This is a genomic window from Pseudoalteromonas sp. T1lg88 (assembly GCF_002964765.1).
Lineage (GTDB): Bacteria > Pseudomonadota > Gammaproteobacteria > Enterobacterales > Alteromonadaceae > Pseudoalteromonas.
Genome location: NZ_PQCF01000003.1, coordinates 1 through 56830, shown reverse-complemented (window position 1 = coordinate 56830; position 56830 = coordinate 1). Strand labels below are relative to the sequence as shown.

50 protein-coding genes, 1 tRNA gene and 2 pseudogenes are annotated in these 56830 nt (G+C 50.1%); 12 read left to right on the top strand and 41 right to left on the bottom strand.

The features are described from left to right. The 15 genes from C2M34_RS01280 to deoC all read right to left on the bottom strand — a co-directional run. Positions 1-90: GTP-binding protein (locus C2M34_RS01280; RefSeq protein ID WP_233997923.1), on the bottom strand; the 90-nt coding region annotated here is incomplete at its 3' end. A 57-nt stretch (positions 91-147) separates the two neighbouring features. Beyond that, a complete protein-coding gene (fusA, locus tag C2M34_RS01275; protein ID WP_105199928.1) occupies positions 148-2265 on the bottom strand; it encodes an elongation factor G in 2118 nt (705 codons plus the stop codon). A 27-nt stretch (positions 2266-2292) separates the two neighbouring features. Beyond that, entirely contained in the window at positions 2293-2763 is a 471-nt protein-coding gene (gene rpsG / locus C2M34_RS01270) for a 30S ribosomal protein S7 (protein WP_105199929.1), read from the bottom strand. Between the two features lie 97 nt (positions 2764-2860). Further along, entirely contained in the window at positions 2861-3235 is a 375-nt protein-coding gene (gene rpsL / locus C2M34_RS01265; RefSeq protein ID WP_010387308.1) for a 30S ribosomal protein S12, read from the bottom strand. 186 nt (positions 3236-3421) lie between these two features. Continuing rightward, positions 3422-7600, bottom strand: a complete 4179-nt coding sequence (gene rpoC, locus C2M34_RS01260; protein ID WP_105199930.1) for a DNA-directed RNA polymerase subunit beta' — start codon at positions 7598-7600, stop codon at positions 3422-3424. A gap of 92 nt (positions 7601-7692) precedes the next feature. Then, on the bottom strand, positions 7693-11718 hold the full coding sequence (gene rpoB, locus C2M34_RS01255) for a DNA-directed RNA polymerase subunit beta (protein ID WP_105199931.1): 4026 nt from the start codon (positions 11716-11718) through the stop codon (positions 7693-7695). Between the two features lie 270 nt (positions 11719-11988). Beyond that, entirely contained in the window at positions 11989-12351 is a 363-nt protein-coding gene (rplL, locus tag C2M34_RS01250; protein ID WP_105189354.1) for a 50S ribosomal protein L7/L12, read from the bottom strand. Positions 12352-12432: 81 nt separating this feature from the next. After that, entirely contained in the window at positions 12433-12927 is a 495-nt protein-coding gene (rplJ, locus tag C2M34_RS01245) for a 50S ribosomal protein L10 (protein WP_105199932.1), read from the bottom strand. Positions 12928-13214: 287 nt separating this feature from the next. After that, positions 13215-13919 carry a 50S ribosomal protein L1 gene (rplA, locus tag C2M34_RS01240; RefSeq protein WP_105199933.1) on the bottom strand — a complete coding sequence of 235 codons (705 nt, stop codon included), beginning with the start codon at positions 13917-13919 and terminating at the stop codon, positions 13215-13217. A gap of 4 nt (positions 13920-13923) precedes the next feature. Further along, on the bottom strand, positions 13924-14352 hold the full coding sequence (gene rplK, locus C2M34_RS01235) for a 50S ribosomal protein L11 (RefSeq protein ID WP_105199934.1): 429 nt from the start codon (positions 14350-14352) through the stop codon (positions 13924-13926). A gap of 195 nt (positions 14353-14547) precedes the next feature. After that, positions 14548-15105, bottom strand: coding sequence for a transcription termination/antitermination protein NusG (gene nusG / locus C2M34_RS01230; protein WP_105199935.1), 558 nt, complete (start codon positions 15103-15105; stop codon positions 14548-14550). A 4-nt stretch (positions 15106-15109) separates the two neighbouring features. Continuing rightward, a complete protein-coding gene (secE, locus tag C2M34_RS01225) occupies positions 15110-15487 on the bottom strand; it encodes a preprotein translocase subunit SecE (protein WP_105199936.1) in 378 nt (125 codons plus the stop codon). Positions 15488-15612: 125 nt separating this feature from the next. Beyond that, positions 15613-15689, bottom strand: a tRNA-Trp gene (locus tag C2M34_RS01220). 91 nt (positions 15690-15780) lie between these two features. After that, positions 15781-16287 carry a hypothetical protein gene (locus C2M34_RS01215; protein ID WP_105199937.1) on the bottom strand — a complete coding sequence of 169 codons (507 nt, stop codon included), beginning with the start codon at positions 16285-16287 and terminating at the stop codon, positions 15781-15783. After that, a complete protein-coding gene (deoC, locus tag C2M34_RS01210) occupies positions 16284-17015 on the bottom strand; it encodes a deoxyribose-phosphate aldolase (RefSeq protein ID WP_105257858.1) in 732 nt (243 codons plus the stop codon). Before deoC ends, C2M34_RS01215 begins: the two co-directional genes overlap by 4 nt. A gap of 259 nt (positions 17016-17274) precedes the next feature. On the opposite strand from deoC, the gene cysG reads away from it, so the two are divergent. The 6 genes and pseudogenes from cysG to cysQ all read left to right on the top strand — a co-directional run bounded on the left by cysG (position 17275) and on the right by cysQ (position 24168). Beyond that, on the top strand, positions 17275-18696 hold the full coding sequence (cysG, locus tag C2M34_RS01205) for a siroheme synthase CysG (protein WP_105257857.1): 1422 nt from the start codon (positions 17275-17277) through the stop codon (positions 18694-18696). Between the two features lie 44 nt (positions 18697-18740). Next, positions 18741-19640 (top strand): sulfate adenylyltransferase subunit CysD, encoded by a 900-nt coding sequence (cysD, locus tag C2M34_RS01200; RefSeq protein ID WP_105199940.1) that lies wholly within the window; start codon positions 18741-18743, stop codon positions 19638-19640. After that, entirely contained in the window at positions 19640-21061 is a 1422-nt protein-coding gene (gene cysN / locus C2M34_RS01195; protein ID WP_105257856.1) for a sulfate adenylyltransferase subunit CysN, read from the top strand. Before cysD ends, cysN begins: the two co-directional genes overlap by 1 nt. A 3-nt stretch (positions 21062-21064) precedes the next feature. Then, on the top strand, positions 21065-22783 hold the full coding sequence (locus C2M34_RS01190) for an SLC13 family permease (RefSeq protein WP_105257855.1): 1719 nt from the start codon (positions 21065-21067) through the stop codon (positions 22781-22783). Positions 22784-22798: 15 nt separating this feature from the next. After that, a complete protein-coding gene (gene cysC / locus C2M34_RS01185) occupies positions 22799-23395 on the top strand; it encodes an adenylyl-sulfate kinase (protein ID WP_105215001.1) in 597 nt (198 codons plus the stop codon). Positions 23396-23398: 3 nt separating this feature from the next. Beyond that, positions 23399-24168 (top strand): annotated as a pseudogene (gene cysQ / locus C2M34_RS01180) (3'(2'),5'-bisphosphate nucleotidase CysQ). 71 nt (positions 24169-24239) lie between these two features. On the opposite strand, the gene C2M34_RS01175 reads toward cysQ, so the two are convergent. Next, positions 24240-24539 carry a hypothetical protein gene (locus tag C2M34_RS01175; RefSeq protein WP_105199945.1) on the bottom strand — a complete coding sequence of 100 codons (300 nt, stop codon included), beginning with the start codon at positions 24537-24539 and terminating at the stop codon, positions 24240-24242. 180 nt (positions 24540-24719) lie between these two features. On the opposite strand from C2M34_RS01175, the gene C2M34_RS01170 reads away from it, so the two are divergent. Together C2M34_RS01170 and acnA are read left to right on the top strand one after the other, a co-directional pair. Then, entirely contained in the window at positions 24720-25112 is a 393-nt protein-coding gene (locus C2M34_RS01170; protein ID WP_105257860.1) for an RNA-binding S4 domain-containing protein, read from the top strand. Positions 25113-25275: 163 nt separating this feature from the next. Then, a complete protein-coding gene (gene acnA, locus C2M34_RS01165; protein ID WP_105257854.1) occupies positions 25276-28017 on the top strand; it encodes an aconitate hydratase AcnA in 2742 nt (913 codons plus the stop codon). A 37-nt stretch (positions 28018-28054) separates the two neighbouring features. Here the strand turns inward: acnA and C2M34_RS01160 are convergent, their stop codons facing one another. The 12 genes from C2M34_RS01160 to rpsJ all read right to left on the bottom strand — a co-directional run bounded on the left by C2M34_RS01160 (position 28055) and on the right by rpsJ (position 33733). Continuing rightward, positions 28055-28648 carry a hypothetical protein gene (locus C2M34_RS01160; protein ID WP_105257853.1) on the bottom strand — a complete coding sequence of 198 codons (594 nt, stop codon included), beginning with the start codon at positions 28646-28648 and terminating at the stop codon, positions 28055-28057. Between the two features lie 118 nt (positions 28649-28766). Then, entirely contained in the window at positions 28767-29024 is a 258-nt protein-coding gene (gene rpsQ / locus C2M34_RS01155) for a 30S ribosomal protein S17 (RefSeq protein WP_105199948.1), read from the bottom strand. Continuing rightward, complete coding sequence (gene rpmC, locus C2M34_RS01150; protein ID WP_105189377.1) at positions 29024-29215, bottom strand: 50S ribosomal protein L29; 192 nt, start codon at positions 29213-29215, stop codon at positions 29024-29026. The genes rpsQ and rpmC overlap by 1 nt, the downstream gene beginning before the upstream one ends. Further along, on the bottom strand, positions 29215-29628 hold the full coding sequence (gene rplP, locus C2M34_RS01145) for a 50S ribosomal protein L16 (RefSeq protein WP_105199949.1): 414 nt from the start codon (positions 29626-29628) through the stop codon (positions 29215-29217). The genes rpmC and rplP overlap by 1 nt, the downstream gene beginning before the upstream one ends. A gap of 12 nt (positions 29629-29640) precedes the next feature. After that, on the bottom strand, positions 29641-30342 hold the full coding sequence (gene rpsC / locus C2M34_RS01140; RefSeq protein ID WP_105199950.1) for a 30S ribosomal protein S3: 702 nt from the start codon (positions 30340-30342) through the stop codon (positions 29641-29643). A gap of 12 nt (positions 30343-30354) precedes the next feature. After that, complete coding sequence (rplV, locus tag C2M34_RS01135) at positions 30355-30687, bottom strand: 50S ribosomal protein L22 (protein ID WP_105189398.1); 333 nt, start codon at positions 30685-30687, stop codon at positions 30355-30357. A gap of 12 nt (positions 30688-30699) precedes the next feature. Next, positions 30700-30978 carry a 30S ribosomal protein S19 gene (rpsS, locus tag C2M34_RS01130; protein ID WP_010367084.1) on the bottom strand — a complete coding sequence of 93 codons (279 nt, stop codon included), beginning with the start codon at positions 30976-30978 and terminating at the stop codon, positions 30700-30702. Between the two features lie 16 nt (positions 30979-30994). Beyond that, positions 30995-31819 (bottom strand): 50S ribosomal protein L2, encoded by an 825-nt coding sequence (rplB, locus tag C2M34_RS01125; RefSeq protein WP_105257852.1) that lies wholly within the window; start codon positions 31817-31819, stop codon positions 30995-30997. Positions 31820-31836: 17 nt separating this feature from the next. After that, positions 31837-32139 carry a 50S ribosomal protein L23 gene (gene rplW, locus C2M34_RS01120; protein ID WP_105199951.1) on the bottom strand — a complete coding sequence of 101 codons (303 nt, stop codon included), beginning with the start codon at positions 32137-32139 and terminating at the stop codon, positions 31837-31839. Then, positions 32136-32741, bottom strand: a complete 606-nt coding sequence (gene rplD / locus C2M34_RS01115; protein ID WP_105189381.1) for a 50S ribosomal protein L4 — start codon at positions 32739-32741, stop codon at positions 32136-32138. The genes rplW and rplD overlap by 4 nt, the downstream gene beginning before the upstream one ends. A 17-nt stretch (positions 32742-32758) precedes the next feature. After that, positions 32759-33394 (bottom strand): 50S ribosomal protein L3, encoded by a 636-nt coding sequence (gene rplC, locus C2M34_RS01110; protein WP_105215016.1) that lies wholly within the window; start codon positions 33392-33394, stop codon positions 32759-32761. A gap of 27 nt (positions 33395-33421) precedes the next feature. Beyond that, positions 33422-33733: a 30S ribosomal protein S10 gene (gene rpsJ / locus C2M34_RS01105; protein WP_010376390.1), complete on the bottom strand. Its 312-nt coding sequence runs from the start codon at positions 33731-33733 to the stop codon at positions 33422-33424. A 791-nt stretch (positions 33734-34524) separates the two neighbouring features. Between rpsJ and plsB the strand changes: the two genes are divergently transcribed. Further along, positions 34525-36972: a glycerol-3-phosphate 1-O-acyltransferase PlsB gene (plsB, locus tag C2M34_RS01100; RefSeq protein ID WP_105257851.1), complete on the top strand. Its 2448-nt coding sequence runs from the start codon at positions 34525-34527 to the stop codon at positions 36970-36972. 790 nt (positions 36973-37762) lie between these two features. Here the strand turns inward: plsB and C2M34_RS01095 are convergent. The 3 genes from C2M34_RS01095 to tesB form a co-directional block, all read right to left on the bottom strand. Next, positions 37763-38815: an alpha/beta hydrolase family protein gene (locus C2M34_RS01095; RefSeq protein ID WP_105257850.1), complete on the bottom strand. Its 1053-nt coding sequence runs from the start codon at positions 38813-38815 to the stop codon at positions 37763-37765. Between the two features lie 291 nt (positions 38816-39106). Beyond that, positions 39107-40312, bottom strand: coding sequence for a hypothetical protein (locus C2M34_RS01090; protein WP_105257849.1), 1206 nt, complete (start codon positions 40310-40312; stop codon positions 39107-39109). Between the two features lie 644 nt (positions 40313-40956). Then, the gene (tesB, locus tag C2M34_RS01085) at positions 40957-41814 is read right to left on the bottom strand and encodes an acyl-CoA thioesterase II (protein ID WP_105199954.1); all 858 of its coding nucleotides are present in this window, start codon (positions 41812-41814) and stop codon (positions 40957-40959) included. Positions 41815-41898: 84 nt separating this feature from the next. On the opposite strand from tesB, the gene C2M34_RS01080 reads away from it, so the two are divergent. Beyond that, on the top strand, positions 41899-42360 hold the full coding sequence (locus C2M34_RS01080; RefSeq protein WP_105257848.1) for an EVE domain-containing protein: 462 nt from the start codon (positions 41899-41901) through the stop codon (positions 42358-42360). Between the two features lie 16 nt (positions 42361-42376). Here C2M34_RS01080 and C2M34_RS01075 read toward each other — a convergent pair whose 3' ends face one another. The 7 genes from C2M34_RS01075 to C2M34_RS01045 form a co-directional block, all read right to left on the bottom strand. After that, a complete protein-coding gene (locus tag C2M34_RS01075) occupies positions 42377-43165 on the bottom strand; it encodes a TIGR00266 family protein (protein WP_105257847.1) in 789 nt (262 codons plus the stop codon). Positions 43166-43306: 141 nt separating this feature from the next. Next, on the bottom strand, positions 43307-43519 hold the full coding sequence (locus C2M34_RS15825; protein ID WP_105257846.1) for a GDCCVxC domain-containing (seleno)protein: 213 nt from the start codon (positions 43517-43519) through the stop codon (positions 43307-43309). A gap of 165 nt (positions 43520-43684) precedes the next feature. Continuing rightward, entirely contained in the window at positions 43685-44341 is a 657-nt protein-coding gene (locus tag C2M34_RS01065; RefSeq protein ID WP_105257845.1) for a 3-oxoacid CoA-transferase subunit B, read from the bottom strand. A 2-nt stretch (positions 44342-44343) separates the two neighbouring features. Then, positions 44344-45045: a CoA transferase subunit A gene (locus tag C2M34_RS01060; RefSeq protein WP_105215030.1), complete on the bottom strand. Its 702-nt coding sequence runs from the start codon at positions 45043-45045 to the stop codon at positions 44344-44346. Positions 45046-45053: 8 nt separating this feature from the next. Beyond that, positions 45054-45812: a 3-hydroxybutyrate dehydrogenase gene (locus C2M34_RS01055; protein WP_105257844.1), complete on the bottom strand. Its 759-nt coding sequence runs from the start codon at positions 45810-45812 to the stop codon at positions 45054-45056. Between the two features lie 2 nt (positions 45813-45814). Continuing rightward, positions 45815-46993 carry an E22 family MetX-like putative esterase gene (locus C2M34_RS01050; protein WP_199878759.1) on the bottom strand — a complete coding sequence of 393 codons (1179 nt, stop codon included), beginning with the start codon at positions 46991-46993 and terminating at the stop codon, positions 45815-45817. A 12-nt stretch (positions 46994-47005) separates the two neighbouring features. After that, complete coding sequence (locus tag C2M34_RS01045) at positions 47006-48310, bottom strand: GntP family permease (RefSeq protein ID WP_105257843.1); 1305 nt, start codon at positions 48308-48310, stop codon at positions 47006-47008. Positions 48311-48612: 302 nt separating this feature from the next. Between C2M34_RS01045 and C2M34_RS01040 the strand changes: the two genes are divergently transcribed. Further along, the gene (locus C2M34_RS01040; RefSeq protein WP_105257842.1) at positions 48613-50919 is read left to right on the top strand and encodes a TonB-dependent receptor; all 2307 of its coding nucleotides are present in this window, start codon (positions 48613-48615) and stop codon (positions 50917-50919) included. A gap of 131 nt (positions 50920-51050) precedes the next feature. Beyond that, the gene (locus C2M34_RS01035) at positions 51051-51707 is read left to right on the top strand and encodes a response regulator (RefSeq protein ID WP_105257841.1); all 657 of its coding nucleotides are present in this window, start codon (positions 51051-51053) and stop codon (positions 51705-51707) included. A gap of 115 nt (positions 51708-51822) precedes the next feature. On the opposite strand, the gene C2M34_RS01030 is transcribed toward C2M34_RS01035, so the two are convergent. The 3 genes and pseudogenes from C2M34_RS01030 to tuf all read right to left on the bottom strand — a co-directional run. Further along, positions 51823-55287 carry a PAS domain-containing hybrid sensor histidine kinase/response regulator gene (locus tag C2M34_RS01030; protein ID WP_105257840.1) on the bottom strand — a complete coding sequence of 1155 codons (3465 nt, stop codon included), beginning with the start codon at positions 55285-55287 and terminating at the stop codon, positions 51823-51825. A gap of 73 nt (positions 55288-55360) precedes the next feature. After that, the gene (locus tag C2M34_RS01025) at positions 55361-55957 is read right to left on the bottom strand and encodes a 1-acyl-sn-glycerol-3-phosphate acyltransferase (RefSeq protein ID WP_105257839.1); all 597 of its coding nucleotides are present in this window, start codon (positions 55955-55957) and stop codon (positions 55361-55363) included. A 728-nt stretch (positions 55958-56685) separates the two neighbouring features. Continuing rightward, a pseudogene (gene tuf, locus C2M34_RS01020) lies at positions 56686-56830 on the bottom strand (elongation factor Tu); the annotation flags it as partial.

The following is a 56830-nucleotide window of genomic DNA, read 5'->3' as shown; positions in this document are numbered from 1 at the left end:
TGCAGTTAGAGTTGTTTTACCGTGGTCAACGTGGCCGATTGTACCAACGTTTACGTGCGGTTTTACGCGTTCAAACTTTTCTTTTGCCATTTTAAAAATTCCTATAAAGAAATTAAAGTCCGACCCGAAGATCGGACCGAACTAAAATTACTTAACAGCGCGAGCTGCAATAATAGATTCTGCTACGTTTTTAGCCGCTTCTGCGTACTTGAGGAATTCCATCGAGTACGAGGCACGACCTTGCGTGGCAGAACGTAAGTCAGTTGCATAACCGAACATTTCTGAAAGCGGAACCTCGGCGTTGATTTGTTTCAAACCGCCAGGTGCCTCATCCATGCCATCGATCATACCGCGACGACGGTTTAGGTCGCCTACAACATCACCCATGTTTGCTTCTGGAGTGATCACTTCAACCTTCATGATAGGCTCTAACAATACCGGGCTTGCTTCAAGCGCACCCTTACGCATTGCCAGTGCACCAGCGATCTTAAAGGCCATTTCGTTCGAGTCGACATCGTGGAATGAACCATCGAAAAGTGTCGCTTTTACGCCCAGTAGCGGATAACCAGCAAGAACACCTTGCTCCATCTGCTCGTGGAGACCTTTTTCTACCGCAGGAATGTATTCCTTCGGTACCGTACCACCGACGATTTCGTTAACGAATTCGAAGGTTGGTGCGTCATCATCACTGATATCAAGTGGTTCAAGTTTGACCCAAACGTGACCATACTGACCACGACCACCCGATTGACGTACAAACTTACCCTCAACCTCAACGGTTGAACGAATCGCTTCACGATAGGCAACCTGGGGCTTACCAACGTTACATTCAACATTGAATTCACGTTTCATACGATCGACGATGATATCCAGGTGAAGTTCACCCATACCAGAGATAATAGTCTGGCCAGATTCTTCGTCGGTCTGTACACGGAACGATGGGTCTTCTGCCGCTAGTTTACCTAGCGCCACGCCCATGCGGTCCTGGTCTGCCTTGGTTTTTGGCTCTACCGCAACAGAGATTACCGGCTCTGGGAATTCCATACGCTCAAGCGTAATAGGAGCATTACCATCGCACAGGGTATCACCTGTTGTAACGTCTTTGAGACCAATCGCAGCGGCGATATCGCCGGCACGAACTTCTTTGATCTCTTCGCGTGAGTTTGCGTGCATCTGAACGATACGACCGAAGCGCTCACGCTTTGATTTAACTGGGTTATAAACCGTATCACCCTGGCCCACTGTGCCCGAGTAAACACGGAAAAAGGTTAGCGTACCAACAAAGGGGTCGGTGGCAATCTTAAACGCCAGGGCCGAGAATGGCGCTTTGTCGTCTGCTGGGCGCGTGTCTTCGGTTACACCGTCTTCTAACACACCCTGGATTGCTTTGACTTCGGTTGGTGAAGGCATGTATTCAACAACGGCATCAAGCACGGCTTGAACACCCTTGTTTTTAAATGCACTACCGCAGGCCATTAGCACGATGTCGTTCGCTAAGGTGCGGGCGCGCAGGCCTTCTTTGATCTCAGCTTCGCTGAGCTCGCCTTCCTCTAAATATTTGTCCATTAGTTCTTCAGACGCTTCCGCAGCCGCTTCGATTAGCTCAGAGCGGTATTCTTCGGCTTGGTCTTGAAGTTCTGCCGGGATCTCTTCATAGCTGAAGGTCATGCCCTGGTCTTCGTCGTTCCAGTTGATGACTTTCATCTTGATAAGATCGATAACACCTTTAAATTCTTCTTCAGCACCGATAGGCAGCTGAATGGGAACAGGAGTAGCACCCAGGCGGGTTTTCACCTGGTCTACAACCGACAAAAAGTCGGCGCCAATGCGGTCCATCTTGTTTACGAAGATCAAACGAGGAACTTCGTATTTGTTGGCCTGGCGCCAAACTGTTTCTGTCTGTGGCTGTACACCTGATGAGGCACAAAGCACGACCACGGCACCATCTAGTACACGCAGTGAACGCTCAACTTCAATGGTGAAGTCTACGTGTCCAGGAGTGTCTATGATGTTGATGCGGTGATCGTCAAATTGCGCGTCCATCCCCTTCCAGAAACAAGTAGTCGCAGCAGACGTGATAGTGATACCACGCTCCTGCTCTTGCTCCATCCAGTCCATAGTTGCGGCACCATCATGTACCTCACCGATTTTGTGAGATAGGCCCGTGTAGAAAAGTACACGTTCCGTAGTGGTGGTTTTCCCCGCATCTACGTGAGCACAAATACCGATATTGCGGTAGCGCTCAATTGGAGTTGTACGTGCCATATTATCCTCTTAAAGGTTAAGGACAGATTACCAACGGTAATGAGCGAATGCTTTGTTCGCTTCAGCCATACGGTGAACGTCTTCACGTTTCTTAACCGCAGTGCCTTTGTTTTCAGCAGCGTCAACGATCTCTTGAGCCAGACGAAGGCCCATAGATTTTTCGCCACGCTTACGTGCAGCGTCAACTAACCAACGCATACCTAGTGCGTTGCGACGAACTGGACGTACTTCAACTGGTACTTGGTACGTTGAACCACCAACACGGCGAGATTTAACCTCAACCTGTGGGCGAACGTTTTCAAGTGCAGCTTCAAAGATTTCTAGGTGCGACTTGCCTGATTTCTCAGCAGCCACGTCTAGCGCACCATATACGATTTTTTCAGCAGTAGATTTTTTGCCGTCAAGCATTACTACGTTGACGAACTTTGCAAGTAATTCTGATCCGAACTTAGGATCTGGAAGAATTTTACGTTGACCTATAACGCGTCTTCTTGGCATTTTGAATCTCCGGTATCTTCAGGTCTGTCTTTTGAACAGATTCCCAAAACAATATTTATTAAAAATTTAAGTGCTTGGCCTTACTAACGGAGAACCATTAGCCCTTAGGGCGTTTTGCACCGTACTTAGAACGACCTTGTTTACGGTCATTTACGCCTGCACAGTCAAGTGCACCGCGAACAGTGTGGAAACGTACACCTGGTAAGTCTTTAACACGACCACCACGGATTAGGATTACACTGTGCTCTTGAAGGTTGTGACCTTCACCACCGATGTATGATGTTACTTCGAAACCGTTCGTTAGACGAACACGGGCTACTTTACGTAGAGCCGAGTTAGGTTTCTTAGGAGTAGTAGTATATACACGAGTACATACACCACGCTTTTGTGGACATGCCTTTAGCGCGGCTGAGTTACTTTTGGTAACCTTGCTGCGACGTGGCTTGCGCACTAGCTGGTTAATAGTTGCCATTAAATAGCTCCTGAAAAATTAAAATTACTACTGAAATTAAAAATTCCGCCCAATTTATCCGCAACAGTCACTGTAGCGAGTAAAAGGGTGGCGGAATTTTAATGAGCAAAGTTTAGCCTGTCAACCAAAACAATGCCCAGAGCAGCATTCTACCACTCCAGGCATGACTTAATTATGAAATTAAGTTTATTCTTGGTCGCCAGACAGATCTGCGTTTAGGGCGTCAGTTAGCGCTTGAGTTGCCTCTTCAGCACTTACTGTTGGCTCTAGCAGGTCCTCTGCATTTTGCTTGCGACGATTAGCGCGATCTTGGTGATACGCAAAGCCGGTACCGGCTGGGATCAAACGACCCACGATTACGTTCTCTTTCAGACCACGTAGCTCATCGCTCTTACCATTTACAGCGGCTTCGGTTAGGACACGCGTGGTCTCCTGGAACGAGGCTGCAGAAATGAATGATTCTGTAGCAAGTGACGCTTTGGTAATACCCATCAGCTGAATTTCAAACTTAGCTGGGATCTTACCTTGCTCTTCTAGGTCACGGTTCGCAATGTTTACACGTGCTACCTCAACCTGCTCACCGGCTAGGAATTCAGAGTCACCACCGTCAGTGATCAGACACTTACGTAGCATCTGACGGATCACGGTTTCAATGTGCTTATCGTTAATCTTTACACCTTGCAGACGGTAAACGTCTTGCACTTCGTTAACGATGTAGTTAGCAACATCGGTTACGCCACGTAGACGAAGGATGTCATGCGGAGACTCCGGACCATCGGCGATAACTTCACCTTTAGATACGATTTCACCTTCGAACACGTTAAGCTGACGCCACTTAGGAATCATCTCTTCGTATGCATCACCCTCTTCCGGTGTGATCACAAGACGTTTCTTACCCTTGGTCTCTTTACCAAAGCTAACCATACCTGAGATTTCAGCAAGGATTGCTGGATCTTTCGGCTTACGAGCTTCGAATAGGTCCGCTACGCGCGGTAGACCACCGGTGATGTCTCGAGTCTTCGAACCTTCTTGTGGAATACGCGCTAATACGTCACCTGGTTTAGATGTCGCACCATCGCTCACCTCGATTGTGGTGAATGACGGTAGGCGGATTTCCTGCAGGCCACGCTCTTCATTTTCAATGATTAGCTTAGGCTCTTTGGCGTTAACTTTCGCAAGGTCTTTAATAACCACACGTGTTAGGCCAGTCAGATCATCTGTCTGCGTTTCCGTGTTCGAATCGTCAATGTCGCTGAACGACACTTTTGACTCGTGTTCGATAATAATTGGGTGACTGTGCGGGTCCCACATAGCAACTATGTCGTTACCCTTCACTTCCGCACCGTCTTGTACAGTTAGTACTGCACCGTAAGGTACTTTATAACGCTCTTTCTCACGACCATGCTCATCGATGATGGTGATTTCAGTTGAACGTGAAGTGATTACAATCTTGCCTTCAGTGTTCAATACGAATTTCGCATTGTGCAGCTTAAGACGACCGTTGTTCTTAACTTGTACGCTGTTCTCTGCTGACGCTCGAGATGCCGCACCACCGATGTGGAAGGTACGCATCGTAAGCTGTGTACCCGGCTCACCGATTGACTGTGCCGCGATAACACCGACCGCTTCACCCGCATTGATGCGGTGGCCACGGGCAAGGTCACGACCGTAACAGTTCGAACATACGCCGAAGTCGTTGTCACAGGTGATAACAGAACGTACGCGTACTTCGTCCACTGAGTGCTCTTCTAGAAGGTCACACAGTTTCTCGTCAAGCATGATGTTACGCTCAACTAGTACAGTATCAGTACCTGGGATAACCACGTCTTCAGCAACCACACGACCTAGTACACGCTCGCGTAGCGGCTCAACTACGTCACCACCTTCGATTAGCGGCTTCATGGTTAGACCATCTTCGGTACCACAGTCTACTTCGTTGATTACCAAGTCTTGCGCTACGTCTACTAGACGACGCGTTAGGTAACCCGAGTTCGCTGTCTTCAATGCGGTATCGGCAAGACCTTTACGCGCACCGTGGGTCGAGATGAAGTACTGAAGTACGTTCAGACCTTCACGGAAGTTAGCCGTGATTGGTGTTTCGATGATTGAACCATCCGGACGTGCCATTAGACCACGCATACCCGCCAACTGACGGATCTGAGCAGCACTACCACGAGCGCCCGAGTCGGCCATCATAAACACTGAGTTGAATGAGTCTTGCTCTTCTTCAACGCCGTCAGCGTTGATTACAGTGTCTTTTGACAGGTTAGCCATCATTTCGCGTGAAAGGTTTTCGTTCACACGTGACCAGATATCGATAACCTTGTTGTACTTTTCACCGGCGGTTACAAGACCTGACTGGAACTGCTGGTTGATTTCAGCAACTTCTTCCTCGGCCGCTTCGATGATCTCAGCTTTAACCGGTGGAATTTCCATGTCATTGATACCGATAGACACACCCGACTTCATCGCGTAGTGGAAACCGGTGTACATAACCTGGTCGGCAAAGATAACGGTATCTTTAAGACCTAGTAGACGGTAACACTCGTTCAGCATGCCAGAGATTTGCTTCTTACCAAGTGGGCGGTTAACCAACTCGAACGGTAAGCCTTGTGGCATGATTAATGAGAAGATTGCACGACCTACAGTGGTGTCAACGATGCCAGTTACTTCACTTGAAGTACCGTCTTCGGCAATCACTGTTTGCGTCATACGTACTTTTACGCGTGCGTGTAGTTGCGCAACGCCGGTACGGTATGCTTTTTCAGCTTCTTTCGCGTCTTTAAATACCAGGCCTTCACCTTTGGCATTGATGCGGTCACGGGTCATGTAGTACAGACCCAATACAACGTCCTGTGAAGGTACGATGATTGGCTCACCGTTCGCAGGCGAAAGAATGTTGTTGGTTGACATCATCAACGCACGCGCTTCTAGCTGCGCTTCTAGCGTCAATGGTACGTGAACCGCCATTTGGTCACCGTCGAAGTCGGCGTTATACGCCGCACACACTAGTGGGTGCAGGTGAATCGCTTTACCTTCGATTAGTACCGGCTCAAACGCCTGGATACCCAAACGGTGAAGTGTCGGTGCACGGTTAAGTAGCACTGGGTGTTCACGAATTACTTCGTCTAGTACGTCCCAAACCTCTGGTACTTCACGCTCAACCATCTTCTTCGCAGCTTTGATGGTTGTCGCCATACCGCGGCGCTCTAGTTTGCCGTAGATGAATGGCTTGAATAGCTCAAGTGCCATTTTCTTAGGAAGACCACACTGGTGTAGTTTCAGTGTAGGACCTACGGTGATTACAGAACGGCCTGAGTAGTCAACACGCTTACCTAGAAGGTTTTGACGGAAACGACCTTGCTTACCTTTGATCATGTCTGCAAGCGACTTAAGAGGACGCTTGTTAGAACCTGTGATCGCACGGCCACGACGACCATTATCAAGTAGCGCATCTACCGCTTCTTGAAGCATACGCTTTTCGTTGCGTACGATGATGTCTGGTGCCGCTAGGTCAAGAAGGCGCTTCAAACGGTTGTTACGGTTGATAACACGACGGTATAGGTCGTTCAGATCAGAGGTCGCAAAACGACCGCCGTCTAGTGGTACTAGAGGACGTAGATCTGGTGGTAGAACCGGAAGAACAGTCATGATCATCCACTCTGGGTTGTTACCAGACTGGTGGAATGATTCCATCAACTTCAAGCGCTTAGTGATTTTCTTACGCTTGGTTTCTGAGTTGATAGTAGGTAGCTCTTCACGCATTTCTGCGATCAGCTGACCTAGGTCCAGTTCACGTAGCAGATCAAGTACAGCTTCTGCACCCATCTTAGCTTCGAACTCGTCGCCGTGCTCTTCAAGGGCATCCAGGTACTCTTCTTCGCCTAGTAGCTGGCCACGCTCAAGCGTAGTCATGCCAGGCTCGGTCACAACGAATGATTCGAAGTACAGTACGCGCTCGATGTCACGTAGCGTCATATCAAGCATTAAGCCGATACGAGACGGTAGTGATTTCAAGAACCAGATGTGGGCTACTGGGCTTGCAAGCTCGATGTGACCCATACGGTCACGACGTACTTTAGTCAGCGTTACTTCAACGCCACATTTTTCACAGATAACACCACGGTGTTTTAAGCGCTTGTATTTACCACACAAACACTCATAGTCTTTCACTGGGCCGAAGATACGGGCACAGAATAAGCCGTCACGCTCAGGCTTGAAAGTACGGTAGTTAATGGTCTCAGGTTTCTTTACTTCACCGAATGACCATGAACGCACCATGTCTGGCGAAGCAAGACCAATGCGAATTGCGTCGAATTCTTCGGTCTTATTTTGTTGCTTCAGAAACTTAAGTAAGTCTTTCACCTTAGCTCTCCTGTCGGAGGTTAATCTCGAGGGCAGAAATCCGCCCATTCATTCTTTTTGCAGGTAGTGGGCGCACTATGCGCCCAACCGGCTTATTCTTCTTCAAGCTCGATGTTGATACCGAGTGAACGGATTTCTTTCAACAATACGTTGAATGATTCCGGCATACCTGGCTCCATCTTGTGGTTGCCATCAACGATGTTCTTATACATCTTGGTACGACCGTTCACGTCATCCGACTTCACCGTCAACATCTCTTGTAGCGTGTAGGCTGCGCCGTACGCTTCAAGTGCCCATACTTCCATCTCACCGAAGCGCTGACCACCGAACTGAGCTTTACCACCCAGAGGCTGCTGCGTTACTAGGCTGTAAGAACCAGTTGAACGGGCGTGCATCTTGTCATCAACAAGGTGGTTCAGTTTCAGCATGTACATGTAACCTACGGTTACTTGACGCTCAAACTGGTCACCGGTACGACCGTCATACAGGGTTACCTGACCGCTTGATGGGTAGCCACCTAGCTCCAATAGCTCTTTGATTTCGCTTTCTTTAGCGCCATCGAAGGCCGGAGTTGCGATTGGTAGACCGCCTTTAAGGTGCTCGGCTAGACGACGAACTTCGTCATCTGAGAAGGTGTCGATGTCTACTTTCTGACGACATTCACCTAGCTCGTACGCTTTCTTGATGAATTCGCGCAGCTCGTGAAGTTCACGCTGCTCTTTCATCATTTCTTCGATACGCTCACCGATACCACGTGCCGCTAGGCCCATATGGGTTTCAAGGATCTGACCGATGTTCATACGTGATGGTACACCCAGTGGGTTCAACACGATATCTACGGTACGGCCCTTGTCATCGTAAGGCATGTCTTCTACAGGTACGATAGTCGAGATAACACCCTTGTTACCGTGACGACCCGCCATCTTATCACCTGGCTGGATGCGACGTTTAACCGCTAGGTAAACCTTCACAATCTTCAATACGCCCGGCGCTAAGTCATCACCTTGAGTGATCTTGCGACGCTTGGTTTCAAATTTCTTGTCGTACTCGGCCTTAAGCTCTTCGTACTGAGCAGCAAGTTGCTCTAGTTCAGCTTGCTTGTCTTCTTCGGCCAGGCTTTGCGTTAGGATCTTGTCAGCAGCAAGACCGGCTAGCTTGGCGGCGTCTACACCTGAATCGGTAAGAAGCTTGCGAGCACGGCTCAATACACCTTCTTCAAGGATCTTGAACTCTTCGTTGAAGTCTTTCTTGGCTTCACGCAGCTGCATTTCTTCGATTTCAAGCGCACGCTTGTCTTTTTCTACACCGTCACGGGTGAAGACCTGTACGTCGATAACAGTACCAGATACAGAGTTAGGTACGCGTAGCGAGCTGTCTTTAACGTCAGACGCTTTCTCACCAAAGATGGCGCGCAGTAGCTTCTCTTCTGGAGTAAGCTGGGTTTCGCCTTTCGGAGTTACTTTACCTACTAGGATGTCACCGCCTTTCACTTCTGCACCGATGTAAACAACGCCAGACTCATCCAGCTTGCCTAGTGCAGATTCACCCACGTTCGGGATATCGGCTGTGATTTCTTCCGGCCCAAGCTTGGTATCACGAGCAATACACTGAAGCTCTTGGATGTGGATAGTCGTTAGACGATCTTCTTTTACAACGTTCTCTGAAAGTAGGATTGAATCCTCGAAGTTGTAACCATTCCAAGGCATGAATGCCACGCGTAAGTTTTGACCAAGTGCCAGGTCACCTAGGTCTGTTGAAGGACCGTCGGCTAGTACGTCACCACGTACGATTGGCTCACCAACCATACAAGTTGGCTTTTGGTTAATACAGGTGTTCTGGTTAGAACGGGTGTACTTAGTCAGGTTGTAGATGTCGATACCGGCTTCACCAGGTACACGCTCATCTTCGTTTACGTTGATAACGATACGGCTCGCATCAGCGTAATCAACCACACCACCACGCTTAGCAACGATAGTTACACCTGAGTCTTTCGCAAGTGTAAGCTCGATACCTGTACCTACTAGCGGCTTATCGGCGCGTAGTGTAGGAACAGCCTGACGTTGCATGTTCGATCCCATCAATGCACGGTTCGCATCATCGTGCTCTAGGAATGGGATAAGGGCAGCAGCTACTGAGATAACCTGTTGTGGCGATACGTCCATATATTGGATGTCTTCGCGCGGCATCAAGGTTGATTCACCTTTGTGACGACAAGTAACCAGTTCTTCAATGAATTCGTTGTTATCGTTCAAGTCAACGTTTGCCTGAGCAATTACGAATTGACCTTCTTCGATAGCAGATAGGTAATCAACATCATCAGTTACAGAGCCATCTACCACTTTACGGTAAGGTGTTTCTAGGAAACCGAAGTCATTGGTACGTGCGTACGTAGACAATGAGTTGATTAGACCGATGTTTGGACCTTCAGGCGTTTCGATTGGACATACGCGACCGTAGTGCGTTACGTGTACGTCACGTACTTCGAAGCCTGCACGCTCACGCGTTAGACCGCCCGGACCTAATGCAGAAATACGACGCTTGTGCGTTACTTCTGAAAGCGGGTTGTTCTGGTCCATAAACTGTGAAAGCTGTGATGAACCAAAGAATTCTTTAACCGCCGCCGAGATAGGCTTAGCGTTGATCAGGTCTTGTGGCATGATGGCATCTAGATCGCCAAGGCTTAGGCGCTCACGTACCGCACGCTCAACACGTACTAGACCAACACGGAATTGGTTCTCAGCCATTTCGCCCACAGAACGAATACGACGGTTACCTAGGTGGTCGATATCATCCACATCGCCTTTACCGTTACGGATGTCGATAAGTACCTTCATTACCGAAACGATATCTTCTTTAGAAAGCGTACCCGGACCTTCGTCTGAGTCGTAACCAACACGGCTGTTGAACTTCATACGACCTACGGTTGATAGATCATAGCGCTCATCAGAGAAGAATAGGTTGTCGAATAGAGCTTCGGCCGCTTCTTTTGTTGGTGGCTCACCAGGGCGCATCATGCGGTAAATTTCCACAAGTGCTTCTAGGCGGTTGTTCGTTGAGTCGATACGTACCGTATCTGACATGTAAGCACCGCTGTCTACATCATTGATGTAAAGAGTTGCGATCTTAGTGTGACCTGCTTTAACAAGCTCAGCCATCAGCTCTAGCGATAGCTCGTCGTTAGCGTTGGCGATTACTTCACCAGTAGACTCATCGAAGTAGTTTTTAGCTAGTACGCGGCCAATGATGTACTCGTGTGGTACTTCTAACTGGTCGATGCCTTTTTTCTCGATGGTTTTGATATGACGCGCAGTTACACGGCGGCCTTGCTCAACCAATACTTCACCGTCTTCGCTCTTGATTTCAAAAGCAGCGGTTTCACCACGCAGACGCGAAGGCACAAGTTCCATAAGAACTTTACCGTCAGTCACTTCAAAGGTCGTGGTTTCAAAGAAGATGTTTAGGATTTCTTCAGTTGAGAAATCAAGGGCACGCAGAATGATCGACGCAGGAAGTTTACGACGACGGTCAATACGTACATACAGGTTATCTTTAGCATCGAATTCGAAGTCGAGCCAAGAACCACGGTAAGGGATAACGCGGGCGTTATAAAGAACCTTGCCCGACGAGTGGGTTTTACCACGGTCGTTATCAAAGAATACACCAGGTGAACGGTGTAGCTGAGAAACAATAACACGCTCAGTACCATTGATAACAAAGGTACCTGTGTCGGTCATGAGCGGAATCTCGCCCATGTAAACTTCTTGCTCTTTGATGTCTTTAACAGTGCCAGGTGCTTCTTTGTCCATAAGCACTAGACGAAGTTTCACGCGAAGTGGAGCAGAATATGTCACGCCGCGAATTTGACATTCTTTAACGTCGAATACTGGCTCACCAATACGATAACTTACGTATTGAAGCTCAGAATTGCCCGAGTAGCTTTTAATCGGGAAAACGGAACGGAAAGCTGCTTCCAAACCGAAATCACCGTCAGCGTCCGGCGTTAAGAATTTTTTAAACGATTCTAGCTGCATCTGCAGTAAGAAAGGCACATCCAACACCTGTGGACGTTTACCAAAATCCTTACGGATACGTTTCTTTTCAGAATAAGAGTAAGCCATGGGGTTCCTCAGCTTGCTGATCTTTGACCCTACCTGTTCTTGTAAGAACAGGACTTCATTGACGATATGCCAATTTCTACAACATTTAGAGTTGCGTCCAAATGTCACTGCTATTGCCAATAATTGGTGTAACTAATTGATAATAATAGTGAAATTTGATTATAGAGAGCGCAACAGTGGATTTTCTCTCTATAGCGCAAAAGGGCCGGTGATTAAATAATCACCAGCCCTTGCCTGATTTCTCAGGCAGCGAACCTAGCGTATGCTAGATTACTTGATCTCAACTTCAGCACCAGCTTCTTCAAGATCTTTCTTAAGTGCTTCAGCTTCTTCCTTAGATACACCTTCTTTGATAGGTGCAGGAGCTGATTCAACAAGAGCTTTCGCTTCTTTAAGGCCAAGACCTGTAGCGCCACGTACTGCTTTGATAGCAGCAACTTTGTTAGCGCCAGCGCCAGCTAGGATTACGTCGAACTCAGTCTTCTCTTCAGCAGCTTCAGCAGGACCAGCAGCAACAACAGCAGCAGCTGCAGTTACGCCGAACTTTTCTTCCATTGCTTCAACTAGTTCAACAACTTCCATTACTGACATTTCAGCAATAGCGTCAAGGATTTGGTCTTTAGTTACAGACATTGTAAATTTCCTAATATTCTCGAACCTTGCGGTTCATTAAATTCAATACACCGATAAAGAACAATAGCTTATAAATAAAAATTAAGCAGCTTGTTCTTGTTTCTGGTCGCGAACTGCAGCAAGAGTTTTTGCCAGCTTGCCCGCAGAAGCTTCTTTCATAGCGCTCATTAGACGTGCAACAGCTTCGTCGTATGTAGGTAGCTTAGCAAGCATATCTACATCAACTAGTGAACCGTCAAAAGCGGCCGTTTTAAGCTCAAACGCTTCGTGCTTCTTGGCGAAATCTTTGAAGATACGCGCAGCAGCACCTGGGTGCTCTGAAGAGAAAGCGATTAGGCTTGGGCCTACTAGTGATTCGGTTAGACACTCGTATTCAGTACCTTCAACAGCACGGCGAGCTAGGGTGTTACGAACAACTTTCATCCATACACCAGCTGCACGAGCTTCTTTACGAAGGCCTGTGATAGCGTCTACTGTTACACCACGAGAATCTGCAACAACTGCAGATAGAGCACCTTTGGCAGCTTCGTTGACTTCAGCAACAATTGCTTTTTTGTCTTGAAGGTTTAAAGCCATGGGTGTTACTCCTGGTTGTGAGGAACTTACATCCCTCAGTTTTACTCTACTCCACCAATCAATTAGCGGAGTTGCTTGTTACGGCGAGAGCCAGAAGATTAGGAAAAATCTAGCTGGGATTCACACCGTCTACGTAGGAGATTAAGCAATGAAACACTGCACCTACGGTCTTGGACGGAAGCCAATTTAACTTGGCTTCAACCCGAATTTGTTGTTTTGTTGAGACGTTTTCTCAACAAAATGGCGCGAAATTATAGTATAAAAATCGCGCCACGTAAACTCTTTAATTACGATACTTGCGTGCTTAGAGAGTTTTGGTCAACAGAAACACCTGCGCCCATAGTCGTAGAGATGCTTACTTTCTTGATGAAAGTACCTTTCGCTTGAGAAGGCTTAGCTTTCTTAAGCGCTACGATTAGAGACTCAAGGTTTTCTTGTAGTTGCTCAGCTGTGAAATCCACTTTACCGATAGTAGTGTGGATGATGCCGTTCTTGTCGTTACGGTAACGAACCTGACCAGCTTTAGCATTTTTAACTGCTTCTGCAACGTTAGGAGTTACAGTACCAGTTTTAGGGTTAGGCATAAGACCACGTGGACCTAGGATTTGACCTAGTTGACCAACAACGCGCATTGCATCTGGAGAAGCAACAACTACGTCGAAGTTCATCTCGCCTTTCTTAACTAGTTCAGCAAGATCTTCCATACCTACGATGTCAGCACCTGCTTCTTTCGCTGCTTCTGCATTTGCACCAGCGGTGAATACAGCTACGCGAACGTCACGGCCAGTACCGTGAGGAAGAACAGTTGCGCCACGTACGTTCTGGTCAGATTTACGTGCATCGATACCAAGGTTAACAGCAACGTCAACACTTTCAACGAACTTAGCAGTCGCTAGCTCTTTAAGAAGCGCTACAGCTTCGTTGATTTCGTAATCTTTAGTTACTTCCACTTTCTCGCGGATAGTACGCATACGTTTAGTTAGTTTTGCCATTATCTTAGTCCTCTACGTTCAAGCCCATTGCACGCGCAGAACCTGCGATAGTGCGTACCGCAGCGTCCATGTCGGCCGCTGTAAGGTCAGGTTTCTTCATCTCAACGATTTCTTCTAGTTGAGCACGAGTAACAGTACCTACTTTTTCAGTATTAGGACGGCCTGAACCAGACTTGATACCAGCAGCTTTCTTAAGAAGGTAAGCAGCAGGTGGTGTCTTCATTTCAAACGTGAATGAACGGTCGCCGTAAACTGAGATGATTACAGGAACCGGAGCGCCTTTCTCTAGTGATTCTGTACGGGCGTTGAACGCTTTACAGAATTCCATGATGTTAACACCGTGTTGACCTAGAGCAGGACCTACTGGTGGACTAGGGTTAGCCATACCAGCAGCAACTTGTAGCTTGATTAAAGCTTCAACTTTTTTAGCCATGATTATACCTCGTTAGGTGGGTCTTAGCCTCGTGCGCGCGAGGACGCGTACTCAAACGGCTTCCCAATTTAAAAATTTAGTGCGCTTTTTGCCCATACTAAAGTGCAGAACACCGAGCACGAATACAAAAAGGCCGCTGATTATAAGTTAATCAGCGGCCTTTTTCAATACGATTTTGTCGTTTAAGTAGACAAATTATTTGTCTTGCTCTACCTGGCTGAACTCCAGCTCAACCGGCGTCGAACGACCAAAGATAAGTACAGATACTTTTACGCGGCTTTTCTCGTAATCCACTTCTTCAACAACACCGTTGAAGTCGGCGAAAGGACCATCAACAACACGTACCACTTCACCCGGCTCAAACAGAGTCGCAGGCTTAGGCGCTTCGGCATTTTCTTGTAGACGGTTAAGAATACGATCCGCTTCTTTTTTGCTGATTGGCGCTGGACGGTCAGAAGTACCGCCGATAAAGCCCATCACGCGAGGCGTGCTGTTCACTAAGTGCCAGCTGGCATCGTTCATGTCCATTTCAACCAGAACATAGCCCGGGAAGAACTTACGCTCTGATTTGCGCTTTTGACCGGCGCGCATTTCCACTACTTCTTCAGTAGGTACTAGCACTTCACCAAAGCTGTCTTCCAGACCCTGGATTTGAATATGCTCTTTGATGGTTTGTGCTACACGCTTCTCAAAACCTGAGAAAGCCTGAATCACATACCAGCGTAATTTCTTTTCTTTGTTCTCTTCCGTCATGGGACTAGATCTCCAACCCAGTTAAAAAGCCTACTACTCGGAATAAAATTCCGTCCAATCCCCAAAGGATTAGTGCCATGATAACTGTTGCAATCATTACGATGAAGGTAGTGTGTATGGTTTCCTGACGCGTAGGCCAAACCACTTTACGTACTTCGATGCGTGCTTCTTTCGCGAAATTGATAAAGTTACGACCCTTTTCTGTGGTCGCTGCTACCGCTAAGGAGATAGCCACTGCCGCAACAACACCGATAGCTCTAAGTAGTGCAGACTCTTCACCATATACGGTGTTACCTACTACCGCTGCTACCAGTAACGCGATGGCGAATAGCCACTTTACCCAGTCCATCGAGCTTGACGGGTTTTCTACATTTGCACTCATAATTCCTGATACCTTAAATACAGACACAACAACCCCGTCACTTGACAGGGTAAATCTATCCAAATCTAACCTTAAAAAATTGCTTTTAAAACAGATTTTTAAACTTAGACTTACTAGCTGAAAAGTGGCAGGGGCGGAGAGATTCGAACTCCCAACCGTCGGTTTTGGAGACCGCTGTTCTACCAATTGGAACTACGCCCCTGCAAAGTGGATGCCCATTATACTGACCAACCGCGCTAACACAAGAGTAAAAGCCAGCCACATATAAAATTAATTGCGCGCTTTTAGTCCGTTCAATCTTTGTATAGCAGCAGAGGTTGCTCTTCGCCACGCCAATCGCTTAACAACCAGATTTGCTCAAACTGATGCGTCTTTGGCACCGGTAAAGTACGCAAAACGGCAATAAAGTCCTCTCTTTGCCATAGTGTGCTGGCATTGCGGATCAGCAGCCATACTCGCTTACTGTCGTATTTTTTGCTGGCTTTGGCGCTTAACAATCGGCCCAGGGCAAAGGACAGTTGCTCCGAGCTCGGATTCAAAGCCAGTTGTGCCAGTTGGCGTTGGATATCCAGACCCAACACCCGCCCCAGCACCGCCATGGCCTCGTGTTCATTGGCATACAGGTGGGCGATCTCTATGTCCAGACGCTCTTCGTCCATATAACAGCTAACGTCGGGCTTGGCCGGCTCATTATGCCAGATATGGCGCATCGGCGTATGATAGGTGCGCTCATAAGCACGCAAAAAAAGCCGCGCCGCTTCATGCTCTAATTGTAATTTTTCTGTTTCGCTGTCTGTCATAAGGCGCGATACAAGTCTTCTAAAAGCGCCGAAGCGCCAAAACGAAAATGAGCGGGAGCCAACCAGTGATCGCCCATTTCTTTATCGGCCAAAGCCATATACTGCTGCGCCTGTGCCAGGGTTCTGACACCGCCGGAAACCTTTAGCCCTACATCCTGGCCGCTTTGCTTTATTTCTGCCAGCATCACAGCCACGGCTTCATAAGTGGCATTGACCGCCACCTTGCCTGTGCTGGTTTTAACAAAATCGGCGCCACCGGCGATGGCAATGCGGGTCGCCTGCGCTACCTGAGGCAAACTGAGCTCGCCACTTTCGATGATCACCTTAAGCCGGGCTCGACCAGCACACAGCTCTTTTGAACGGCGCACATAATCCAAGGGCGTTTGTTCATCCCCCGCCTGCAAGCGCTTATAGGGCAGGACCAAATCAATTTCATCGGCGCCTAGGGCCAGTGCCAACTCGGTTTCGCGTAACACTTCATCTAAAGGCTGATCGCCATGTGGAAAATTGGTCACGGTCGCCAAGGCTGGGGGCTGAGAAAAGTGCATCTGCATATAGGCGCGCACATAGGTTAACCACTGCGGATAGATGCAAATCGCCGCAGGTAAGGGCTTATCCGCCGACAACTGCTGCAAAAACGCTTTGATATCTTGCTCCTCATCCCGCTCATCCAAACGCGTAAAATCCAAACAGGCCAATGCCCGCAAGGCGTCATCTGCTGCACTCATTTCCACACCCTCCTTTTTCCGCTACACCTATACTAACATTCAAACGGAATTCTTAAATCCCCTTCCCGGCTGTTTTATAAAACTCCGTTAACGCTTTATTTTTATTGGCTTAAGCCATTTCGAAAGTCAGCATATAACTTTTGGTTATATAAGCTTGGAACAAATTATTTTTTAACCATTGGGGCTGGCATTATGCTTTGCAGCTCTAACGAATCTTAGGGTTCGCTATTTTTTAGTTGCTTGGAACAGGTGGTAACGCGTGCAATATTTTCCCATATTCACAAAATTAGATAATAAGCCGGTACTGGTCGTAGGCGGCGGCGAAGTGGCCCTGCGTAAGGCAACGGCCATGCTCAAGGCGGGTGCCAAACTGACGCTGATCGCGCCTGAATTTTGCACGCAACTAGAGAACTTGGCACAAGCACAAAAAATCACCCTGATTCGCGCCGAATTTAACGCCGAGCAGCTAAAGGGCTTTATGCTGGTGATCGCCGCTACCGACAGTGAAACGGTCAATGCCCAGGTACAAACGGCCGCCGATGAACAGCACATTTTCGTTAATGTGGTCGATGATCAGCCCAAGTGCAGCTTTATTTTCCCATCGATTGTTGACCGCAGCCCGGTGACTATCGCTATTTCAAGTGCCGGCACTGCGCCTGTACTGGCAAGACGTCTGCGGGAAAAACTTGAGACCTTGATCCCACAGCACATTGGCCCATTGGCCAATCTGGTCGGTCGTTTTCGTTCGCAGGTAAAGCAGCGCTTTACCCACTTTGCCGACCGCCGTCAGTTTTGGGAGCAGGTGTTTGACTCCAATGTGGTGAGTGAAGTGCAAAAAGGCAATGAAGAACAGGCCTATACGCAACTGCAGCAAATGCTGAATGACACCCCAGCGCCCAAGGGCGAGGTGTATGTGATTGGCGCCGGCCCAGGCGACCCGGAATTATTGACGCTCAAAGCCTTACAGCTAATGCAGCAGGCCGATGTGGTGGTTTACGACTACCTAGTGTCCGACGAAATTATGGAGCTGGTACGCCGCGATGCCGACCTTATTTGTGTGGGCAAGCGCGCCGGTGATCACAGCGTGCCGCAAGAGCGCACCAATGAAATCCTGGTGGAGCTGGCGCAGCAAGGCAAAAAAGTCTGCCGTATTAAGGGCGGCGACCCCTTTATTTATGGTCGCGGTGGCGAAGAAGTGCAGGTACTGGCCGAGCATGGCGTCAGCTATCAAATCGTCCCAGGCATTACCGCGGCAGCGGGCTGTAGCGCTTACGCCGGTATTCCGCTGACCCACAGGGATCACGCGCAGAGCATTCAGTTTGTAACCGGCCACTGTAAAAAAGAGGGTCAGGAGCTGGATTGGCAGTCCCTTGCTAAGCCCAATCAAACCCTGGCGATTTACATGGGGGTGATGAAATCTCCGGATATCAAGGCACAACTTATTGACCATGGCCGCAGTCCGGCAACACCGGTGGCCATAGTAGAAAACGGCACGCGCAAAGAACAGCGCGTGGTTACGGGCACCCTGGCACAGTTAGACGAGTTGGTGACTCAACATAATATTCAGTCACCGGCCTTACTCATAGTAGGTGAAGTAGCCTCATTACATCGGCAGTTGGCCTGGTTTGGCAATACCGCGCAAACCAGCAGCCTGGCGCAGCCCCTGACCGATGTGGCATAACACCCTATGGCAAATTTATTAAGAGTTTAGGCAGGAACAAAGCTATGGCTTTAACACATCTTCAGCAGCTTGAAGCTGAAAGCATCAAAATTATCCGCGAAGTCGCGGCTGAATTTGAAAACCCGGTAATGCTTTACTCCATAGGTAAAGACTCCTCGGTGCTATTACACTTGGCCCGTAAGGCTTTCTTTCCGGCGAAGATCCCCTTCCCCTTGTTGCATGTAGATACCGACTGGAAATTTCGCGAGATGATTGAGTTTCGTGATCGCATGGCCAAAGAATACGGCTTTGACCTGCTGGTACATAAAAACCCCGAAGGTTTGGCAATCAATATCAGCCCCTTCGTACACGGCTCCAGCAAGCACACCGACATCATGAAGACCCAGGGTCTGAAGCAGGCGCTTAATCAGTATGGTTTTGATGCCGCCTTCGGTGGTGCCCGCCGTGACGAGGAGAAATCCCGCGCCAAGGAGCGCGTCTATTCGTTCCGCGATAAGCACCATAGATGGGATCCGAAAAACCAGCGTCCGGAGCTGTGGAATACCTATAACGGCGAAGTGAACCAGGGTGAAAGCATCCGTGTATTCCCGTTGTCGAACTGGACCGAGCTGGATATCTGGCAGTACATCTACCAGGAAAATATCGAAATCGTGCCACTTTACTTGGCCCAGCCACGCCCCGTGGTTGAGCGTAACGGCACCCTGATCATGGTCGACGATGAGCGTATGCCACTGAACGAAGGCGAGCAGCCGCAGCTGAAGTCGGTACGTTTTCGTACCCTGGGTTGCTACCCGCTTACCGGCGCGGTGGAATCCGAAGCCAATACCCTGACCGGCATTATCGAAGAAATGCTGCTGTCGACATCATCGGAGCGTGAGGGCCGCGTAATCGATCACGATTCCGCCGGTTCCATGGAGAAGAAAAAACGTGAGGGCTATTTCTAATGTCAGCAACTGCCAATGAAGTAAAAGAATTAGGCATAGAGGCCTATTTAACGCGCCAACAAGACAAAAGCCTGTTGCGCCTGTTGACCTGTGGCAGCGTTGACGACGGTAAATCGACGCTGATCGGCCGTTTGTTGCACGACAGCCACCAGATCTATGAAGATCAACTGGCGGCACTGCATAAAGACAATGAAAAGGTGGGTAACGCCGGCGAAGAGCTGGATTTAGCCCTGCTGGTTGATGGCCTGCAGGCAGAGCGCGAGCAAGGCATCACCATAGATGTGGCCTATCGCTATTTCTCCACCGCCAAGCGCAAGTTTATTATTGCCGACACCCCGGGACACGAGCAATACACCCGAAACATGGTGACCGGCGCGTCAACCAGTGATCTGGCGATTATTCTGGTTGATGCCCGCTATGGTGTACAGGTGCAAACCAAGCGCCACAGCTTTATCTGTGACTCACTTGGTATCGAGCAGTTTGTGGTAGCCATCAACAAAATGGATATCGTCGGCTTCGATGAAACTGTGTACGAAAAGATCAAGGCCGATTACCTTAAGTTTGCCGAGCAGCTGAATGTCAGCGATATCAAGTTTGTGCCCATGTCAGCCCTTAAAGGCGACAACGTGGTGACTCGCTCCGAGCACACGCCGTATTACACGGATAAGCCCTTACTTGAGTTGCTGGAAGACTCTCCGGCGGCAGCCACCAATAATGGCTTTGAAGCCCGCCTGCCGGTGCAGTATGTGGTACGCCCTAACCTTGATTTCCGTGGTTTCCAGGGCACTATCACTTCGGGCGAGTTTAAGGTTGGCGATGCAGTGAAGGTACTGCCTTCGGGTAAAACCTCCAGCATCAAGGAACTGGTCACCTTCGACGGCAACCTGGAGAGCGCAGAAGCCGGTCAGGCAATCACCATGACCTTGAACGACGAGATAGATATCAGTCGCGGCGATGTGATCGTACCGAGCGCTTCCACTTCGGTGGCGACCAACCAGTTGCAAGCCAAACTGGTATGGATGCACGAAGAGCCTTTGGTTGTCGGCAAAACCTATAACCTTAAGTTGGGTGCCAAGAAAACTGCGGCGGTGATCTCACGCATAGATCACACCATAGACGTAAATACCTTGGCCCATGGCGAGGCGGACAAGCTGCAGCTTAACGAGATTGCCATAGTGACTGTGGATTTGACCGAACCCTTGCTAGCGGATGTGTATCGCAATAACCGCGAAACTGGTGCCTTTATCCTGATCGACCGCCTGTCTAACCTGACCGTGGGTGCGGGTATGGTTGAGCAGGTATTAGCAGCTACGCAGGAGCAACAAGCAAGTCAGTTCAGCGACTTTGAAGTTGAGCTAAATGCCCTGGTGCGTAAGCACTTCCCGCATTGGCAAGCATTAGACATCAGTAAGTTGCGTTAAGCCATGGATGCCGTTTTTTATGTGCTGATAATAGCCGCCTTATTTGCCGCCTTGGTTTTGACCCATGTGCGCCCGGCGACCCTGTTTTTCAGCGCATTACTCGGCTGCTATGCCCTGGGGTATGTGGATACCCCAACCCTGCTGGGCAACTTTACCAACACCGGGCTGGTTAGCCTGGTGTTGTTGATGCTGGTCTCCATCGCCCTGGAGCGTACCTCCTTGTTGCAGATTTTGGCCAAGCGCATCGTTGACCCTTCCTTGAAATTAAGCATTATCAAGGTAAGTACGCTGACGGCAGCAGCATCGGCGTTTTTAAATAATACCGCCGTGGTCGCCTCTTTAGTTGGGCCACTGACCCGCAATAAGCATCATGCACCTTCTAAGTTGTTGATCCCACTGTCGTATGCGGCCATTTTGGGCGGCACGACTACGCTCGTTGGTACTTCCACCAATCTCATAGTCAATAGTTTTACCCAACAATATGATGGCCTGAGCCTGGCCATGTTTAGCTTTTTACCCATAGGTCTGGCCGTCACTCTGGTGGGCGTCCTCTTGCTGATCTTTTGCCATAAGCTGCTGCCCGACTACCCCAGGGTTGAAGGCGAACACAAGGAGTACCTGCTTGAAGCCAAGGTTAATGCGGACTCCCCCCTGATTGGCAAAAGCATAGAAAAAAATGGTTTGCGCGATCTCGATGACCTCTTCTTAGTGGAAATCGTTCGCGAAAAGCGTTTGATCAGCCCGGTTCGCCCACAAAACAAGGTACGCGCCGGCGACAAGCTTATTTTTACCGGCAATGTGCAGAGCGTGACCGCCCTGCAGCGCATTCCCGGGATCACCCTGTTCGCCGACAGCAATGGTTTACTGAGCTCAAACCTGCAAGAAGTCATAGTCACCCACACCTCGACCCTGGTGGGCCAGACCTTAAAGGACGTGGGTTTTCGCGCCAAATTCGATGCCGCTGTGGTAGCGATCCACCGCAACCGTGGACGCCTCTCTGGCAAGCTTGGCGAGGTTGCCATACGTCCCGGCGACCGGCTGATGCTGGCGGTGGGCCGCGACTTTCAAAACCGTAACAACCTGGATAAGAACTTTTACTTTGTCAGCGAGCACAGTGTCGCCAAGGCCTACAATCGCGTTAGCGAATTTGCCCTGCTTGGCGGCTTTGCCGCGGTTATCGCCCTGGCCGCCAGCGCACTTGTGCCCCTGGTGCAGGGCCTATTGGTGTTTGTCGCCCTGCTGCTGGCCACCAAGGTGCTCGACGGCCAGGAATTAAAACGCCGCTTTCCCTTTGAGCTGGTGATCATCATCGCCTCGGCCCTGGGTCTGGCCAATGCCTTTAGCGGCTCAGGTGCCGAGCTGGCCTTGCAGCAATTACTGGGAGAGCACCAGGGGCTGACCCCCTTTATGGCCCTGGTATTGGTGTATGTGCTGACCGTACTGCTGACCGAGCTGATCACCAATAATGCCGCTGCGGCGCTGATGTTCCCGCTCGCCTATGGCCTGGCCAGCTCCTTAGAGGTAAGCCTGATGCCTTTCGCCATGACGGTGGCCTATGGCGCCAGCGCCGCCTTTATCAGCCCATATAGCTACCAAACCAATATGATAGTGATGAACGCCGGCCAGTATCGCTTTGCCGACTTTGCCCGCCTAGGTGTGATAATGTCTTTGGCCTATGCCGCCGTGGTACTGTCACTGATTGGTTATGTATTTGAGTTTTAAGATCGAGACCTGAGAATGGATGAAAACATAGTGTGGCACCAACACGGTGTCGATAAGCAAAAAAGACAACAGCAAAATGGCCATAAAAGCTGCATTCTGTGGTTTACCGGCTTTTCCGGCTCGGGCAAAAGCACCATAGCCGGCGCCCTGGAAGCCAAGCTGCATGAGTTGGGCCAGCACACCTATTTGCTTGATGGCGATAATGTCCGCCACGGCCTCTGTGGCGATCTCGGCTTTAGCGACGCCGATCGCAAAGAAAATATTCGCCGCGTCGGTGAAACCGCTAAGCTTATGGTCGATGCCGGATTAATTGTACTCACCGCGTTTATTTCCCCATTTCAGGAAGAAAGAGATATGGTACGTAATCTGGTGGGTGAAGCCGAGTTTATCGAAGTGTATTTAGATACACCTTTAGCCACCTGCGAACAGCGCGACCCTAAGGGCTTGTATAAGAAAGCGCGGGCAGGTGAAATCGCTCATTTTACCGGCATTGACTCTGACTATGAGGTGCCGCGTAACCCTGAGCTCACCCTGGATACTTCAACACAGGATATAGACGGCTGCGTGGCGCAACTTATCGCCTATCTACGCGGCAAAAACATAATAGGATAGCCAATGACTTCTCCAGAACTGCTCGAACAGGTTGTGCAACTGGCGCAAGACGCCGGACAAGCGGCCATGCGCATCTATAACAAGGACTTTAACGTCGAGTATAAAGACGATAAAAGCCCGGTCACCGATGCCGACTTGGCCGCTCACAAGGTGATCCTTGCTGGGCTGGAGAAAATCACGCCTAAGCTGCCGGTGCTGAGTGAAGAGAGCGCCGCCATTAGCTGGCAGGAGCGACAGCAATGGCAACGTTACTGGCTGGTCGACCCCATTGACGGCACCAAGGAATTTATTAAGAAAAACGGCGAATTCACCATTAATATCGCCCTGATTGAAAACGGCGAGCCAGTACTGGGCGTGGTCGATGCCCCGGCGCTCGGGGTCACCTATCTGGCCACCCAGGATATAGGTGCCTTTAAGCAGGTTGGCGAAGCGCGCATCGAGCTGAAGGTGACTAAGAAGGAAAATAAGGGCGTGATCCGCGTGGTCGGCAGTCGCTCGCACCCGTCCGAGCAACTAGCCAACTTCCTAAAGCAGTTTGACGAAGTGGATATGGTACCCAAAGGCAGCTCGCTGAAGCTGTGCTTGGTAGCCGAAGGCGCCGCCGATATTTACCCGCGTTTAGGACCGACATCAGAGTGGGATACAGGTGCCGGACATGCGGTGGCCGTCATCGCCGTGCCACTGTGACTACGGTTGACGGAGCGCCTCTTAAATACAATCAAAAAGAAAGCTATCTCAATCCTTTCTTTATTGTCAGTGCCCTGCAATCCTAAGCAGCCCGCTACGTCGAATTGAAAGTTAAAAAAAGCAGCCTAGGCTGCTTTTTTCGTTTTCTGAATAACCTTCACAGGCTCAGTTCAAGACCACGACCTTGGGCCCAGGCTCTGACGCTGGTCTTGTCATAGGTGATTTCTTTAAACAGCTTATGCTGGCAAAACTCCAAGAAGGGCTCGGCGCTGCGACCCTGATAGAGAATACGGTTATGGTTATCATTAAAGCGCGATAGCAGCGCAAAGTATTGCTCGCCATGCGCACCTGAGAGCTTAATAGCATCGGTAATGGCCGTGCGCACCTGCTCGGCACTGCAATGATGTGCATATTTATGGCCTAAAAATTCCTCAAAAACCGCTTGTCTTGCACCCATCTTATTCTCCTATAGATCTTGGCTGGCCGCTCATCACGACCAGGCCCCTATTGTAGGCTTTTGTATGACAAATTTATGAATTGGACTACAGGCGGCGACAAAAGTTTTGTCTTTTTGCGATGCTTGCCGCCAGGCTTGGGGTATAATGGCCATCAACTAGGCAACAAGCGCCCGAACAGCATGCACGACGATATTATTGAAGTTGAACTTGAAGAAGAACCCATAGAGCTTTGTAAGCTACTTAAGGTGCTCGACCTCGCAGAGGGCGGTGGCCATGCCAAGTTATTGATCGCCGACGGTTATGTGGGCGTTAACGGCGAGTTGTGCACGCAAAAGCGAAAAAAAATCTATGCCGGTGATACGGTGCACTTCGACGGCGACACCTTTTTAATGAGCGCTGCGGAAAATATGGTACAGCGCGAGCAACACAAAGCCCCTACGCCAAAAGCTCCCAAGGCAAAGCAAGCGGCACCCGCGAAGCAAGCAGCGAAACCCGCTGCAGCCAAAAAAGCCAAGAAGAAAACCTCTAACCGCGACGAAAACACCGGCCGTAAGCCCATTTCATTCGGGTAAGTTCGCAGGGCGAGTTACAAAGTTTCCTGCCCTGACAGGTTGAAAAACACGCAAATATCCCCAAGCTCTTAAATGTGGCTAAAATTCAGCCGCAAGGAACTTTACGCATCAAATAATCGCACTGTGCGATTGTGTCATGCGCCAAGAGCAAAAGGGGTATTGAATGAAGAACAGCTTTAACACGCTTGCACAGCTTACCGTCAACGCCAAGCAATATCATATTCACTCGTTAGCAAGCTTAGGCGATAAAGCCAAGCGCCTGCCATTCTCGTTAAAGATTTTACTGGAAAACCTGCTGCGCCACGAAGATGGCGAGAACATCCACAAAGACGATATTCAGGCCTTACTTGATTGGCAACCACAAGCCGAACCGAGTAAAGAGGTGGCCTTTACGCCGGCACGGGTGGTGATGCAGGACTTCACCGGGGTGCCCGCTATTGTAGATTTAGCCGCGATGCGTGATGCCATGGAGCAACTCGGTGGCGACCCCAGCAAGATCAATCCCCTGTCACCGGCGGAGCTGGTGATCGATCACTCGGTGCAGGTCGACAGCTATGGCAACAACGGCGCCTTCGATATCAATGCCAAACTGGAATACCAGCGCAATAAGGAACGCTACGAATTTTTACGCTGGGGGCAAACGGCCTTTGATAACCTCACCGTAGTGCCTCCGGCCACCGGTATAGTGCATCAGGTAAACCTGGAGTACCTGGCCCGGGTGGTGTTTGAAAATGAGGAGCAGGGACACACCTTCGCCTACCCGGACAGCCTGGTCGGCACCGACTCGCACACCACAATGATCAATGGCCTGGGCATTCTCGGCTGGGGTGTGGGCGGCATTGAGGCCGAGGCCGCCATGCTCGGCCAACCCATCAGCTTACTGATCCCCCAGGTAGTCGGCTTTAAACTCAAGGGCGCACTGCCCGAAGGCACCACAGCCACGGATCTGGTATTAACCGTGACACAAATGCTGCGCGAAAAAGGCGTGGTCGGCAAGTTTGTGGAATTCTATGGTGATGGCCTGGCCGACTTGCCGTTGGCTGACAGAGCAACCATAGCCAATATGGCGCCGGAGTATGGTGCCACCTGCGGCATCTTCCCCATCGACCAGGAAACCATTGAGTATCTTAAACTCACCAATCGCAGTGACGAGCAAATAGCCCTAATTGAGGCGTATGCCAAGCATCAGGGAATGTGGCGTGAGGCCGGCGACGAATTCCTTTACAGCGACACCGTAGAACTGGATTTAGGTACAGTGGTACCGAGCCTGGCGGGACCAAAACGACCGCAGGATCGTATCCCGCTTGATGAAGCCGGCAAGATCATTAGCGCACATTTACGTCACTTTGAAGATGAGCGAGCCGAGAAAACTGCACTGGGGATGGAAGATGAAGCCCGCATTGTTTCCGAGGGTGGGCAGCCAAGACAATCCAAAACCGCAGCAAATACCTGCGGCATTGCCAAGGTTAAGTTTAACGGTGAGGAGTTTGAGCTTAGCGACGGCGCCTGTGTCATCGCCGCCATCACCAGTTGCACCAATACCTCGAACCCCAGTGTGATCCTCGCCGCCGGACTGGTTGCTAAAAAAGCCAAGGAGCTGGGACTGAATGTGAAGCCCTGGGTAAAAACCTCCCTGGCGCCGGGCTCACAAGTGGTCACCGACTACTTAAAAAAAGCCGGGCTTATGGATGACTTAGAAGCATTGGGCTTTAACCTGGTCGGCTATGGCTGCACCACCTGTATTGGTAATTCCGGGCCACTCGCCGATGAAATTCACCAGGCCATCATTGATCATAAATTGATCGTCAGCTCGATTCTCTCCGGCAACCGCAACTTTGAGGGGCGCATTCATCAGGATGTGAAGATGAACTTCCTCGCCTCGCCGCCTCTGGTGGTCGCCTATGCCATTGCCGGGCGCACCGATATCGATGTGTATAACGAGCCACTGACGCAAGACGAGCAAGGCCGCGATGTTTACCTTAAAGATCTCTGGCCCTCGGTGAGCGAGGTGGCGGAGCTGGTGAAGTCCACGGTCACCAAGGAGATGTTTGCGAAAAGCTATGCCGACGTTTACAAGGGCGATGAGCGCTGGCGCACTATCGCTGTGCCCGAGGCCAAACGCTATGAATGGGATGAGGCGTCCACCTATATTCGCAAGGCGCCCTTCTTTGATGGCATGAGCAAGGAGCCTCCGGGTCTACCCAGCATAGTCGGGGCCCGTTGTTTGGCGAAACTGGGCGACTCTGTGACCACAGATCATATCTCCCCGGCCGGGGCGATTAAGGCCGATGCTCCTGCGGGAGAGTATCTGCTTGAACATGGTGTATCACAAGGAGACTTTAACTCCTATGGCTCACGCCGAGGTAACCATGAGGTGATGATGCGCGGCACCTTCGCCAATGTGCGCCTGCGTAACCAACTCGCACCGGGCACCGAAGGAGGCATAACCAGAACCCAGCCAGAAGATAAGCTTGCCAGCATTTATGATGCGGCCATGCAGTACCAGCAAACGGACACGCCTTTGGTGGTGTTGGCCGGGGCCGAATATGGCACTGGCTCATCGCGGGATTGGGCGGCCAAGGGCTCCCTCCTGCTTGGCATTAAGGCGGTTATCGCCAAAAGCTATGAGCGTATCCACCGCTCCAACCTCATCGGCATGGGCGTACTGCCCCTGCAGTTTAAAGCGGGTGAAGGCCATGAAGAGCTGGGGTTAACCGGCAAGGAAACCTTCGATGTTAATGGCCTGTGCGATAAAGCCAAGGAGCTGGAGATTGTCGCCACCGCTGAGGGCGGGGGGCAAACCAAGTTTAGAGTGGATGTGCGTATCGATACCCCGAAAGAATGGGAGTATTACAAGCACGGCGGCATCTTGCAGTATGTGCTCAGACAAATGCTGCGCTCCTAAGTCAGATTAAGCCGTGCCTAGCACGGCTTTTTTCTTTTTAGGCCAAATAGCTGAGCTTACGCTCGGCCTGCAACTTAGCCACATAACGCCGTTCCAATCGCCAGGGGTGGCGTTTCCAGCCTTGGAAACCAAAACCGATAATATGCACCGGCGTTCCAGCTGCGACAAAATGCGCTATGGCCTGAGTGCCTGAGCTGGGCCATTTGGGTTTGCACTCGGGCTGCCCTAAACGCAACAACTCGGCTAATAACTGCTGCCTTACCGCCGCCGTTATTCTTTTTTTTGAGTGCGCAGGGGCAAACTTAGCCATCAGCGCTTCACCATGATCCAAGCTGCCTTGGCGACCAAGGAGACGGAAGCACGTCTGTGTAACTGGGTTAGGGGGTGGGTCTGTGATCACTAGGCTAAGCAGTTGCTGAGGATCTATATCCAAGTGTGAATGCGCTAGTTTATGGGCTTGGCGACCACGGCCACTGAGCCAGAGATCGGTGCATTTGCGGCCAAGATGCTGAGGCATGCCGGCACAAAAGTTAAAACGCACTACCCGGGTATAAGAGTCCACCTCGGCACGGATGTCTGCGGTGATAGGCGCATTGCCAATGATCAAAATCGGCTCTTTGTTCTCAGGCATGACTTACTCGCATTGCATCCATAGAGGGCGCATCCTAGAGCAAGTTTATGAAGTGCAGATGACAAAAAGCCCCGGCAGATGCCGGGGCTTTTTAGGTCCAAATAGACTTAATTAAAAATTAAGCTTTCTTCGGACGCTCGATAACATCTACCAAAGTCCAAGACTTAGTCTTAGAGATAGGCGCACACTCACGGATAGTAACTGTGTCGCCAGTCATGGCAGTGTTGTTCTCATCATGTACGTGCAACTTAGTAGTACGTTTGATGAATTTCCCATAGATAGGGTGCTTCACGTAACGGGCTACAGCAACAGTGAAAGACTTGTCCATCTTGTCGCTGATTACACGGCCTTGTAGAGTACGGATCTTATCGCTCATTATGCACCTGCCTTCTGGTTAATAACCGTTTTAACACGCGCGATATCGCGACGTACTTTACGTAGCAAATGAGATTGAGCTAGCTGACCAGTGCTTGCTTGCATGCGCAGGTTAAACTGCTCACGAAGAAGTTCAATAAGTTCAGCGTTAAGCTCTTCTACGCTTTTGTCTTTAAGTTCGCTAGCTTTCATTACATCACCGTCCGAGTTACAAAAGTGGTTTTGAATGGTAATTTACGAGACGCTAGGTTAAATGCTTCACGAGCAAGCTCTTCTGAAACACCTTCCATTTCGTAAAGTACTTTACCAGGCTGAATTTCAGCAACCCAGTATTCAACAGAACCTTTACCTTTACCCATACGAACTTCAAGCGGTTTGTTTGTGATTGGCTTGTCTGGGAATACACGGATCCAGATTTTACCTTGACGCTTGATGTGACGTGTCATAGCACGACGAGCTGCTTCGATTTGACGAGCAGTCATACGGCCACGACCAGTAGCCTTAAGACCGAAAGTACCGAAGCTTACTTTGTTACCGTTTTGCGCAAGACCACGGTTGCGGCCTTTGTGCATCTTACGGAATTTTGTACGTTTTGGCTGTAACATTATTCGCTACTCCTACTTAGCACTTTTCTTGGCTTTCTTCGGGCCACGTTTAGCAGGCTTCTCTTGCTCTTGTACTAGTGGAAGACCACCAATAACTTCGCCTTTGAAGATCCATACTTTAACACCGATAATGCCGTAAGTGGTTGCAGCTTCAGAAGTTGCGTAATCGATATCAGCACGAAGAGTGTGTAGAGGTACACGACCTTCACGGTACCACTCAGAACGTGCGATTTCTGCGCCGCCTAGACGACCGCTTACTTCAACTTTGATACCCTTTGCACCTAAGCGCATTGCGTTTTGTACCGAACGCTTCATAGCGCGACGGAACATAACACGACGCTCTAGCTGTGACGCAATACCGTCAGCTACTAGTTGTGCATCAAGCTCTGGCTTACGAACTTCAGAAATATTGATCTGAGCCGGTACACCAGCGATTTTAGTTACAGCTTGACGTAGCTTTTCAACGTCTTCGCCTTTCTTACCGATAACAACACCAGGACGAGCTGTGTGAATTGTTACACGGATAGATTTAGCTGGGCGCTCGATAACGATTTTAGCCACAGAAGCGTTCTTAAGTTCCTTAGTAAGGTAAGAACGTACTTTGTGATCGCCAAAAAGCTGCTCAGAGTAATCTTTTGTATTCGCGTACCAGGTAGAAACCCATGGTTTAGAGATACCTAGGCGAATACCAGTAGGATGAACTTTTTGTCCCATTACTTATATCTCCTAGTTATCCGAAACCACAACAGTGATGTGGCTTGTACGCTTAAGGATGCGGTCAGCGCGTCCTTTAGCACGAGGCATGATGCGTTTCATTGTAGGACCTTCGTCTACAAATACTTTCGCTACTACAAGCTCATCAATGTCAGCACCTTCGTTGTGCTCCGCGTTCGCGATAGCAGACTCAAGTACTTTCTTAACTAATGCAGCCGCTTTCTTAGGGCTGTACGCCAGGATTTCTAGGGCGCGATCTACCGGTAGTCCACGGATTTGGTCTGCAACTAGACGTGCTTTTTGCGCCGAACCAGAGGCGAATTTGTGTTTAGCTAATGCTTCCATCATAACCTCCGATTAACGTTTCTTAGCTTTCTTATCAGCAGCGTGGCCGCGATAAGTACGTGTAGGTGCGAATTCACCCAGTTTGTGACCGATCATTTCGTCTGTGACAAACACAGGAACGTGCTGACGACCATTATGGACAGCGATGGTCAATCCGATCATGTTAGGTATGATCATTGAACGACGGCTCCAAGTTTTAATTGGCTTCTTGTCACCGCTTTCCAACGCTTTCTCTACCTTCTTCAGCAAGTGCAGGTCAATAAATGGACCTTTCTTGAGAGAACGTGGCATGGCTATTCCTCAACTATTATTTAGTACGACGACGTACGATAAACTTATCAGTACGCTTGTTCTTACGAGTCTTGTAACCTTTGGTAGGTACGCCCCATGGAGATACAGGGTGACGACCACCAGAAGTACGACCTTCACCACCACCGTGCGGGTGATCTACCGGGTTCATGGCAACACCACGAACGGTCGGACGGATACCACGCCAGCGGTTTGCACCGGCTTTACCAAGTGAACGTAGCATGTGCTCAGCATTACCTACTTCACCTAGAGTTGCGCGACAGTCAGCTAGTACTTTACGAACTTCGCCTGAACGAAGACGTAGAGTCACGTATTGACCTTCACGTGCTAGGATTTGTACGTAAGCGCCTGCAGAACGTGCAATCTGTGCACCTTTGCCAGGCTTAAGCTCTACGTTGTGTACAGTCGAACCTACAGGCATGTTGCGCATAGGTAAGGCGTTACCAGCTTTGATTGGTGCATCAACACCAGACTGGATTTGATCACCTGCTTTAAGACCCTTAGGAGCGATGATGTAACGACGCTCACCGTCGGCATAACAAACCAAGGCGATGTTCGCGCTACGGTTTGGATCATACTCTAGACGCTCTACTTTAGCTGGAATGCCATCTTTAGTGCGTTTAAAGTCAATTACACGGTAATGATGCTTGTGACCACCACCGATATGACGAACCGTGATACGACCTTTGTTGTTACGACCACCGGTCTTAGAGTTCTTCTCTAGAAGCGGAGCGTATGGCTTACCCTTGTGTAGATCAGGGTTAACCACTTTAACGACGTGACGACGACCCGCAGAAGTTGGTTTACACTTTTGAAGTGCCATAATTCTAACTCCCCTTATTACTCGGCGCCGCCGACAAAGTCTAGCTCGCTACCTTCTTTAAGAGTAACGTAGGCTTTCTTCCAGTCGCTACGACGACCGAAACGCATACCAGTACGCTTTGTTTTACCCTTAACATTAAGTGTGCGAACACCAGTTACTTCTACTTCGAAAAGCTTTTCTACAGCTGCTTTAACGTCAGCTTTAGTTGCATCTTTAAGTACTTTGAAAACAATCGTGTTGTTATCTTCAGCAGATACAGTGCTCTTCTCAGAGATATGTGGAGCAAGGATTACTTTTAAAAGACGTTCTTCACGGATCATGCTAGCGCCTCCTCAAGTTGCTTTACAGCACCCTTAGTCATAACAACCTTATCGAAAGCGATTAGGCTTACTGGGTCGATGCCAGCTACGTCACGTACGTCAACCTTGTATAGGTTACGTGCTGCAAGGAATAGATTCTCTTCTACTTCTTCAGTCACGATTAGTACGTCTTTAAGCTCAAGCTCTTTAAGCTTAGCTACAAGGGCTTTAGTCTTAGGAGCTTCGATACCGAAGTTCTCAACTACAACTAAACGCTCTTGACGAACAAGCTCAGATAAGATGCTCTTGATCGCACCGCGATACATCTTACGGTTTACTTTTTGGCTGTGATCTTGCGGCTTAGCTGCAAAAGTCACACCACCGCTGCGCCAGATTGGGCTACGGATTGTACCAGCACGTGCACGGCCAGTACCTTTTTGACGCCATGGCTTCTTACCGCCACCGCTTACTTCAGAACGTGTCTTCTGAGCTTTAGTACCTTGACGAGCACCTGCTGCGTAAGCAACAACTACTTGGTGTACTAATGCTTCGTTAAACTCACGTCCAAAAGTAGCTTCGGAAACTTCAAGAGCGCCTGACGCGTCTTTAATTGCTAATTCCATCACTAAATCTCCAGGACTTATGCTTTAACAGCTGGTTTAACGATAACGTCACCGCCGATAGCGCCAGGTACTGCACCTTTAACTAGAAGCAGATTACGCTCAGCGTCAACACGTACTAGTTCAAGGTTCTGAGTAGTTACACGCTCAGCACCCATGTGACCGGCCATTTTCTTACCTTTAAACACCTTACCAGGTGATTGGTTTTGACCGATTGAACCAGGAGCACGGTGAGACAAAGAGTTACCGTGTGTAGCGTCTTGCATGCTGAAGTTCCAGCGCTTAACACCACCTTGGAAACCTTTACCTTTAGAAGTACCGGTAACGTCAACTTTGGTCACTTCGTTGAATACTTCAACAGTGATTTCGTTACCAACTTCGAAGTCGCCTTCACCGCCATTAAGACGGAATTCCCACAGACCACGACCCGCTTCAACGCCAGCTTTAGCGAAGTGACCCGCTGCTGGTTTGTTTACACGGCTAGCTTTTTTCTCGCCTGCGGTTACTTGAAGCGCGTTATAACCGTCTGTTGCGTCAGATTTGATCTGCGTAACACGGTTAGGAGTCGCTTCGATTACGGTTACTGGGATAGATACGCCATCTTCAGTGAAGATACGAGTCATGCCCACTTTACGACCGACTAGACCTAATGCCATTTTCCTAAAACCTCTCTAATCTTCCGATTAACCCAGGCTGATTTGAACATCAACACCAGCAGCAAGGTCTAGGCGCATTAGAGCGTCTACAGTCTTGTCTGTTGGTTCTACGATGTCGATCAGACGTTTGTGGGTGCGGATCTCGTACTGATCACGCGCGTCTTTGTTAACGTGCGGAGAAATCAATACAGTGAAACGTTCTTTGCGTGTAGGAAGTGGGATTGGACCACGTACCTGAGCACCTGTGCGTTTCGCAGTTTCCACAATTTCCGCCGTTGATTGGTCAATCAAACGGTGGTCAAAAGCTTTTAGGCGAATGCGAATGCGTTGATTTGACATTCTAAAACCTCAATAAAAAGAGCATTTAAAAAGAGCATAAAAAAACACCCGAAACTTACTTACTACTAAGAAGTCGGTTGTCCTTTTATTTTCTACCATTGAGCTCCAAATCGGAGCTCCTGTTTATGCTTGAAATCCAAGCTATATCTAGCTTTCCAAGTCCTTGGTGAGACACCTAAGGCAAAGAAAGTCTGCGTATTATAGAGAGATTGGTGATAAATGCAACAGTTTTTTCAGCGGGGGATGGGTACAGTGGACAAGAAGGACGAAATGCTCGACAAGCGCCGCGTATCCATCCTTCTTGCCTGCCGTAACACAGAATTCAGCCTCAGGGATACGACTAAATACCGAGCCTGGTGCGTTTATCGCAACCATTAGTCGTAATTATCTAGATTTTTAACTGACAGCAAGCTTAAGGCCTGATCATTTTGTATACCGCGAAATATCTCATAGCGATAAAGCTAGGCGACACCTTTAGGGCGCAAGCTCAGGTCAGGCGCAAAGTCGGCTTACAGAAATGGTCAGTCCAGTTATAACTTGGTATCATTTACGCCCTTTTTTGTGTTTTCTGATACCAATTGCATTAATAAAGTAAGCGGCCATAGCGTCGGATAGAGATGCAGGATAGCAAGGCTAAAATTATGGTATATAGTTGTTCTGTATAAATAATTTTTAACCAAGCCAGGACGTCGTTTAACGCGCTGGATGGTGCAAGGTATTAATTAATTGGTATTCGACATTACCTGATCTGTTATTGCCCCTTGGTAATGTGGTTAAGCGAGTGAGTATAAATGAAGATTTTAAACCGCAGCGTCGACTTTCTGGCCCGCTGCTTAAATGCCATTTGTGTCCGATCCAAGGTGCTGCCGCAGCAGCCGATCGCCGACTTTGAGCTCGATACCTCGGTACCGACCTTCTACATTGGCCGCTTAAACTCGCGCCTTGATATCGCCGCCCTGGCTAAGGTATGCCGCAAACTGGGTTTACCCGACCCAACTCAGGAGCAGAATCTGGCCGACACCGAGCTGCCGCGCTTTATCGGTATTCAGAATCCGCCACCTTTATTTGGTAATAAAAGCCGTCCCAGTTGCGCCCTGCAGCAGGGCAAGGCGATTTTCGATGCCCTGGCCAAACAGCCAGAGCAAAAAATCCAGATTATTCCGGTCACCATTCTTTGGGGCCGCAACCCGGGTAAAGAAAAGCCGGGCTTAGGCACGCTGATCTCTCATTCCCTGACGCCAAGCCGATTCCGCAAGTTTTTTGTGGTCTTGTTTTCCGGTCGCGATAACCTTATTCGCTTTAGTCAGCCCCTGGATTTAACCCAGTTGGTGCACGATAAGGGCGATAAGGACGAGCTGCCGCAAAAACTGCTGCGCGTGGCCCGGGTGCATTTCCGTCGCCAAAAGCTCGCCGCCACCGGCCCCAAACTGCCGTCGCGCGAAGCCCTGTTTAACTCTCTGCTGGCCTCACCCGCCATTAAAAAAGCCATTGCCGATGAAGCCAAGGCGAAGGGCTTGAGCCATGAAGAAGCGCGTCAAAACGCCCTGCGTCTGCTCGATGAGATCGCCGCCCACTACTCGGATGCCATGGTGCGTGTTGGCGACCGCATTCTTACCTGGCTGTGGAACAAGCTTTATAACGGCATCGATGTGAACTATGCCGAGCAAGTGCGCGAGCTGACCGACAAGGGTCATGAGATCATCTATGTGCCCTGCCACCGCAGCCATATGGATTACCTGCTGCTGACCTATGTAATTTATCACCAGGGTCTGGTGCCGCCGCATATCGCCGCCGGTATTAACCTGAATTTCTTCCCCGCCGGGCCCATATTCCGCCGCAGCGGCGCCTTCTTTATTCGCCGCTCCTTCAGCGGTAATAAGCTGTACTCGGCAGTGTTTAAGGAATACCTGAGCCAGCTCTTTATTAAGGGTTACTCGGTGAAGTTCTACACCGAAGGTGGGCGTAGCCGCACCGGTCGCCTGTTACCACCAAAAACAGGCATGCTGGCCATGACCCTGCAGGCCATGCTACGCGGCATTGACCGCCCCATCAGCATAGTGCCCGTGTATATCGGCTATGAGCATGTGATGGAGATCAACACCTACTTAAAAGAACTGGCCGGCGACAATAAAAAGAACGAGTCGGTGCTGGGTATTTTTAAGGCCATTAAAAACCTTAAGAACTATGGTCGCGGCAATGTGAACTTTGGCGCCCCCATCAATATCAACCAGTTCCTTAATGAACAGCAGCCTGACTGGCGCGAGGCGATTCATCCCACGGATGTGCAAAAACCCGCCTGGCTGGGTAAACAGGTCAGCAATCTGGCCGACGAAATTATGATGAATATCAACAGCGCCGCAGCGTTGAACTCGGTAAACCTGCTGGCCACCATCTTGCTGACAAATGATCAGTTTGCGCTCAGTAAGTCGCAACTGTTGGAGCAGATGGACTTCTACCTGCGCCTGCACCGCGACGCGCCGCTCAGCGACAAGCTAACCCTGCCCGAGCAAAGCAGTCTAGAGCTGCTTGAGCACGCGCTAACGCTCAATAAGTTTGACGTGGTCAATGACCCGTTTGGCGACATCATCGCCATTAAAGAAAAAGAGCGCACCCTGTTTAACTACTATCGCAACAATGTGCTGCATTTGTTTGCCGTGCCCAGCGTTATCGCCCAGCAGCTGTTTAACCACCACGGCATTACTGTTAGCGAGTGCAAGGCACAGGTTAAACGCCTTTACCCCTTGTTTGCCAAGGAATGGTTCCTGCCCGAGCTGAACGACGACTACATCGACAAGATTATCGCCAGCTTTGCCGAACAGGGCCTTATTCGCCAGCATGGCGAGCAGCTAGAAGTGATCAAAGCGGGTGACAACCAGGCCACGCTGGAAATGCTCGGCAAGGTGGTACACCACACCCTGCTGCGCTACGCCATAGTTATAGGCTTATTAAGCCAAAGCGGCGATATGAGCCCATCTGAGCTGGAAAAAGAAGGCGCCGTAGTCGCTAACCGCCTGGGCACCTTGCATGGCATTAAGAGCCCGGAATTCTTCGATAAGAAGGTACTGACCGGCTTTATTACCAGCCTTAAAGAGCAGGGCTTGGTGCATCAGCGCGACAACGCCCTCGCCCATACCGACGAGCTGGTCGCCCTCTATCAGGATCTGCAGCAGTTGCTGCCGGCCAGGTTGTGGCAGTCGATTAGTGATGCCATAGCGGCGATGCATGCAGGTCAGGCTTAGGCCTGACGACCGAATGGCTTCTGTTAGATCTTGTCGCGGTGGGTGAGCGCGTTAAGAAAAGAGTCCGGTGAACTATTTTTAGCAAGCGAACGCCTTGAGCCAGCGAAAGGCCGGAGGCGGCACCTAAAGAGGGAAAATTTGCTTGGGTGCAAGTAATTCATCCCGAAGGCGGGTCCCTGTTCGTGACGAAGTTACGGCATCCATGCCTCCACCTCTGAGTGCTGCGAAGCAATGCTTCGGTCACTCGTCGCCCCTTGGAACCCCAAGGCGCCCCAACATTGCATTCTTTCCTCAACGCGCTACGAGAAATGAACGTAACCAACATGCACAGGGCGTCCATGCCCTGGGCATGTTTTCGCCAGCGTCGTGCTGGCGATTACTCTTCTCGCATCACGTTTCGGATGCAATGTAAGGGGAATCCACCGACACTTCGGAGTTCATGAGATGGGTTGGAGTTTGTAGTTGTAGGCGAGGCTTTAGCCTTGCGGGCATATTGATTTTGTCTGGTCGCCGACTGCGGTTTGTAGGTCGGTGCTCTGCGCCGACAGCGGTGTTAATTTAAAAGATATTGTCGCGGTGGCGACAGCCCCCAAAGGCGCCCCGACACTCCGGAGTTCTTGAGGTGGGTTGGAGTTTGTGGTTGTAGGCGAGGCTTTGCCGCCATGGACAGCAAAAGTCTAAGAGGGTCCGGTTTTGAACTGCCCAATATGCACAATGTGCAAAAAACAAGGCCTAACCCCTTCATGCAATATTAACTCGCGAAGCACGTAAAGCTCTTACCGCCTTTAAATCAAAGAGTATTCGCAAACCAGTTAATTATTTCTCTTTGAACCTTATCACTCTGCTCTATCAAGGTATGCGATCCATTTGGATATTCAATATATTTAGCTTGTTTATTTTGCTCTGAAAATAACGAATGAAATAGCCTTGCATGCTCTGGATTTACATATTGGTCATCTTCTCCATGCAGCATAAGAAGTGGAATGCTAGGCAACTCTTTATACCAATTGATTGCAGAACGATTAAAAAGCTCCTTGTCTTTATTATTTGCGTACATTGGAATTAACCTTTTTAAAACCTGCTGTTCAAACTCAGGCCTTTCTTTTACCGTTGCAGATAAATCAACCAATGATCCACCTATAACCATGCTTTTTATTTTTTCACCGTTTTTTAATGCCAACATAGACATCATAGAGCCTCGACTCCAGCCAACCATTCCCAGCTTTTCAATGTCTACCATTGGCATTGACTTTAAAATTGACACTAAAGCAAGCACGTCTTGTAATTCTTGCCCGCCAAATTCATCTACTCCAATTTCAAACTCTCTATCTTCAGGCCAAACTTGAGCGCCACCGTACTGGCTGGCAATGACAACATTTCCAGCTGCCGCAAGCTGGTACGGTAGTAAAAATAAATCCCCAACCTTTAATGTATGGCGATGCAAATCACTGCCTCCTCGGTTAAAAACAATAGCTGGTAACCTAGAAAGCCTTTGCTCTTTTGGATAAAGAACAAAACCGCGAACATAATAATTTTGAACTTTATAAATAATAGAAGCACAGTTCACTGATGACTTGTAATAGTCATACTCTTTTTCAGTCAGTCTTTTTTCAAATTCTATGTCAGTAACTCTTCCAAGAGCGACAAGTTTTTCTCTCCAGTCTTTATAATTGTTAAATAAACCACTCAAACAATGGCCTTTTCTTATTATTGATTCATGATTTAGATCTTGAAAACTTTTGTCTTTAATAAAAGATGCATACTCATTTGCTAACAAGCTTTCAGAACTCATTGAACAAAATAAAAAAATCAGCAAATATATTTTTTTATACAAGATCGTCATTTTACATTCATCCAAAATTTAAGTGGTAGCAAAGTAATTTTACTACCACTTAAAGTCGAATATATCGGGGTCAGGTCTTGCATCTAGCAAGAACTAGCTTTTTATTACGTTTTAGCGTAACTCTCCCAGCCAGCCTTTTACCATCAAGTCAAATAATATCAAAAAGTTATATTAATTTTTTTATTGCACGCAATTACAGCGCTGTAAAACCAAGTCAAGCCCCACCAAACTAACAGGTATCACCGCTTCCCGTTTAGATTCGCGCTTTCGATCTCAGATTTTTAACAGGCTTCAATCGCATCCTATTCTAGTCACCTTTTCCTGGAACTGAGTCTGTACATCTATATAAGTCGAGCCGTCAGGTTGACGAATAACCGTATAAATATATCTGGCTTCGGTGTAATAATATGGCAATTGGTTTCCCGGAGCCCAATCTTCACCTATAACACCTGCACCGCCTCCCCCCGCAGAAGAGCTTGGAGCGTAACCATTCTGCACCGCCAATTTAGCTAAGGCTTGCGCATCACATGGATTTTTTATAAAACCTACTCTCCCTTCTTTGAGTCGCGCAATACTCTGATTTATGGTTTGGCCTTGGGCATCTTGAGACCATTCCTCATTGAATTTCATGATAGCTGTGCTGACAATACCCTTTTTAGGGAAAGCAATATCAAACACGATTCTTCCTCCCTGCCCACCATTAAGCTCAACCACATAGATTTGCGGAATAACAGGTTCCTTTTCTGTTCGTTTCATCCCGACTTCACCCTGCGCCATAATACGTTTTAACACCCCATCCAGTGCCAAAGTAGCGCTAAAATCCCAAGATGCTACCTCATCAAAGTTATTCTTAAAAAAATCGTTTGCACGCTTTTTTAGGTCATACAACCCAGATCTATCATTCACAAATAGCCCGTAGAACTGAGACTGGTTTTCCTTTAATGCACAATTTATTTCTAGGCCAGGATCGCTTGATTGAGTGCTCGACAAATTGTTATCAACACCTATGGAAGTACCGTATAAATTCGAATTTAAAAGTGATGCTGGCAAAAATTGATGGGAAACTGTCTGCATATCGTCAATTGCTACATTCAAGCGCTTGAAGTACTGCTCAACACTCTCCATGAAACTAATATCATCCTTAGCCAAATAGTTACTTTGAGGGATTAAGACCTCAGTAAAGGGATACACATTAGCGACATACTTATATTTCTTGTTATTTGCTGTATCTATTACATAAAACCAGTGCACCTCAAGATTGTCATCATTGAGCTGACAATCACCAACTCCAAGTCCACCAGTGCATTGAGTCGGATTTGAGTGTGGTTTAGACCAGCTTTTGACTAGGTTGATGACTTCCGTATCAGTGCAATTTTCACAAAAACCAATCTGTGCACTTTTTACATTCCTATCAGACGTTTGCCCGTATGCGGGGAAGTGAAATAAGCACAATGCTAAAAATACAATGGGGTGGGATATAGAATTACTAAGTGTCATATAAAAATTCCCTTTTTTATTGTTAACAAAAAGCCAGCACTCCTAGCCTCCCTTGTTTGATAGCATAAATATCAACCATATGTAAACTTACCCCTGATTTTGGCACATAACTCCATTTGTATGCCGCGCAACACTTTGGCGACATCAGAGCTATCAAGGAAAAAGCACTGTGGTGGCTACGTGATAAGTCGCGCATGCCTTTTGAGTTTGTAAGTCAGGCTTTAGCCTGGCTATGGCGGTTTTGTTTGTCGAACTGCAGACAGCGGTGGTCGCTGATAGATCTTGTCGCGTTGGGCGACGAGCGTTCGAAGCAAAGCTTCGCTGTGCGAAGAGGTGGAGACATGGATGCCGACAGGAGAAGTGCTTCATGGATGAATTGCTCACACCCAAGTTAATAGCATTTCCTCTGACTTGAAGTCGCCAACGCGACAAGTTATGTCAATAACCAGCGCTGTCGGCGCAGAGCACCGACCTACAAAAACGCCACTGTCGACGGCTCGTAACATAACAATGCACTCACAAAACGTAACGAGCGAAGTCAGTACAAGGCAAAAATCGCTAAAAAGCCGCAGTTTACTGGGTGTAAATGAGGACTTTAAAGCGATTTTTAACGCCGTCATGATGAGCGCAGCAGTTTTAACCCCCTAGCGCTCGCGCATCACACCTTCTTGAATGGTAGAAGCAACCAGATTGCCCTTGCGGTCAAAGAACTGGCCGCGTACCAGGCCGCGGCCACAGCTGGCGCTGGGGCTGTCCACGCTGTAGAGCATCCATTCGTCCATGCGGAATGGACGGTGGAACCACATGGAGTGATCGATAGTGGCTACCTGCATTTTTGGGTGCATAAAGGACTTACCGTGCGGCTGAAGTGCCGTTGGTAAAAACTCGAAGTCCGACGCATAGGCCAGCAAATAGTTGTGAATACGCTGGTCATCCGGCATCTCGCCATTGGTCTTAAACCAGATATGCTTAATCGGCTCGGCCACCTGCGGCTTAAAGGGGTTTTGGAAATTCACCGGGCGCATGTCGATGGGCTTTTCGCTGATAAACTTGTTACGAATGGGCTCGGGAATTTGGTGCGCATGCTCTTGGTAAAATTCCAATGCCGAACGCAGGCCTTCCGGTGCCGGCACATCCGGCATGGTGCTTTGGTGTTCCAGGCCCTGGGCGTCGCCGGAGAAAGAGGCGGTCATATAGAAAATCGGTTTGCCGTACTGAATGGCACTGACACGGCGGGTGCTCAGGCTCTTACCGTCGCGGATGTTTTCCACATCATACACAATGGGACGCGAGGCATCGCCGGGGCGTAAAAAATAGGAATGCAGGGAATGCACCACGCGCCCTTCGGGCAGGGTTTCCTTCGCCGCCGAGAGTGCCTGACCCATAACCTGACCGCCAAAAACAGCCTTAAAACCCAGGTCCTGGCTGGCACCGCGATACAGGCCCAACTCGATTTCTTCCAGTTTTAACAGGGATAGTAAATTATCTAGTGCTTGGCTCATTGTGTCCTCATTTCCACATTGCAGCTAATACAATGATAATACTATACAATGAACCCGATTACCTAGCTCAGCACAGGACCCAACATGGCTTATTGGCTACTCAAAACAGAGCCCGATGCATTTTCATTAGCAGACCTAAAAGCGGCGCCGAACGGCACCACGGTGTGGGATGGCGTACGTAATTATCAGGCCCGTAATTTTATTCGCGATGGCATGAAGGTGGGCGACAAGGTGTTTATCTATCATTCAAGCTGCAAGGTACCGGCCATAGTCGGCGTGGCCGAGATAGTGAACGGCCCCTATGCGGATCCATCACAATATGATGCCAATGGCGATTACTATGACCCTAAAGCCACGGCCGAGGCGCCGCGCTGGTTTAGTGTCGACGTGCAATACCGGCAAACGTTTAACAAGCCGGTGACCTTACAGGCTATTAAGGCCGACCCGGCCATCGAAGAGCTGACGCTGAAAAAATCCGGGCGCTTGTCCGTGATGCCGGTTACCGAGGAAGAATGGCAATACCTGTGCGGCATTGCCAGTAAGTAAGATGAGGCGGCGTGAATTAATCGCCGCCTATCATATCGCCGATACCGCCAAGGACTGAGCCCTCGCCTTGGCGTGCACCTCCCACTTTTGGAGCATGTTCAAGCACACGATCTGCTAGTCGTGAGAAGGGTAAGCTTTGAATCCACACGGTGCCATGGCCGCGCAGCGTGGTGAGGAACAAGCCTTCACCGCCGAAGAACATGGAGCGTAACCCCTTCACCCGCTCGATATCAAATTCGATACCACCGGTAAAGCCAACCACACAACCGGTATCGAGACGCAGTGTTTCACCATTAAGCTGTTTCTCAACCACAGTGCCGCCGGCATGGGCAAAGGCCATGCCGTCGCCTTTCAAGCGCTGCAAAATAAAACCTTCGCCGCCAAAGAAACCGGCACCTAATTTACGCTGAAAGGCGATGTTGACCTCGGTGCCCAGTGCCGCGCACAAGAAGGAGTCTTTTTGTAAGAACACCTGCTCACCCAGCTCGGCCATATTTAAGGGCACAATACTGCCCGGGAAAGGAGCGGCAAAGGCAACGCGTTTTTTACCCATGCCCTGATTGGTAAAGTGGGTCATAAACAGGGATTCACCTGTGATCATGCGCTTACCGGCACTGAACAACTTGCTCATAAAGCCTTGATTGACCTGCGAGCCATCACCCATTTTGGCTTCATATTGAATGCCGTCTTCAAGGTAGTTCATCGCCCCCGCTTCGGCGATCACCGCCTCACCCGGGTCCAGTTCCACTTCCACCATCTGCATCGAATGGCCGATAATTTCATAATCAACTTCATGACATCGCATTGTGCTTTCTCCTTTTTCTTGATGGACCTAGCATGACCTAAATGCACATTCAGTGCATCGAATAAAATGTAAGCAGCTTTTACAAGGGGGGGATCTAGGCTGTAGCCGTGGCAATCGCTGCCCGATTTGATTTGAGTGTTATTAACCGCAGCACCTGCCCTCTTTTTGTATCGGTGGGCATTTAACCGAGCCATATGAGCAATACACGCAGCAGTCACCGGGTAAAGGCTTTAACAGAGTGTGGCAAGACGTGCACTCATAATAAAATTGGCACGCATCCGTTGGCATGGTTTCCTGCTTTTTTGCGCCGCACGCTGGGCAAGTGATAACAGACTCGAGAATGACATTATTCATTTAGATCTCTGTCGCATCTTGGTTAATAGCCCTTAAACCTTAGCACACCTCCTGCTTGAAACCCCTCAGCTTGCGTTTGTGTCGGTTTGTGATGAATTCATAAAAAACACCCAGCATAACAGGCTAGCTGGGTGTTTGGTCGTGCAATTTAGAATCGGGAGAAACCTAAAACTGCATCTCAGGCACCTGTTCCGGGCAGATGAGCTTGCCCTGGGTTTTGGCTTTAATTTCTTCCACACTCACGCCGGGAGCGCGCTCAAGCAGGTGAAACGCACCGTCCTTGATTTCCAGCAGCGCCAGGTCGGTGATCACCTTATTGATACACGCCACGCCCGTCAGCGGCAGCGAACACTGGGTCAGCAGTTTTGAGTCGCCATGCTTGCTGGCATGGGTCATGGTACAGATAATATTTTTGGCGCCGGCCACCAGATCCATGGCCCCGCCCATGCCTTTGACCAGCTTGCCGGGGATCATCCAACTGGCGATGTTGCCGTTTTGATCCACTTCGAAAGCGCCCAACACGGTTAAGTCCACATGACCACCGCGGATCATGGCAAAGCTTTCGGCGGAGTTAAAAATCGCGGCACCGGTGCGGGCGGTCACGGTTTCCTTACCCGCATTGATCATGTCCGCATCCACTTGTGCCTCAAGCGGATATTCGCCCATGCCCAGCAAGCCGTTTTCCGATTGCAGCATCACATCTATGCCTTTGGGCACAAAGTTGGCAACCAGGGTAGGAATGCCTATGCCGAGGTTCACATAATAACCGTCGCGTAATTCCTGGGCGACGCGCTGCGCCGTTTGCTCTCGTGTCAGTGCCATGGTTATGCTCCTCGCACCGTACGTTTTTCGATGCGCTTTTCAAACTGACCTTGAATCACGCGTTGTACATAAATACCCGGGGTGTGAATTTGACTGGGCTCCAGTTCCCCGGGCTCGACGATTTCTTCCGCCTCAACCACGGTGATCTTGCCAGCGGTGGCGGCCATGGGGTTAAAATTCATCGCCGTATGACGATAGATGCAGTTGCCGTAGCGATCCGCCTTCCACGCCTTCACTATGGCAAAGTCGCCGACAATACTGGGCTCAAGCACATAGTCGCGGCCAGCAAACTGCTTGATATCCTTGCCTTCGGCCACCACTGTGCCTACTCCGGTTGCGGTGTAAAACGCGGGGATGCCGGCGCCACCGGCACGCATTTTCTCCGCCAAGGTGCCCTGAGGGGTTAACTCCACCTCCAGCTCACCGCTCAGCAATTGCTGCTCGAACAGGGCGTTTTCACCCACATAAGAGGCCACCATTTTGTGGATCTGCTTATCTTCAAGCAATATGCCTAAACCAAAGCCATCGACGCCGCAGTTATTGGAAACCACTGTTAGGCCGGTGGTGCCCTTGTTTTTGATTTCTTTAATCAAGCCCTCGGGAATACCGCAAAGGCCAAAACCGCCGGCGATCACCGTCATATTGTCTTCGAGGCCCGCCATAGCTTCACCGTAGCTGTTCACTACCTTATTAAAACCTGCCATCTTCTCTCCTATTGCGCCGTCCAGCCGCCATCAAGGGCGATGGCTTGGGCAGTAATATTGCGCGCCGCATCCGCCATTAAAAAGTCAAGGGTGTGGGCGATTTCATCCAGGCCGATAAAGGCCTTTTTAGGCATGGGGGCCAGCATTATGGTGTCGATCACCTCCTGCTCCGTGATGCCATGTTGTTTGGCCTGGCTGGCTATTTGCGCCTCGACCAGGGGTGTTTTCACATAGGCCGGGCAAATGGTATTGACCGTGATATCCACATCCCCGGTTTCCAGCGCCAGCACCTTGCCCAAACCAATAAGGCCATGCTTGGCCGACACATAGGCCGACTTATACTTGGAGGCCACCTGGGCATGGATGGAGCCGATATTGATAATGCGACCAAAGTTTTGCTCTCGCATCGCCGGGAGCACCGCCTTGGTGAGCATGGCCGGGCCATTGAGCAGCACATCCTGCAACAGCTGCCATTTATCCAAGGGGTAGTCGTCTAGACGCTCAACGTATTGAACACCGGCGTTATTGATCAGCACATCTATGGTCGGCTGCCTGGCAATAAAGTCCCCGAGGGAAGCAAGATCCGCCACATTCAGCGCCAGGCCCTGGGCACGAATGCCCTGCTGTTGGAGCATTTCGGCCTCGGCCTTGGCACGCTCACCATCGAGATCGGTCAGTAAGATCTCGTGCCCTTGTTTGCCCAAATGCTCCGCCACATAGCGGCCAATGCCACTGGCGGCACCGGTAATTAAAATTCGTTTGCTCATAATTACTCCGCTAAGAATTCGGTGATCACCTGGGCCTTGGTTTGAATGGAAAAAATACCGTCAAGATGACCCCAGATACCCTCAATTTCCTCGATTTTCACATCTTTCTCTTGCTCTTTAAGCAGCTTGGCAAACGCGTGCACCGGGCCTGGGCGTAACAACAAGTCGTTACTGGCGGGCATAAGCAGTACCTTAGCCTGAACCTTTTGTGCCGCCGCGTTTAGGTCTTCCTGCATGCCGGCGCTGTATAGTTGCGAGGCGCGCACTAAATAGAGAATATGGTTGGCATCCTGAGTTTGCGCTCGAGCCAGGGCACGCTCATGCAGGGTCTGGTTAATGGCTGGCAGGGTGCGTATGTCTTTTTTCGCGCCCTCGTCCTGCACTTTAAAGTTTGGGAAGCTGGCCTTATAACTTTCCGGGTGCATGGCGTCCTGGGTGATGTTAAGCATGGTGGCGGTTACACCGGCCAGCGGGCGGTCACCCTCATAGTAATTGCCGTTATTCCAGTTTGCGTCCAGGCGAATAGGCAAGGCCCACTTCTCCAGCGCAGGTACCGTCCAGGCATCCATTTTCGCCGCACCAATCACATGAACCAGTCGCTCAACCTTGTCTGGGTAACGCACCGACCACTCCAGCGCCTGGAAAGAGCCCATGGATGCACCAATAACGGCGTGGAGCTTTTCAATCCCCAGGCTGTCGAGCAAACGTTTTTGCACTTCGACAAAGTCGCCTATGGTGACCACGGGGAAATCCAGGCCATAGGGCTTACCGGTTTTCGGATTGATGGAGGCCGGGCCCGTGGTGATCACGTTTTTATCGTGCCAGTTGGCGTTAACCAGGGTGTCCGAGCTGATCACAAAAAACTTGTTGGTGTCTATGGCCTTACCCGGACCAATAATGGCATCCCAATACCCGGGCAAAGCATCATCCGCGCTGTATTTACCCGCCGCATGGGAGGTGCCAGAGAAGAAATGGGTGATCAAAATCACATTGTCCTTGGCTTCATTTAGGGTGCCGTAGCTCTCCCACCCCACCTGCACCTCGGGCAAGGTGACGCCCGACTCCGTGGTGTAATTTGCAAAGGCGAAACGCTGTTTTTCCACCAGCAGGGGCTCACCCTGGGCCCAGGCCCACTGGCTTACAACAATTAAGACAACACCAATAACTCGTAACATAGACATCTTGTTCATTCCTTAAAATAAGATAAATAGGGCTAATGCAAGGGCAACGCCAATCAGCGGCACCACGGCCGTTAATGCGGCCATAGACCAGTAGGCACGCTGGTGCGTCTCTTTACAGATGGCACGGATAGTGGTCACCACATAACCGTTGTGCGGCAAGGTATCCAATGCCCCGGAACTGATCGCCACCACCCGGTGTAATTGCTCCGGGTTAACACCGGCATCCAGGTAATGAGGCGCTACTAACGGCAGGGCTATGGCCTGACCGCCTGATGCCGAGCCGGTCAAACCGGCAATCACACTAACGGCCACTGCCGCGCCGAGCAATTCGTTGCCCGGCATATTGGTCATGACTTCCACCGCCACCTGAAATGCCTCGGTGTTTTTGGCCACCGCACCAAAGCCCACCACGGCACTGGTGTTGCCTATGGCCACCAGCGCCCCGGTTGTGCCTTCGTTAATGGCCCCCGCTAGATTGTGGAAATGCTTGAAGTTGATGATCAATAGCGTCAGAACGCCGCCTAATAGCGCCACAATCAACGCACTTTGCTGAAATACATCGTGCAAGGTGAAGGATAAAAGCAGCACCACCAGCAGCGGGATCACCCCGGTGATTGGGTGCGGATAGTCGCGCTCGGGAATTTCCGGATCATCTTCACGAGCCTCGAAACACTCGCCGTTAGCTACCGCCTTGGTGATCATCTTCTTCAGCCACCAGTAACCGGCGATGGCCATAAACACAGCAACGAACAAACTGACTTCCCAGGCCGCATAGGGCGAGGTGCCCAGATATTTGATGGGGATCCAGTTTTGAATCTCCGGCGAGCCCGCCGAGGTCATGGTAAAGGTCACCGAGCCAAAGGCCAGGGTCGCGGGAATAAAGCGCCGTGGCAGGTTGGCGTCTTTAAACAGGCTCAAGGCCATGGGATACACGGAAAAGGCGACGATAAAGACGCTGACACCACCATAGGTCAGTACCGCACAGGCAATCACCACGGCCAGTACCGCGTGCTTCATGCCTAGCTTGTTGACTATGGCACGGGCAACGCTGTCCGCGGCGCCACTGTCTTCCATAAACTTGCCGAACAGGGAGCCGAGCAAGAACATAAAGAACCAGGCACTGAGGAAACCGGCAAAGCCGTTCATATAAGTGCTGACAAAGTCTAAAGACACATTCTCACCGGGAAAGAGCGCCATTTTGCCGCTCAGCGCCACCAACAGGGCACACAAGGGGGCGGCAATAAACAGGTTTACGCCGCGCAGGGTAAGAATGATAAGTAGTACCAGACCGCCGATAAGGCCAATCATACTGAGCATAGAAGTGCTCCTCGAATTATTATTGTTTTAGTTATCAGAGCTAGCATAGCAGCTGTTTCTGTTAACAACACTGGCAATCAGTGTGGCCCCACAATCCGTTAAAATACATAGTACTAAGGTTATAGAATTGCTCTATACCCCATAAATAAAGGGCTGTAGCGGCGATAGTACTAAGGTACTAACCCCCTCGTCGCATTTTTCCCCTAAAGTCACAGTTAATTAATATTTTTAAAACAAACCCATACCGTGACGACCCATAACAATACCGGCGCACGGACAACGACAATAACAGGGGATACAGGATGAACACATACAGTCTACGCCGCTCTAGTCTAGCCTTAGCGATTGGGGCGGCACTCACAAGTGCACTGGCAAGCCCAACGGCCTTGGCAGAAGAAGAAGTAAAAAAAGCCGAGCTGGAACGCATCGAGGTTACCGCCCGTAAAACGGTCGAGAACCTGCAAGAGGTACCGGTGGCCGTGACCTCAATCGGCGCCGCGCAACTACAGGAAAACGGTATTTCGGTGATGACCGAGGTGCAGCAGTTTTCACCCAACACCACCTTGCAGGCCAGCCGCGGCACCAACTCCACCATCACCGCCTTTATTCGCGGTGTAGGTCAGCAGGACCCGCTGTGGGGTTATGAGCCGGGTGTGGGTATCTACATAGATGATGTCTACGTGGCTCGCCCTCAGGGTGCAGTACTGGATTTATTGGATGTCCAGCAAATTGAAGTATTACGTGGCCCTCAGGGGACACTCTACGGTAAAAACACCATTGGCGGCGCGGTGAAGTATGTCACCAAGGAAATGACCGGCGATATGACCTTTGATATCCAGGGTACTGTGGGCAGCTACAACCAGCGCGATTTAAAGATCACCGGGCAAATTCCACTGATTGACGAGCAGCTTTACGTTGGTTACGGCTTTGCCACCTTAAACCGCGACGGTTTTGGTGATTTCCTGGTGTCGGATCTGGATGGTCAGGATAAGGAAAACTACAACAAGGATCTTACCGCAGCGCGACTGACCCTGGAATATCGCCCCACGGAAGATCTGTTTTTCCGCCTCGGCTGGGATAAAACCGATGATGACTCCAACGCCAAAGGCGGCTATCGCTTATTACCCAGCATACTGACCGAGGCCCCGGTGCCGGATGATGTCTATGACTCTTACACCAGTATGCCGACCTGGAACAAGGTGGAGCTGGAAGGCTATAGCCTGACCGCACGCTGGGACATGAGCGACGACACCTCGTTTAAATATATAGGCGCGAAGCGCGACAGTTATTCGCCAACCAATATCGACTTTGATAATACCGCGTTACGTATTTTTGATGTGCCCGCCATCTATGATGACGAGCAAACCACCCACGAGCTGCAACTGAACCATCAGGGCGACAACTACAAGCTGGTGTCCGGTTTGTACTATTACGACGGTGAATCATGCGGCGTATTCGATGCCATTTTAGAAGTGGGCGCGCAGCTCGATAAATTGGGCGTTGGCGTCCCACTCCCTAGCTTCACCCGCGAAATTAGCGGTTGCAGCAACTCCACCAGCAAGGCCGCCTACATTCAGGGTAGTGTGGATCTAAGCGAGCAATGGTCATTAACCCTGGGTGCCCGTTATACCAAGGATAAGAAAGAAGCCTACGTCAATAACACCGCCCTAGTTGCCACCCTCTATCCAGAATCTGGCTGGGTACCCGGCTATGAACGCCCAGACTTTGAAGAAAATCGCGTATTGGACGATGAAGAAGATTGGTCACGCTTTACCCCGCGTGTCGGCGTCGAGTATCAATACAATAACGACATCATGTTCTTCGCCAGCTACGCTCAGGGCTTTAAATCGGGCACCTTTAACCCCCGAGCCAGCAGTGCAGAGCCTGCGGCTAACCCGGAAATCGTGGATTCTTACGAGCTGGGTATGAAGAGTGAATGGAATGACAACCTGCGCGCCAATATCACCTTCTTTACCTTAGATCATGAAGACCGCCAGTATATTTCTGTACTGCCCGGCGATAGCTCGGCGGTGCTTAATCAGCGTCTGGGCAATATAGGTAAATCGTCGGCGGACGGGGTGGAAGTGGAGCTGAACTATGTCGCCACCGACGCCCTAACATTTGATGCGTCAATGGGCTATATCGACTCCGATTTCGAAGAGGTGTTGGATACAGACCCTGTTAGCGGCGAAACCTTCGATAAATCGGATCGCTTTAGCATCTCAAACACCCCGGATCTTACCTTTAACCTGGGTGCGACCTATCGCCTGTATACGGACAACGGCGACTGGGTGTTTAACACTAACTACTACTACCGTGGCGACTATGTGTTATTCGAAGAAGACAGCCTGCTCAGCCAGGACAGCTATGGCCTGCTTAACCTCAGCGTTAACTGGTACAGCAGCGACGGCCACTGGCGTGTTGGCCTCCATGGCAAGAACTTAACGGATGAAGAATATATGATCGGCGGCTATCAGTTTGTCACCCCGGATGCGTCTGATCCCACGGATGTCAGTAAGTACACCCCGGGTCTGGGTGGCGATAACACCTTGATCGGCTACTTTGGTGACCCGCGCACCGTGTCGCTCACCGTGGGTTATAACTTCTAACCTTTCTTGCGTATCAAGGCGGCCAGCCCTCCCCCGGTTTCAAATGGCCGCCTTTCCATATGCAACTTAACGCAGGCCCTTGCCGCGACTAATAAAATCCCCTATAACGAGGAAGATGGAGTCAACTTAGGATGCCCAGTGTGCAAGCCATTATCGCCGATGATCACCCGTTATTTCGCAGCGCCCTCAAACAAGCCGCCGCTCAGGCCATGGCCGATGAGCCAATTTTAGAAGCCAGCGATCTATCGGAGCTGTTTAGTGCCCTTGTCGTCCATCCGGAGATTGAACTGGTGTTTTTAGATCTCACCATTCCCGGTGCTCAAGGCCTGGAAGGCTTAGCGCGACTGCGCAATCAATACCCGGATATTCTGGTGATCATGGTCTCCGCCAATGAACATCCCAGCATAATTGAACAAGCCATGGCGCTCGGTGCCAGTGCCTATATTCCCAAGTCTTCATCCCTGGATGTGATCAGTGAAGCCATAGCCCAGGTTATCGAAGGGGAAAACTGGTTACCGCCACAAACGGAAATTTGCACCGACGACGACAGTGAGCAGGCCCAGTTTGCCCGTAACCTGGAAAAACTGACGCCACAGCAGTATAGAGTGTTAAGCATGATCGCCGATGGCATGCTCAATAAGCAAATTGCCTATGCCATGTCGATTCAGGAAACCACCATTAAGCAGCATGTCTCGGCCATTTTGAAAAAGCTCAATGTCTACAACCGCACCCAGGCGGGCATTTTATTCAAGCAAATGGCCACAGTGGCCGAAAGCGAAGAAGCCTGAATTGTAGGTCGGGATTCTGCCGCCATGGATGGCGGTATTAGGGTAACGCAGGAGCAGTTACCTAGCAGCCCGACAAATGGGCGCGAATCTCGCTTTGTCGGCGCAAAGCACCGACCTACAATTTAACCCGCTCCTGATTCGCCTTTAAGCGCTTTAAAGTACGCTTTAATGCTGGAGTTTTTAGCGGCTTATACAACAAGGGATAACCGCAATCACTGACGCGCTCACGAATGGCCTCGTCATGGTTGGCGGTGTTGATCACGATTGCCATCTCCTCCAAGCCTAAAGCCTGGATCACCTGCAAGCCGGTGACGCCATCATCGAGCTGGTAGTCGGCAATCAGAATATCCGCGTCACCGCCATTGACCAACTCCGCCAACTGCGCCTGATCATTGGCCAGCGCCACGCTGCATCCCCAATTCTGGAGCACCTGAGACAGCGCCTGTAACACGTTATCATCATTGTCGAGCAGCCAGATGCGCAGACCCGCCAGTTGATTATCCTGCCCTTTGAGCTCATTGAACTCTGGCGCTATGTTTTGCACCTGGCTAGAGCATGGCAGGTTCAGGGTAAACTGCGTGCCCTTGCCGAGCTGTGAACCCAGCGTCATATTGATATCCAAAGCGGCACAAATACGCTTGCTAATGGCCAGTCCCAAACCCAGGCCCTGAGCCTGCTCCTTGCCCTGCAACTGTTTAAATTCCTCAAAAATCAGTTCCTGATCTTGCTTGGCTATGCCGGCACCGGTGTCTTCCACCATAATGGATAACTGCTGACCATGACACTCGCAGAGCACTCGGATTTCGCCCCGCTCGGTATAGCGAATGGCGTTACTCAACAGGTTGCTCAGCACCCGCTTGAGCAGCGCCTTGTCCGTTTTCAGCATTACCTCGGCGCCCTGCAGGCGAAATGCCAGGCCCTTGTCTTTGGCCAAGGCCCCGTATTCATTGGCAAGGGGTTGTAACAGGCTGGTCAGGGAGAAGTATGTATTATTGATTTTAAAGGAGCCGGACTCCAGCTTGGTGAGCTGTAAGATGCTCGACAGCAGGTCCTCCGCACTGGCCAGGGAGTTGCGAATATTCTGCGCCAGCTCGGCCAATTCCGAGCCCTGCGCCTTTTCGCTCATCAGCGAGCAAAATAAACTAGCGGCATTAAAGGGCTGTAACAGATCATGACTGGCGGCGGCGAAAAATCGGGTCTTACTTTCGGTAGCCGATTCCGCCTCACGCTTGGCCGCTATCAGGGCATAGTTAGTGGCCACCAACTCACTGGTACGAGCGGCTATTTTCTCTTCCAGATTCAAGTTGGCCAGCTCTAACTCTCGTTGCTGTTGCACAAAGTCGCTGATATCTGTGTAAGTAGTAACAAAACCGCCGCCGGGCAAGGGGTTACCCTGCATCTCGAAGACCCGGCCATCATTGTGCTCACGGCGATATTTATAGGCACTGCCACGGCGCAGGTGGGCGATGCGTTTGCTTACCTCCGCCTCGATTTGCTGGCATTCAAACAGGCCACGCTCGGCATTAAAGCGGATCAGCTCGGCCACGGGTCGCCCTACCGCCAGCATGTCTTTTGGATAGGCAAACATCTCCTGATAGCCCTGATTCCAGGCCACCAGTTTGAGGTCGCTGTCGACCACACTAATACCTTGCTCTATGTTTTCTATGGTGGCCTGCAATAGATCCCGGTTAAAGCGCAGTACCTGGGAGGCCTCATCGACAAACTCCGCCACCTGCTCAAAGGGCTGGCGTTTTTCATCCTTAGCCACATCGAGGATCAGCCGCGCCGAGGCGCCACCGACCAAGGCCGACATTTCCCGCTCGACCCGCTCTTCCACCGTGGTGGGCGCCTGCTCCTTCCAAAGATTGCGGGCGGCGGGGAAGTATTTTTCTACCAGCTCGGCGGCCCGTTCCGGCTCGCTAAAACGTTGTAATAGCAGCGCCAGCTCTTGATAGCTAAGGGCGATATTGGCGTCACGCTCTTCAACGCCACGCAGAATAAACTTATTGCTTTGCAGGCGCTCGGCCAGCTGCGCCGCGCTGATAAAGGGCACCAGCAAATACACAAATGTGTTTACACCCAAAGACAGCAGCACGGCCTGGGTTAAAGGCTCCAGACCCAAGGAAAACAGATCGTTGGGCGCCAACCAGGAAATCTGCCAGGGCCCCTCGTTCAGCCAGACGGCCTCGCCATACAGGGCGCTATACACGCTTGGCAACAGCAGGGTGTAAAACCAAATCGCCGAGCCGCTTAAAATACCCAGCTGGGCGCCGCGACACGAGGCCTTAGACCACCACAGGCCGATGATCATCGCCGGGGCAAATTGGGCCACCAAAGTAAAAGACATCAGACCCATATTGGCCAGGGTATTACCCTCGGCCAGTACCCGGTGGCAGGCATAACTGAGTAGCAGGATCACCACGATCACCACCCGACGCGCCTGAAGTAATTTAAACTTGGAGAGGCCGCGGTGGGACGAACTCAGCTGTGAGCGGCGCAGCAAAAACTGGTTAATAAAGTCGTTGGTGATCATGATAGACAAGACTATGGTGGAGACGATCACCATGCTGGTCGCCGCAGAAAAGCCCCCCAAGAAGGCCAACAACGACACCCAGGGCGCCTCGGCGGCAATAGGCAGGGCCAGCACAAAGGTGTCGTAGCCCACATCCTGACCCTGAAAATACACCAGGCCCGCATAGGCGATGGGCAGAATAAAGAGGTTAATCAGCAACAGATAAAGGGGGAACAGCCAGCGCGAGGTCCTTATCTGCTGCTCGTTATCATGCTCGATAAAGGCGGTATGGAACTGTCGCGGTAAACACAGGGTTGCCAACAGGCCGAGCAGGACATGCACCCAATAGACATAGCCAGGGCTGGCGGTGGTTTGCATCTGTGCCACGATTTCCTGCTGCTGCGCCGCCGCAAAAATGGCCTGAGGCGAGTCGAACAAACCAAAGCAAATAAATAAACCCACACCGACGAAGGCCAGCAACTTGACCACGGACTCAAAGGCGATGGAGGCCATCAAGCCCGGATTGTGCTCACTGGGGCGCACCCTTCGCGCCCCGAATAAAATGGCAAACAGCGCCAGGGTCAGGGTGATATAAAAGGTACTGTCCTGATAGAAATAGTCGTTTTGCCCGCGCTCCACCTCGGTGAGCATAGTGATACTGGCACTGGTGGCATTTAGCTGCAGAGCGATATAGGGCACTATGGCGATCACCGAAATCAGTGACACCAGGCCCGACAAACTGGATGACTGACCATAACGGGTGGCAATAAAGTCGGCCATGGAGGTCAGTTGCTGCTGGCGACAGATGGTGGCGATGCGGGTATAGATTTGCCAGCCAAATATAAAGAGTAAGATGGTGCCGGTATAGGTGGGAGCCAGCCACCAACCGTTATTGGCGGCCTGCGCCGTGGTGCCGTAAAACGCCCAGGAGGTACAATACACCCCGAGCGACAGACCATAAACCCAAGCACTGGCGCGGTGCTTGAATTTATCCGCATACCAGGCCACGGCGAACAAGACCCCAAGGTAGGCCAGGGCAATCAGGCTTATCACACCAATCGAGAACATAACGGGCTAATTTATTATTATTTTCTCATCATCATAGCGCTTGCTGTATGTAAAAACACCACTGACTTTAGTGTTACTTGATGCCCGATACCTGCTGGGGATATTTCGCCATCTCGGCGGGAAACAGGGCCTTTACCTGAGCCAGGGTTATATCTATATCTTCTCCAACCTCTAACGGTGCCATGATCACAAACTGCTTTTTACTGTAATCCAGCGCCATGGGCACCACGGGAACCTTTGCCGCCTTGGCGATATGCAGAAAACCACTTTTCCATTGCGGCGTATATTTGCGGGTGCCCTCAGGCGCCAAGCCGAGGATCAGCGCGTCGCTGTTATCAAACAGAGTCTTCACCTGGGCCACCACGCCATGGGAAGAGCGTCTGTCGACAGGAATACCACCCCACTTTCGTAACAAGGGCGCCAAAGGCCAGACAAAAATACTGTGCTTACCTAAAAAGCGGATCCGCACCTGCAAGTGCATTTTCACCGCGATGGCGATAACAAAATCCCAGTTTGAGGTGTGAGGCGCCACCGCGGCGACAAACTTGCCATGCTCGGGAAACTCCCCCACCACCTGCCAACCAAACCAGTTCAGCACCTTGGTACCCAGCCAACGGCCAAAGCGACTATGGGTACGGGGAATATTCGTGGGGATCTTCAGCTCAGGCATAAGCGTTTTAACGTCGGGGACAATCTCGTTAGATTGGCGCTAAGTGGCTGTTTAGTCAATTTTATTAAGCTCTTACCGAATTTATGATTTAAAACACAACGTGGATGAGTAAATTTGAATGTCCAGCCAAAATTGGAGATTCATACAATTTAGACGACATACTTAATTCCACTTAGACATTCAAATTTGCTCCAAACTGCATCGGCGATGCACTCCATTAAAATGCTGTCGTGTAAAAATAAAGAAAACACTAACTTTAGGTGACAGCATCATTTTTAAGTAGACATTCAAATTTGCTCTATTTTGACGACATTTACACACTAGGCACTTAAAAATCAATGTGGTAATGCTCGTCATGGCTAACCCAAAAAGGCTGAGATTGGAGATCTAGTTGGGTCGCCAACGCGACAAGATCGCACCACAGAGAGCTGTGAGGAGTTTTAACGGAAAAGGTGAGTATGTAGAAGGTATTACAGAAGTGATAAAGGCCGCTGAAGCGGCTTTTGGTATCCACGGTAAGCACCGAGTGTACAAACACTAGCAAGGCTGCGCCTTGCCTACTGTACGCCCTCCCGCTCCTCGCAGAGCTCGTCGCCTTCAAGCGGCGCGAGTGAAATTGTTCACTCGCTTATTTCCGCTTTCAGCCTTCACGGCCGTGAAGCTGGTCTTCTCAACTTTCAGGCACAAAAAAGGCCGCTAAAAGCGGCCTTTTTTCTTGAGAGTAACTATTACTCTACGATAGTTGCTACAACACCAGCACCTACTGTACGACCACCTTCACGAATCGCGAAACGTAGACCTTCGTCCATCGCGATTGGGCAGATTAGTTCAACAGTCATCTTGATGTTGTCGCCAGGCATTACCATTTCTACG

Coding starts and splice junctions, on each gene's coding strand:
- C2M34_RS01215 (WP_105199937.1), bottom strand. CDS start 16,287: ATGACAGACAGCGAAACAGAAAAATTACAATTAGAGCATGAAGCGGCG.
- C2M34_RS01025 (WP_105257839.1), bottom strand. CDS start 55,957: ATGCCTGAGCTGAAGATCCCCACGAATATTCCCCGTACCCATAGTCGC.
- rplB (WP_105257852.1), bottom strand. CDS start 31,819: ATGGCACTTCAAAAGTGTAAACCAACTTCTGCGGGTCGTCGTCACGTC.
- rpsQ (WP_105199948.1), bottom strand. CDS start 29,024: ATGAGCGATAAGATCCGTACTCTACAAGGCCGTGTAATCAGCGACAAG.
- rplD (WP_105189381.1), bottom strand. CDS start 32,741: ATGGAATTAGCAATTAAAGACGCGTCAGGCGCTCTTGAAGTTTCCGAA.
- rpoB (WP_105199931.1), bottom strand. CDS start 11,718: ATGGCTTACTCTTATTCTGAAAAGAAACGTATCCGTAAGGATTTTGGT.
- rplL (WP_105189354.1), bottom strand. CDS start 12,351: ATGTCTGTAACTAAAGACCAAATCCTTGACGCTATTGCTGAAATGTCA.
- rpsL (WP_010387308.1), bottom strand. CDS start 3,235: ATGGCAACTATTAACCAGCTAGTGCGCAAGCCACGTCGCAGCAAGGTT.
- cysD (WP_105199940.1), top strand. CDS start 18,741: ATGGCTTTAACACATCTTCAGCAGCTTGAAGCTGAAAGCATCAAAATT.
- rpsJ (WP_010376390.1), bottom strand. CDS start 33,733: ATGTCAAATCAACGCATTCGCATTCGCCTAAAAGCTTTTGACCACCGT.
- rplP (WP_105199949.1), bottom strand. CDS start 29,628: ATGTTACAGCCAAAACGTACAAAATTCCGTAAGATGCACAAAGGCCGC.
- C2M34_RS01090 (WP_105257849.1), bottom strand. CDS start 40,312: ATGACACTTAGTAATTCTATATCCCACCCCATTGTATTTTTAGCATTG.
- rplW (WP_105199951.1), bottom strand. CDS start 32,139: ATGATCCGTGAAGAACGTCTTTTAAAAGTAATCCTTGCTCCACATATC.
- secE (WP_105199936.1), bottom strand. CDS start 15,487: ATGAGTGCAAATGTAGAAAACCCGTCAAGCTCGATGGACTGGGTAAAG.
- plsB (WP_105257851.1), top strand. CDS start 34,525: ATGAAGATTTTAAACCGCAGCGTCGACTTTCTGGCCCGCTGCTTAAAT.
- C2M34_RS15825 (WP_105257846.1), bottom strand. CDS start 43,519: ATGAATAATGTCATTCTCGAGTCTGTTATCACTTGCCCAGCGTGCGGC.
- C2M34_RS01160 (WP_105257853.1), bottom strand. CDS start 28,648: ATGCCTGAGAACAAAGAGCCGATTTTGATCATTGGCAATGCGCCTATC.
- C2M34_RS01065 (WP_105257845.1), bottom strand. CDS start 44,341: ATGGCACTGACACGAGAGCAAACGGCGCAGCGCGTCGCCCAGGAATTA.
- rpsG (WP_105199929.1), bottom strand. CDS start 2,763: ATGCCAAGAAGACGCGTTATAGGTCAACGTAAAATTCTTCCAGATCCT.
- tesB (WP_105199954.1), bottom strand. CDS start 41,814: ATGAGCCAAGCACTAGATAATTTACTATCCCTGTTAAAACTGGAAGAA.
- C2M34_RS01190 (WP_105257855.1), top strand. CDS start 21,065: ATGGATGCCGTTTTTTATGTGCTGATAATAGCCGCCTTATTTGCCGCC.
- acnA (WP_105257854.1), top strand. CDS start 25,276: ATGAAGAACAGCTTTAACACGCTTGCACAGCTTACCGTCAACGCCAAG.
- cysC (WP_105215001.1), top strand. CDS start 22,799: ATGGATGAAAACATAGTGTGGCACCAACACGGTGTCGATAAGCAAAAA.
- rplV (WP_105189398.1), bottom strand. CDS start 30,687: ATGGAAGCATTAGCTAAACACAAATTCGCCTCTGGTTCGGCGCAAAAA.
- C2M34_RS01035 (WP_105257841.1), top strand. CDS start 51,051: ATGCCCAGTGTGCAAGCCATTATCGCCGATGATCACCCGTTATTTCGC.
- C2M34_RS01040 (WP_105257842.1), top strand. CDS start 48,613: ATGAACACATACAGTCTACGCCGCTCTAGTCTAGCCTTAGCGATTGGG.
- fusA (WP_105199928.1), bottom strand. CDS start 2,265: ATGGCACGTACAACTCCAATTGAGCGCTACCGCAATATCGGTATTTGT.
- rplA (WP_105199933.1), bottom strand. CDS start 13,919: ATGGCAAAACTAACTAAACGTATGCGTACTATCCGCGAGAAAGTGGAA.
- C2M34_RS01060 (WP_105215030.1), bottom strand. CDS start 45,045: ATGGCAGGTTTTAATAAGGTAGTGAACAGCTACGGTGAAGCTATGGCG.
- C2M34_RS01080 (WP_105257848.1), top strand. CDS start 41,899: ATGGCTTATTGGCTACTCAAAACAGAGCCCGATGCATTTTCATTAGCA.
- cysN (WP_105257856.1), top strand. CDS start 19,640: ATGTCAGCAACTGCCAATGAAGTAAAAGAATTAGGCATAGAGGCCTAT.
- rpmC (WP_105189377.1), bottom strand. CDS start 29,215: ATGAAAGCTAGCGAACTTAAAGACAAAAGCGTAGAAGAGCTTAACGCT.
- C2M34_RS01055 (WP_105257844.1), bottom strand. CDS start 45,812: ATGAGCAAACGAATTTTAATTACCGGTGCCGCCAGTGGCATTGGCCGC.
- C2M34_RS01175 (WP_105199945.1), bottom strand. CDS start 24,539: ATGGGTGCAAGACAAGCGGTTTTTGAGGAATTTTTAGGCCATAAATAT.
- C2M34_RS01030 (WP_105257840.1), bottom strand. CDS start 55,287: ATGTTCTCGATTGGTGTGATAAGCCTGATTGCCCTGGCCTACCTTGGG.
- rplC (WP_105215016.1), bottom strand. CDS start 33,394: ATGGCATTAGGTCTAGTCGGTCGTAAAGTGGGCATGACTCGTATCTTC.
- C2M34_RS01170 (WP_105257860.1), top strand. CDS start 24,720: ATGCACGACGATATTATTGAAGTTGAACTTGAAGAAGAACCCATAGAG.
- deoC (WP_105257858.1), bottom strand. CDS start 17,015: ATGAGTGCAGCAGATGACGCCTTGCGGGCATTGGCCTGTTTGGATTTT.
- C2M34_RS01050 (WP_199878759.1), bottom strand. CDS start 46,993: ATGTCTATGTTACGAGTTATTGGTGTTGTCTTAATTGTTGTAAGCCAG.
- rpsC (WP_105199950.1), bottom strand. CDS start 30,342: ATGGGACAAAAAGTTCATCCTACTGGTATTCGCCTAGGTATCTCTAAA.
- C2M34_RS01095 (WP_105257850.1), bottom strand. CDS start 38,815: ATGACGATCTTGTATAAAAAAATATATTTGCTGATTTTTTTATTTTGT.
- rpsS (WP_010367084.1), bottom strand. CDS start 30,978: ATGCCACGTTCTCTCAAGAAAGGTCCATTTATTGACCTGCACTTGCTG.
- nusG (WP_105199935.1), bottom strand. CDS start 15,105: ATGACGGAAGAGAACAAAGAAAAGAAATTACGCTGGTATGTGATTCAG.
- C2M34_RS01045 (WP_105257843.1), bottom strand. CDS start 48,310: ATGCTCAGTATGATTGGCCTTATCGGCGGTCTGGTACTACTTATCATT.
- rplJ (WP_105199932.1), bottom strand. CDS start 12,927: ATGGCTTTAAACCTTCAAGACAAAAAAGCAATTGTTGCTGAAGTCAAC.
- C2M34_RS01075 (WP_105257847.1), bottom strand. CDS start 43,165: ATGCGATGTCATGAAGTTGATTATGAAATTATCGGCCATTCGATGCAG.
- rplK (WP_105199934.1), bottom strand. CDS start 14,352: ATGGCTAAAAAAGTTGAAGCTTTAATCAAGCTACAAGTTGCTGCTGGT.